This window comes from Enterococcus sp. 10F3_DIV0382, from assembly GCF_002140245.1.
Taxonomy (GTDB): Bacteria; Bacillota; Bacilli; order Lactobacillales; family Enterococcaceae; genus Enterococcus_B; species Enterococcus_B lactis.
In genome coordinates, this window is record NZ_NGMF01000003.1 from 88232 (window position 1) to 134898 (window position 46667).

Annotated in this window: 51 protein-coding genes and 4 pseudogenes; 6 read left to right on the top strand and 49 right to left on the bottom strand. The window is 36.2% G+C overall.

Going from position 1 to position 46667, the window contains the following annotated elements; all coding sequences use genetic code 11:
• The 3 genes and pseudogenes from A5849_RS13700 to A5849_RS13710 form a co-directional block, all read right to left on the bottom strand.
• Window positions 1-559 (bottom strand): annotated as a pseudogene (locus tag A5849_RS13700) (replication protein RepR); the annotation flags it as partial.
• A gap of 427 nt (window positions 560-986) precedes the next feature.
• Complete coding sequence (locus A5849_RS13705; protein WP_002314345.1) at window positions 987-1178, bottom strand: hypothetical protein; 192 nt, start codon at window positions 1176-1178, stop codon at window positions 987-989.
• Between the two features lie 218 nt (window positions 1179-1396).
• Window positions 1397-1633, bottom strand: a complete 237-nt coding sequence (locus tag A5849_RS13710) for a hypothetical protein (protein ID WP_002341366.1) — start codon at window positions 1631-1633, stop codon at window positions 1397-1399.
• 72 nt (window positions 1634-1705) lie between these two features.
• On the opposite strand from A5849_RS13710, the pseudogene A5849_RS13715 reads away from it, so the two are divergent.
• Both A5849_RS13715 and A5849_RS13720 read left to right on the top strand, forming a co-directional pair.
• A pseudogene (locus A5849_RS13715) lies at window positions 1706-2020 on the top strand (transposase); the annotation flags it as partial.
• Window positions 2021-2250: 230 nt separating this feature from the next.
• A complete protein-coding gene (locus A5849_RS13720; RefSeq protein WP_086310169.1) occupies window positions 2251-2946 on the top strand; it encodes a PHP domain-containing protein in 696 nt (231 codons plus the stop codon).
• Window positions 2947-2982: 36 nt separating this feature from the next.
• On the opposite strand, the gene A5849_RS13725 is transcribed toward A5849_RS13720, so the two are convergent.
• The 5 genes and pseudogenes from A5849_RS13725 to A5849_RS15010 form a co-directional block, all read right to left on the bottom strand.
• A complete protein-coding gene (locus tag A5849_RS13725; protein ID WP_002295755.1) occupies window positions 2983-3480 on the bottom strand; it encodes a GNAT family N-acetyltransferase in 498 nt (165 codons plus the stop codon).
• A 55-nt stretch (window positions 3481-3535) separates the two neighbouring features.
• Window positions 3536-4249 (bottom strand): annotated as a pseudogene (locus tag A5849_RS13730) (IS982 family transposase); the annotation flags it as partial.
• Between the two features lie 122 nt (window positions 4250-4371).
• Complete coding sequence (locus A5849_RS13735; RefSeq protein ID WP_010777180.1) at window positions 4372-4605, bottom strand: hypothetical protein; 234 nt, start codon at window positions 4603-4605, stop codon at window positions 4372-4374.
• Window positions 4587-4982, bottom strand: a complete 396-nt coding sequence (locus A5849_RS13740) for a hypothetical protein (RefSeq protein WP_002293546.1) — start codon at window positions 4980-4982, stop codon at window positions 4587-4589. Before A5849_RS13740 ends, A5849_RS13735 begins: the two co-directional genes overlap by 19 nt.
• Window positions 4983-5056: 74 nt before the next feature.
• Window positions 5057-5227 (bottom strand): hypothetical protein, encoded by a 171-nt coding sequence (locus A5849_RS15010; RefSeq protein ID WP_002293544.1) that lies wholly within the window; start codon window positions 5225-5227, stop codon window positions 5057-5059.
• 97 nt (window positions 5228-5324) lie between these two features.
• Here A5849_RS15010 and A5849_RS15375 point away from each other — a divergent pair, with 97 nt between their 5' ends.
• Window positions 5325-5561, top strand: coding sequence for a hypothetical protein (locus tag A5849_RS15375; RefSeq protein WP_306297812.1), 237 nt, complete (start codon window positions 5325-5327; stop codon window positions 5559-5561).
• 110 nt (window positions 5562-5671) lie between these two features.
• On the opposite strand, the gene A5849_RS13750 is transcribed toward A5849_RS15375, so the two are convergent.
• From A5849_RS13750 to A5849_RS13765, 4 genes are all read right to left on the bottom strand, one after another.
• Window positions 5672-6109, bottom strand: a complete 438-nt coding sequence (locus A5849_RS13750; RefSeq protein ID WP_002287515.1) for a hypothetical protein — start codon at window positions 6107-6109, stop codon at window positions 5672-5674.
• 15 nt (window positions 6110-6124) lie between these two features.
• Window positions 6125-6349, bottom strand: a complete 225-nt coding sequence (locus tag A5849_RS13755) for a hypothetical protein (protein WP_010777181.1) — start codon at window positions 6347-6349, stop codon at window positions 6125-6127.
• Entirely contained in the window at window positions 6349-6555 is a 207-nt protein-coding gene (locus A5849_RS13760) for a hypothetical protein (RefSeq protein ID WP_002325537.1), read from the bottom strand. The genes A5849_RS13755 and A5849_RS13760 overlap by 1 nt, the downstream gene beginning before the upstream one ends.
• Window positions 6556-7000: 445 nt before the next feature.
• On the bottom strand, window positions 7001-7261 hold the full coding sequence (locus A5849_RS13765) for a hypothetical protein (RefSeq protein WP_002295623.1): 261 nt from the start codon (window positions 7259-7261) through the stop codon (window positions 7001-7003).
• A gap of 154 nt (window positions 7262-7415) precedes the next feature.
• Here A5849_RS13765 and A5849_RS13770 point away from each other — a divergent pair, with 154 nt between their 5' ends.
• Window positions 7416-7538 (top strand): putative holin-like toxin, encoded by a 123-nt coding sequence (locus tag A5849_RS13770; protein WP_002295624.1) that lies wholly within the window; start codon window positions 7416-7418, stop codon window positions 7536-7538.
• A 158-nt stretch (window positions 7539-7696) separates the two neighbouring features.
• On the opposite strand, the gene A5849_RS13775 is transcribed toward A5849_RS13770, so the two are convergent.
• From A5849_RS13775 to A5849_RS13895, 26 genes are all read right to left on the bottom strand, one after another.
• Window positions 7697-7954: a hypothetical protein gene (locus A5849_RS13775; RefSeq protein WP_002295625.1), complete on the bottom strand. Its 258-nt coding sequence runs from the start codon at window positions 7952-7954 to the stop codon at window positions 7697-7699.
• 21 nt (window positions 7955-7975) lie between these two features.
• Window positions 7976-8461: a single-stranded DNA-binding protein gene (ssb, locus tag A5849_RS13780; protein WP_081140127.1), complete on the bottom strand. Its 486-nt coding sequence runs from the start codon at window positions 8459-8461 to the stop codon at window positions 7976-7978.
• Window positions 8462-8514: 53 nt separating this feature from the next.
• The gene (locus tag A5849_RS13785) at window positions 8515-9363 is read right to left on the bottom strand and encodes a nucleotidyl transferase AbiEii/AbiGii toxin family protein (RefSeq protein WP_081140129.1); all 849 of its coding nucleotides are present in this window, start codon (window positions 9361-9363) and stop codon (window positions 8515-8517) included.
• A gap of 12 nt (window positions 9364-9375) precedes the next feature.
• Window positions 9376-9972: a type IV toxin-antitoxin system AbiEi family antitoxin domain-containing protein gene (locus A5849_RS13790; RefSeq protein WP_002295629.1), complete on the bottom strand. Its 597-nt coding sequence runs from the start codon at window positions 9970-9972 to the stop codon at window positions 9376-9378.
• Window positions 9973-10052: 80 nt separating this feature from the next.
• Window positions 10053-10202: a hypothetical protein gene (locus tag A5849_RS15015; RefSeq protein WP_002295632.1), complete on the bottom strand. Its 150-nt coding sequence runs from the start codon at window positions 10200-10202 to the stop codon at window positions 10053-10055.
• A 15-nt stretch (window positions 10203-10217) separates the two neighbouring features.
• The gene (gene topB / locus A5849_RS13795; protein WP_002307526.1) at window positions 10218-12422 is read right to left on the bottom strand and encodes a type IA DNA topoisomerase; all 2205 of its coding nucleotides are present in this window, start codon (window positions 12420-12422) and stop codon (window positions 10218-10220) included.
• 10 nt (window positions 12423-12432) lie between these two features.
• A complete protein-coding gene (locus A5849_RS13800) occupies window positions 12433-13902 on the bottom strand; it encodes a toprim domain-containing protein (protein WP_002307527.1) in 1470 nt (489 codons plus the stop codon).
• A 60-nt stretch (window positions 13903-13962) separates the two neighbouring features.
• Window positions 13963-16335, bottom strand: coding sequence for an ArdC-like ssDNA-binding domain-containing protein (locus A5849_RS13805; RefSeq protein WP_002295638.1), 2373 nt, complete (start codon window positions 16333-16335; stop codon window positions 13963-13965).
• Window positions 16336-16347: 12 nt separating this feature from the next.
• Entirely contained in the window at window positions 16348-16542 is a 195-nt protein-coding gene (locus tag A5849_RS13810; protein ID WP_002295639.1) for a hypothetical protein, read from the bottom strand.
• A gap of 139 nt (window positions 16543-16681) precedes the next feature.
• A complete protein-coding gene (locus A5849_RS13815; RefSeq protein WP_002295640.1) occupies window positions 16682-17017 on the bottom strand; it encodes a hypothetical protein in 336 nt (111 codons plus the stop codon).
• Window positions 17018-17028: 11 nt separating this feature from the next.
• Window positions 17029-18621 carry a MobP2 family relaxase gene (mobP2, locus tag A5849_RS13820; RefSeq protein WP_086310171.1) on the bottom strand — a complete coding sequence of 531 codons (1593 nt, stop codon included), beginning with the start codon at window positions 18619-18621 and terminating at the stop codon, window positions 17029-17031.
• An 18-nt stretch (window positions 18622-18639) separates the two neighbouring features.
• Entirely contained in the window at window positions 18640-19062 is a 423-nt protein-coding gene (locus tag A5849_RS13825) for a hypothetical protein (protein ID WP_002295642.1), read from the bottom strand.
• A gap of 1 nt (window position 19063) precedes the next feature.
• On the bottom strand, window positions 19064-19360 hold the full coding sequence (locus tag A5849_RS13830) for a hypothetical protein (protein WP_002293513.1): 297 nt from the start codon (window positions 19358-19360) through the stop codon (window positions 19064-19066).
• A 512-nt stretch (window positions 19361-19872) separates the two neighbouring features.
• Window positions 19873-20103, bottom strand: coding sequence for a hypothetical protein (locus A5849_RS13835; protein WP_002304981.1), 231 nt, complete (start codon window positions 20101-20103; stop codon window positions 19873-19875).
• Window positions 20104-20125: 22 nt separating this feature from the next.
• Window positions 20126-20932, bottom strand: coding sequence for a hypothetical protein (locus A5849_RS13840; RefSeq protein WP_086310172.1), 807 nt, complete (start codon window positions 20930-20932; stop codon window positions 20126-20128).
• 10 nt (window positions 20933-20942) lie between these two features.
• Complete coding sequence (locus tag A5849_RS13845) at window positions 20943-21587, bottom strand: hypothetical protein (RefSeq protein ID WP_086310173.1); 645 nt, start codon at window positions 21585-21587, stop codon at window positions 20943-20945.
• A gap of 15 nt (window positions 21588-21602) precedes the next feature.
• The gene (locus tag A5849_RS13850; protein ID WP_086310174.1) at window positions 21603-22820 is read right to left on the bottom strand and encodes a glucosaminidase domain-containing protein; all 1218 of its coding nucleotides are present in this window, start codon (window positions 22818-22820) and stop codon (window positions 21603-21605) included.
• On the bottom strand, window positions 22820-24844 hold the full coding sequence (locus A5849_RS13855; protein WP_086310175.1) for a VirB4 family type IV secretion system protein: 2025 nt from the start codon (window positions 24842-24844) through the stop codon (window positions 22820-22822). Before A5849_RS13855 ends, A5849_RS13850 begins: the two co-directional genes overlap by 1 nt.
• A gap of 162 nt (window positions 24845-25006) precedes the next feature.
• Window positions 25007-25600, bottom strand: coding sequence for a hypothetical protein (locus tag A5849_RS13860; RefSeq protein WP_086310176.1), 594 nt, complete (start codon window positions 25598-25600; stop codon window positions 25007-25009).
• Window positions 25601-25933, bottom strand: coding sequence for a hypothetical protein (locus A5849_RS13865; RefSeq protein WP_086310177.1), 333 nt, complete (start codon window positions 25931-25933; stop codon window positions 25601-25603).
• 51 nt (window positions 25934-25984) lie between these two features.
• Window positions 25985-28354 carry a pLS20_p028 family conjugation system transmembrane protein gene (locus A5849_RS13870; RefSeq protein WP_086310178.1) on the bottom strand — a complete coding sequence of 790 codons (2370 nt, stop codon included), beginning with the start codon at window positions 28352-28354 and terminating at the stop codon, window positions 25985-25987.
• On the bottom strand, window positions 28351-30960 hold the full coding sequence (locus A5849_RS13875; protein WP_086310179.1) for a VirD4-like conjugal transfer protein, CD1115 family: 2610 nt from the start codon (window positions 30958-30960) through the stop codon (window positions 28351-28353). The genes A5849_RS13870 and A5849_RS13875 overlap by 4 nt, the downstream gene beginning before the upstream one ends.
• Window positions 30960-33023, bottom strand: coding sequence for a hypothetical protein (locus tag A5849_RS13880; RefSeq protein WP_086310180.1), 2064 nt, complete (start codon window positions 33021-33023; stop codon window positions 30960-30962). Before A5849_RS13880 ends, A5849_RS13875 begins: the two co-directional genes overlap by 1 nt.
• Before the next feature lie 69 nt (window positions 33024-33092).
• Window positions 33093-33395, bottom strand: a complete 303-nt coding sequence (locus A5849_RS13885; RefSeq protein WP_002314409.1) for a TrbC/VirB2 family protein — start codon at window positions 33393-33395, stop codon at window positions 33093-33095.
• A gap of 17 nt (window positions 33396-33412) precedes the next feature.
• Window positions 33413-33655, bottom strand: coding sequence for a DUF5415 family protein (locus tag A5849_RS13890; RefSeq protein WP_086310181.1), 243 nt, complete (start codon window positions 33653-33655; stop codon window positions 33413-33415).
• Window positions 33656-33691: 36 nt separating this feature from the next.
• Entirely contained in the window at window positions 33692-34159 is a 468-nt protein-coding gene (locus tag A5849_RS13895) for a hypothetical protein (RefSeq protein WP_010861619.1), read from the bottom strand.
• A 187-nt stretch (window positions 34160-34346) separates the two neighbouring features.
• Here A5849_RS13895 and A5849_RS13900 point away from each other — a divergent pair, with 187 nt between their 5' ends.
• Together A5849_RS13900 and A5849_RS13905 are read left to right on the top strand one after the other, a co-directional pair.
• Window positions 34347-34556, top strand: coding sequence for a hypothetical protein (locus A5849_RS13900; protein ID WP_002311538.1), 210 nt, complete (start codon window positions 34347-34349; stop codon window positions 34554-34556).
• 119 nt (window positions 34557-34675) lie between these two features.
• The gene (locus A5849_RS13905; RefSeq protein WP_086310182.1) at window positions 34676-36727 is read left to right on the top strand and encodes a CAP domain-containing protein; all 2052 of its coding nucleotides are present in this window, start codon (window positions 34676-34678) and stop codon (window positions 36725-36727) included.
• A 37-nt stretch (window positions 36728-36764) separates the two neighbouring features.
• On the opposite strand, the gene A5849_RS13910 is transcribed toward A5849_RS13905, so the two are convergent.
• The 11 genes and pseudogenes from A5849_RS13910 to A5849_RS13970 form a co-directional block, all read right to left on the bottom strand.
• On the bottom strand, window positions 36765-38864 hold the full coding sequence (locus tag A5849_RS13910) for an isopeptide-forming domain-containing fimbrial protein (protein WP_174129716.1): 2100 nt from the start codon (window positions 38862-38864) through the stop codon (window positions 36765-36767).
• A 300-nt stretch (window positions 38865-39164) separates the two neighbouring features.
• A complete protein-coding gene (locus A5849_RS13920; RefSeq protein WP_086310184.1) occupies window positions 39165-39992 on the bottom strand; it encodes a pilin N-terminal domain-containing protein in 828 nt (275 codons plus the stop codon).
• Entirely contained in the window at window positions 39989-40744 is a 756-nt protein-coding gene (locus tag A5849_RS13925; protein WP_086310185.1) for a class C sortase, read from the bottom strand. The genes A5849_RS13920 and A5849_RS13925 overlap by 4 nt, the downstream gene beginning before the upstream one ends.
• Before the next feature lie 12 nt (window positions 40745-40756).
• Window positions 40757-41122, bottom strand: a pseudogene (locus tag A5849_RS13930) (prealbumin-like fold domain-containing protein); the annotation flags it as partial.
• A 65-nt stretch (window positions 41123-41187) separates the two neighbouring features.
• On the bottom strand, window positions 41188-42306 hold the full coding sequence (gene tnpB / locus A5849_RS13935) for an IS200/IS605 family element RNA-guided endonuclease TnpB (protein ID WP_002311530.1): 1119 nt from the start codon (window positions 42304-42306) through the stop codon (window positions 41188-41190).
• Between the two features lie 23 nt (window positions 42307-42329).
• Entirely contained in the window at window positions 42330-42731 is a 402-nt protein-coding gene (tnpA, locus tag A5849_RS13940; protein WP_086310186.1) for an IS200/IS605 family transposase, read from the bottom strand.
• Window positions 42732-43224: 493 nt separating this feature from the next.
• Window positions 43225-43452 carry a hypothetical protein gene (locus A5849_RS13950; protein ID WP_002299891.1) on the bottom strand — a complete coding sequence of 76 codons (228 nt, stop codon included), beginning with the start codon at window positions 43450-43452 and terminating at the stop codon, window positions 43225-43227.
• Between the two features lie 66 nt (window positions 43453-43518).
• Window positions 43519-43758, bottom strand: coding sequence for a hypothetical protein (locus tag A5849_RS13955; RefSeq protein ID WP_086310187.1), 240 nt, complete (start codon window positions 43756-43758; stop codon window positions 43519-43521).
• A gap of 113 nt (window positions 43759-43871) precedes the next feature.
• Window positions 43872-44213, bottom strand: a complete 342-nt coding sequence (locus A5849_RS13960; RefSeq protein WP_002295674.1) for a DUF5406 family protein — start codon at window positions 44211-44213, stop codon at window positions 43872-43874.
• Between the two features lie 618 nt (window positions 44214-44831).
• On the bottom strand, window positions 44832-45164 hold the full coding sequence (traE, locus tag A5849_RS13965) for a type IV conjugative transfer system protein TraE (protein WP_002323647.1): 333 nt from the start codon (window positions 45162-45164) through the stop codon (window positions 44832-44834).
• A gap of 823 nt (window positions 45165-45987) precedes the next feature.
• Window positions 45988-46667, bottom strand: a 680-nt coding sequence (locus A5849_RS13970; protein ID WP_086310188.1) for a replication protein RepA, incomplete at its 5' end; no start/stop codon positions are given.

Here is a 46667-nt window from a genome sequence, read left to right on the forward strand (position 1 = left end):
ATTCTACATTGTCCGTTCTTGGTATACGAGCAATCCCAAAATGATTGCAAGTTAGATCAACTGGCAAAGACTTTCCAAAATATTCTCGGATATTTTGCGAGATTATTTTGGCTGCTTTGACAGATTTAAATTCTGATTTTGAAGTCACATAGACTGGCGTTTCTAAAACAAAATATGCTTGATAACCTTTATCAGATTTGATAATCAACGTAGGCATAAAACCTAAATCAATCGCTGTTGTTAAAATATCGCTTGCTGAAATAGTTTCTTTTGCCGTGTGAATATCAAAATCAATAAAGAATGTATTGATTTGTCTTAAATTATTTTCAGAATGCCCTTTAGTATATGAGCGATTTTCGTCTGCATATGTTCCATAACGATAAACGTTGGGTGTCCAATGCGTAAATGTATCTTTGTTTTCGTGAATCGCTTCTTCGGAAGTCAGAACAACGCCACGTCCGCCAATCATGCTTGATTTTGAGCGATACGCAAAAATAGCCCCTTTGCTTTTACCTGGCTTGGTAGTGATTGACCGACTGTGCGTGCGGATGTAAAGTATTTAATTCAACCTATATAGTATAAGAAAGTTTAAACTTTACATATATTTTTCTTGTACAAGGATTAGTTCTTCTTGTCTATGATAAAATTTATTAAACAGTTTGAAAGTAAAAACTATTCAAAGAAAGTGGGCGATAACAATGGGATTTTGGTATTTTTTAACGTTAGCTGTCGGTATAACTTTGTTGATCATAAGTGTTTCAAATAAAGAAGTATCTAGATCAACCAAATTCGTAATAGCCTGTTTTGTTTTAGGGATCTTGTTAGTCATAGGTAGTCTACTTTTATTTTTACCAGGCAGCTCTTCGATTATTGAGCAACTACTTCAACTAAATTAGCTTCGTTATTAAAAGCCGACTTTCTAAAAAAAGAAAATCGGTTTTTATTTGTACTGGTCGAAAAAATTTTTTCTACGGCTGATTTTGACTTTATTTTAGATCCAGCTGAACGATCAGCGGCTCCCCTTCTTGCGTTGCTTCATCCAACATTAAAGAATAAACATCGGCATCCTCTTTCGTGATACGTACCTGTTGCGCACTCATTTCGCCAGCACCCACTTCTTGAATACGCATCATTTGGTTCTCTGGATCCACGCTATTGATAAAGTAATAATTTTCCATGACTTTCCTCTTTCTCCTAATTGAATAGGTCTGACTCTTGACTCATTTTTGCTTGTTCGATTTCACGCTGCAGCTTTTCAAAAGCTACTTTATTTTTGAATTGATCAAATTCATTGCTCGTCACCCGTTCCAGGTGTTTGACTTGATTTGTGACCGACCGACGATACTTTACCGATGATCGATAGAAATAAAGTAAGAGACTTTTTCGAAAATAGCCATCATCTATTCCACTTTTTTAATTTGGTATTTGTTGCGATTAGCTCATAATGATCGATTATATTGGAATAACTAACGTGATCGGATGCTACATAAACAAGGACTTGATTTGAATCCAATCCTTCATATTTGAGATCAAAAACGACGAAATAGGTTTGATCATCGTTCGTATAAACACTTAGATCTTCTATGCTAATTTTGGCATCTTCAAGGTCCATATCCCCAATCGATTGCGTCATTTCCTAGTTATATTCATCAGTAATCAACTTCATTTCGTTCAGAAGTCCCACTAAATGTCATGCCAGGTACGAAAATTGAATGACTTCGCCAACAACTGGCATCAGACCTATCCCAAGTTAATCAAAAATCTGCTTAAAATGCCGAATCTGCTCACTTTCATGGATTTCCCACCAGCTATTCGCGGTTCATTGTATTCAACCAACTTCATTGAGAACTTTAACAAACATCTCAAACGCAACATCAACCACAAAGAACAATTTCCAACGGAAGATTCACTGGATCGATTCCTGGTTTCTCAGTTTAATGTCTACAACGAGAAGTCTATGAAGCGAATCCATCGCGGATTCAAAGGACTTCAGGACACCCTGGAATCATCCTTTATTTAAATTAACTACATATTATATGTACGGAGGCATTTCATTTACACAAAATATTTTATACTCTCTTTTTAAGGTCTTAAAACCATCATATATGCAAAAGAAGCTAACCTTTATTACTAAATTAGACCCGTGGTGCTAGTTAATTTTTTCCTAGAGGAAAATGTCTAAACATGTTGGTAAATCAACAAAAAAACGCATATAGTAGTCTCAAAACTCCCAAGAAATGAGGACTACATATGCGTTCATCAAAATATACTGAACATTTTGACTTAGCCAATCCTGTTACTAAAGTCGATGATATCCCCGATTATGAAATGTACAGTCAAACAATCGATAGCTTAAATAAGCGTTTTGGCAATCGTGTTTTAAAAGGCATCGAAATCGGTTACATCGCTTCTGAAAAGGATCGGATCATCGACTATTTAGCCGATAAAGATTACGATTTAAAATTACTCAGTGTGCATCATAATGGTCAATTTGATTATTTAGATGACGAAGTCAAAGATATGGATCCTGCTATTGTGATTCCTCTGTATTTTGCACAACTTTCAGAAGCACTAGTTGTTATAGAAGCAGATGTCTTTGCTCATTTTGACTATGGTTTTCGGGTATTTGGTCTATCCGTTGCTGAATTTAAACAATATGAAGCGCAGTTTTTACCGATTCTAGATCAAGTAATCAAAAATAAATTGGCATTCGAATTAAATGCTAAGAGCGCTTACTTGTATGACAATTTAGCGTTATATGAATATGTCATCGATTTATATCTTTCATGTGGTGGTACCTTGTTTAGTGTTGGATCAGATGGGCATTACCTTGAACATTTCCGTTTCCATTTCGATGATCTTTTTGCTCTGTTAAAAGCAAAAGGTGTGACGGAATTAGCGATTTATCAAAAAGGAAAGCGAATTATGGTTCCATTACCAGTCTAAAAAAACGTCCTCAGCATCAAAAGTGAGGACGTTTTTTTAGATTTCTTTTTCTAAAATCGGACAAATACGATCTTGTTTTCCTAAAGGAAAATGTTTGATCCCGATTTTTTTAAATCCATGACGTTCATAAAAACGAATACCTGCATGATTTTTTTCATAAACAGTCAAACGTAAATAACGTTTTTGTTTCGTTTTAGCATAACGATTCGCTTCATCGAGTAACCGTTGCCCTAACCCTTTGTTTTGATAATCTTTGAGCAGATAGAGCCGTTGAATCTCTATAGCATCTTTTTCATCATTGACTTTCATATAACCAATGAGTATTTGATGATCCTTAATACCAATAAATTTACTGGTTGACTGTGCCAATTCTACTGCCAATATTTCAGTTGTCAATTGTGTCTGTAAATATCCTTGCATATCAAGTGGATCTGCGCCATCGATAAACGATTCATAAAAACTGACAACACTTACAACTTGTAAAGCATCTAGATCATCATAATCTAAATACGCTAGTGTGATTTGATTGTTCATCTAACTCCTCCTTTTGACATAGTATACTATAAATCACCCGTGGGGCTAGTTAATTTTAATATCCTAAAGAATATCTCAAAGTTCCTTCAAAACGTCGTTGTGCTCGACTTAATAGAACACTGTAAGCCAGTAATATGCTTTCAAATCTACTCTCTAGCACTTTAACAGAACGTGAGTTGAAATTTTGACAACCTAATTTTTCTAAGGAAGAAAAAACAGTCTCAACTGTTTTTCTTTGTTTTCCAAGTAAGCTGTGGTCTAGTTTTTCTGATTTATCCATGTTTTTACGTGGCGGAACGGATATAGTAATGCCCTTAAGGGCAAGCTTTTCATGGATTTTATGGCTAATATATCCTTTGTCCCCTAGGATATTGGGAAGATTCGCTTCTTCCGATAAAGTCTCTAACACTTTCACGTCATGGACACCTGGATTCGTGATTGAGTAAGTAATCGGAAAGCCAGTCTTAGTAACGATTATATGAATTTTAAGACCATAAAAATAAGATTTTTTTGTTGAGTTATAGCCAACTTTGGCTATTTGATTCAATAGTTTTGCTTGTCTATTTCTAACTGGTTTACATAATGGACTAGGAAAACTATCTATAATTCCGACTAGTTCACCTTTGGTGAGCTTCTTGATGAAAAAGTATCGAATAATCTTGATAGTGTAAGCTAAGTTTAAACTTAAGCGAGTGAATCGACTCCTACTAGGAAAGTCACCATTAGGAAATAAGACGGAACAAACCGCTCTATACGTGGCTTTCCAGCTAAGTAAAGATTGACGATTTGTTGCTTGAATTCTTGTGAAAAAGTTCTTCGTGTTCTCTTAGACATAAAAATTCCTCCTGGTATGTTTTCTTCTAGTCTACACACCTTAATTTTTCTGTCTAGTTAATTGTAGCCTATCCACAGTGTTGCTAGTTCTTTTTGTGCTTTTTTCGTTCGTTTTAGTCCTTCTTTATACACCGTTGAAGTCTTATTATGACCTAACAATTCCAACTGTTCTAAGTCTTCCTCTAATTTCTCTACCCACATTCGCTTATGGTCTAATAAATTGTATTTCATGGTGATCTTCCTTTCTTCCTTTACTTGCACTAGCACTCTGTCTATAAAGCCAGTTCCCATGCCAGGTTTTTATCCTCATAGAATTTTGGATCGATATATCGGGTTAACTTATCGCATTCAAGCGTAAAGCTTTCTTCCTCGAATACAATAGAGATATTGTCCAATACAGTTCCTTCAAAGGCTAGCGCACCTAATTCTGTATGATTGTTTACCCAAACGACTTTTTCTTCAGTAATTCTAATTCCAAAGTAATCACGTACCCCATCGTAGCCACAAAGGCAAATGACCTTTGCTTGGTCAAAAAAGTAAGGCATTTTAAAGTAACGATCATCTACTACCGAAATTTCAGATCGTTCAAATTCTACAACACCATCTTCAGTTGCGGTTAACTGTGTTAAAATATCTGCTAACGATAGTTTAGTTTGTTTTTTCTTCATCTTATTTCCACCTTTTCCATTGTCTAAAAGTGATATCACTTTTAGGTTTTAGTATAAAAAGTGACGTCACTTTCTTAGTGCTGGTACCTCAAATCCTGCTTTTTCTTGGCAATCAATAAATCTAACGCAATACACATAATCCTGGATTCACTTTTGCCGTACTTCTGCTTTAGTTGCTGCAATTCTTTTTGTCTCTTTTCATCTAATGTCACGGGTAACCGTTTATTTCCTATTGCAATTGGCATTGGTACTCTCTCCTTTCATCGAAATAACCCCATGAAAAATATGGCTGCAATCATCTTGAATAGTAGACTCACGAGGACTAATACAAACCGCCAAAAGATCAAACAAAACACCAGTATTACCAAAAATACAGCGAGGTTTAACTGTACAGCTGCACTATCTCGCATAAGTATTTCGCCAACAAACAGTACTAACAATAAGGGAATAATCTTGTTCAAATGGATCACCTTCTTTCTCTTAAGTTATCGGACTTTGCCCGTTTATTTCGCACCACCTAAGCGGCGGGGGCGGTTGGAGCGATTGGTGCGAAATAAGAACCATTCCCTTAGTTACTAGGCTTTTTTTGTCCTTATTCCACACATTCTCACTTTTCAGTATAAATGATTATTGACCTTTTTTTCTTTCAAATCGTTGATATGTAATCCGTTGTTAGTTGATAAATCACCTTATTCATTTTCGTTGTCTTCCTTTTTCATGGTGTAATATGCGCCATACTTATTGATATTTTCAAAATAATCTAACCATTCACTTGAAACAGTCTTGGCTTTTTTCGTTTCAATAAATTTCGCATACGTTAGTTCTAAAGCTTGGTATTCAGAAGGTTTAATAGTGCTTGGTTTGACACCTACTTCCAAGCATAGTAAGGCTTGGAAAAACCATTTTGCATTTTGCTTTTTCAGTTCTTCCAGTGTTCGATAGTACGTCGCAATAAGATTCATTTCGACACCTGATTCAATCATTTCTTCCACAGCTACCGACAATTTTTCTTTATAATGTTTTTTTGGAACACGTGTTTCGTTGTATAGGAACGTCATATCCTCCATTTTTTGTGCCATTTTATCCAAAGGTAATTTGACAAATTCGTCATAGTAATTTTGAGCCATATTTTTTTCTCCTTTTTAGTTCTCTAATTTGGTTAACCAATATTCGTTTTCATAAGTTTCCAAGTTTTCTTGATAATGCAGTTCATATCCTGCAATCTTCACTAGGTCTTCAAATAGCATAGTCGGTGCATCCTCTACTAAAGGGGTTTCTATCGTCCAGTACCGCGGAATAAGTAAAGCTTCTGCTACTTTTTCAGAAATGACTTCTTTTACAGTCAATAATTTGTGTTGTGTTTTCATCAGCGTTTCTTTCCTTTCTCATCAATCAAAATATAATCGCCATAAGACAAGGTGTATTTTTTTCCGCATGTTGGACATTGATACAAACGATAACTTTTGATACATTTCGCTCTTTGTCCACAATCGCATTCGACAGTATGTGGTGCATGATAGTTTGGGAATAATTCGCTGAAGGGAACACCCCAATAATCAAATTTCTTTCGCATGATTGATTCTGCCTCCTCTTAGGAAAGGGTTTACTTCTTTTCGTTAGTTCTTTCTTTATTGATTTGTTGGCCAGAATGAATCAACGAAAAGCGACAAGGACAAGGGCGCGCAGCGTGCCATTTACCCTTGTCCTTGTCGCTTTTTGGTGATAAAAGGCAACTTGTTGCCGGTCTGGCAAATCAATAAAGAGATAACGAACAGGAACGAACCTTTTGGTGAGAGGAAGTTTTTTCTATTTTGTCTTGCTTTGCAAGACCCTTTATCTTAATGAACGTGCAATGTTCACTTCCTTTCTTCTCGAACGGCGGTGGCGGTTGGAGTGAGAGAGGTTTTTCAATTGAGAAGGCGCTCGCGCCTTCCTAAAAAGGCCTTTTCATTTTTCTTGTTTCTATGTAAAACAAAAAGAGCTGCAGTCCTACATTAGGATTGCAGCTCTTCTTTTATTTATATGCCCATTGATCGCGTAAAATGATCAGGGTTTCTAATTTGCATCGATTCAATGACTAATTGATTCCGTTTATTGAAATGACCTGTGACGGCAATATTGTATTTTCCATCATCCATAATTAACAATTTATCGATAATTTCAATATCTGCAACTACACAATTAATCGATTCATGAATTGTTTGTAAAGTAAAGCGAACCAATAATGGTTGTGTTTTTATTACTCGGATTTTATCAAGCAAACCAACATATTTGTTCATCACGATCACCTCGCTAAAATTATAGCAAAAACAGTTAAAATTGAGAATTTTTATTCGATTTTAGATATGCTATAATAGTCAAGACAGTAAAGTTTGAAGACGGTGGCGACTTCTGGAAAGGTGGTGGTGCTTATGAATGTAAGTGCTAAAATCTATGAAAGGAGTAAGCCTTTTGTCCGCATATGAGACAATTCAAACCATTCTTGGTTTTGGTATGTTTACCATTGCTTTGATTAGTTTGATTGTAAATATGCTTAAAAATGACAAAAAGAAATAACCGTCTACTTTAGCAGGTCAGCGGTTATTTCCAAATAACTAATATTCTGCCACCGTTCTTTAATCGGTGCTGTTAATGAGGGGTTGTTAGCGCAACTCCTCTTTTTCATGTTCATTATAGCAATATTTCGCAAGAAGTTCAACGATTTCCCGTTAACTCTACATATAAAGCGGTAGAATAGCCGTAAGTATAACAGCTGTCGCTGCTACTGTGACTTTAGTCAATCGCCAAAAGGAATTATCCTTTCCTGCTCTTTTTAAAAGATAAGAACAGACAAGATACACGAATACAAGAAATAGTGATCCTTTCGCAATTCTATTTACCAAAGGATTTTCAGTGACGCCCAAAGAAATCCCGTCTATAAATGCAATTACGGGTATCAATAGATCCATCGTCAGACTAATTTTTTTTGCCATGCTTACTCCTTCTTTCTCAAACTAAAACGGTAGATCATCATCGCTAATATCGATTGATTGTCCACCAAATGGATTCTGTGAAGCGTTCAATCCATTGTTGTTAGGCGTCGCTGTATCCCGTTGTTCGAAGGTGGCGGTGCTTGGACTGGTGGACGATTGATCAGCGTGCGCACGGCTCTCTGTCGCTGCTTTACTTTCTAATAGTTGAAAGTTATCTGCTACAACTTCAGTCACATATACACGTTGTCCTTGCTGGTTGTCGTAAGTCCGCGTTTGAATCCGCCCAACTACACCAATCAAGCTACCTTTTTTAGCTAATGTCGCCATTGTTTCTGCTGGTTTGCGCCAAATCACGCAGTTAATAAAATCGGCTTCTCGATTGCCGTTTTGATTCGTGAAATTTCGGTTGACGGCTAGGGTAAAAGTCGCTACTGCAGTATCACTTGCGGTATAACGTAAATCAGGATCTTTGGTTAAGCGTCCTACTAATGTCACATTATTAATCATCTTTATCTCTCCATTTCTCTATTCATCTGTTGGTGTCTTTGATAAGCTAGTTTTTACTCTTTTTCTTCGACGTGAATCACTTTTTCCATCAAATTACTAATCGAATCCATTGTCTCATCGTACGTGATCGATGCAGCATAAGGATTGCTTTTTTGATATTTCTTCCAGGTATCTTTTAGCTCGTGACTATTTTTCAGTACATCCATATCCTTTTCATAGTATATCTTTAACGGATCAGTTTTTCCTCGACGTGTAAATGTATTTCTCACACTATCTTTCAAGGTCTTCTCATCGATCTTCTCCATTTTAGGAATAGTATAGAGATCATAAAAATCTTTTCCTCTCGAATTATCTGTTAAAAAATCAAAGGTTGCACTTAATTTTTCAGCAATAATTTGTTCTGTAGGATAGGATTCCAAAGGAATCGTTCGATCCTCAAACATCAATTTATGACTGTGAGTGATCGTTGCAGGATAGATCGAGTCACCTGTAGTCACATCTACCTTAAAATCTGGCCGCATGTTTTCCAAATGTGCCAGCACACGTAAGCTAAATCCTGGATAGTAATCGGTTTCTCTCGTTTCTTTCATTCCTTGAATCTCAAATTGAATGCCTTCTTTCGTCGGCGTTGAAAAAATTTCGTTTAGAACCGTTGTTAATGTTTCTTTGGTTACTTTCATTTCCTGTAAAGTCGTATCAATATCTTTGGTTGTGCGATTTTCAATGCCATACTTTGAGCCAATCAAGAAGCCGCCTTTTAACACAAAATTTTCACGATAAGGAGACTCTGAGATTTTTTCCAAGAATTTTTCCATCATAAAATGTCTTAAAACAAGCTGCGGATCAACTTCTTTTTCTCTAGAAATATTCTTCACTTTTGCTTTTAACTGCGTAGGTGTCATGTATCTTCTCCTTTAATTTAAAGCCATAATATAAGAACGCATCGTTTTGTCTGTTGGTAAAATTCGTCGATACTCATTCAATTTTCTAAGATTTTTTCTGTCCGACTCCATATAGTTTTTGATTGCTTTTACTTTGATTTCATCCTCAACGGTATACCAGGGATTCCAAATGTCACATAAAGTTCTTTCTGTATCATAAGCTATAATAGGATTCCCATAGCGACTTTTTATTTCAATCTTACCTAATTCATACCATTCCGCTTTTGTATAGTGTAGCTCAACTGCGAATTCCTTCAATCCTTTTTCAGAAACGTGATAACCGTAAGGTACAGTCAGATCGATCTGTCTAGGGATCATATCTGTTAAATCATACAAATCTAACGCGGTAATATGTGAAATAATGCCGCGTTCATATTTTTTTTGCGCCATAAACAATTCATCAGGAAATTGACCAGGTAAGGTGAAAAAACCTGGATACTCTCGATCCAGCTCCCCTCGATCTACCATACGTTTGATCGTCACAGGAGAAATGCCCGCTTTTTTGGCATCCTTCAAAGCCAAAGTTCCATTAAATTCTTCTAGCAGCTTGTATACCATTGCTTTTGTCATTTTCTCCCTCCTTTGTATACGTATAAACTTATAAAAACAGTATAACATAAGTTTATACGTATACAATAGTTAGGAAGATTTTATCGATCTAATTCGATTTCTTTTTGAATCCTCTGCTGGTTCTTCAATTGCTGCAGTCTTCGTTTGCTGGCACGCATTTTTTCCTGTTCTGAACGAATTTTGGCTTTTTGATTTTCGATTTCTTGTTGTTTGTGTGTGGTATTACGCATAAGATTAACCCTCCATTATTTTGCAGTGCGGCGTGTTCTTTTCTTGAAGTTCGTTTTTTTCTTTTCAGAAAATTCAAAGCCTGTAGTGAAGTCTTCTTTTAAAACAATCGTTGCTTCAAATGAACCCTTCTGACCTTTTAACCCTTTCACTGGTTGGCTTGTTCGGCTATTTTGAATGATCTCCTTCAGCTGTGTCGCTGTGAGTTTCTTTTTGGCAATCGTTGTCCATAATTTAAAATCACAGGCTTCAGACGTACAAGCTGCCACCTTTTGATAGAGCAAGACTTCTTGTTCCTGGCATTTTGGACAAATTCCTAAATGACGCGCGGCTTCTTGCTTTTCACTGGCTGCTTTCACTTCTTGTAACGTCGATCCAAAATCAGTGGATTGGATTTGCCCTGGTACGACTTCCAATAAGTGAGAGACAAATTTTTGGATATTGGCTAGAAAAGTGGTTTGTGTTCCTTTTCGTTCACCGATCTTTAACAAGTAGCTTTCCCATTTGGCGGTCATTTCGGCGCTCGTAAGCAGCGGCTCTTTTTCCACGGCTTGGCAAAGCAAAATCCCTTTATTCGTCACCACGAGCTTATTTTTCTCTACCTTGATATATTCCTTTTGTTTCAAGGTTTCAATAATATTCGCCCGTGTCGCTTCTGTACCGATTCCTTCCACTTCTTTCAATATGGATTGCGCTTCTTCACTATCCACGGTTTTCCCAGCTGTTTTCATTGCAGTGATCAACGTACCTTCGGTATAAGGTTGTGGTGGCTTGGTTTCTTTTTCAAGAACTTGTAGATCCACCGTCACCATTTCTCCTTTTGTCACTTTAGGAAGTAGCGGCTCTTCTTCCTTCTCTTTTCCGTCGCTCTCTTTTCCAAATAACTTCTTCCAACCTAGATCTAGCGGCACCTTTCCGATTGCCTTTAACTGAAGCTGCTGAACTTGCGTCAAGATCGTTGTTTCTTCATAGGTATACTTTTCCGCAAACATGGCCACCGTTGTTTTTAACACTTGTTCATAAATAGCCTGCTGCAGTGGACTTAGTTGTTCAAAAGCCGCTGCTGTCATAACCGTTTTTGTAGGAATGATCGCGTAATGTTCCTGGACTTTCTTATTATTCACATACCGACTATTCGGTGTATGAATAGGAGTCGGAATCGCTTCGGCTTTTAAAAAATGCTTGTATTCGTCTAAGTGATCCAACAGATACGCATATTCCCCTTCCGTAATATAAGGGGTATCCGTTCGCGGATAGCTTAGATATTTTCCTTCATACAACCCTTGCATGGCTTCCAAAGTATCTTTGGCACTAGCTTTCATGAGTTGATTCATTTTAGACTGAAGGATCGATAAAGAAAAAAGACGTGGGCTAGCCGCACTTTTTTTCTCTGTTTCGACTTGAAGGATCGTACCTGGCTGTTTTCCTAATTGAACACCTTTTTCTTTTAAATAGGCTTCAAATGCTTCTTGTGTCGCTTGGGTTTCATTTGGATCAAGCTTCGCATCAAATGCGCCATTTTGAGCGATTACTTGGGCTTTTCCTTCAAAATATGGTTCTTTTTGGAAGTTTCTAATCTTTTCCTGCAATTGATAAATCATATAGAGTGTTGGGGTTTGGACTCTACCTAAAGAAAAACTTCCTGGTATGCCTTTTTGCTGCAAGAGTAAACTATACAGTGGGCTACCGTTCATCCCAATTAACCAATCGGCGATCTGACGTGCTTGTGCTTCTTCAAATTTTGGATAGGTCTCTTCTGCGTCTCGTAACTGTTGGAATCCCTGATAAATGGCTTCTTTTTCTAAGGAGTTGATCCAAAGTCTTTTAAAGGTTTTTCCTTGATTGGCGCCTGCTTGTTGAATGATTGACCAGGCAATCAGCTCCCCTTCACGATCGCTATCAGTCGCGATCACAATCGTATCAGCTGACTGCAGCTGTCGTTTGACGACACTAAACTGCTTTTTCTTATCTTTAGGAACATGATAGTGGTATTGATTGGGGAAAATAGGCAAATGTTCTAATGCCCATTGTTTCCATTTTTCATCGTACATATCGGGCGAATCTAACTCGACTAAATGACCAAAACCATACGTGATCACAGTTTCTCCTGTAAACAATCGATCTTGGATCTCAAAATACCCATCTTTTCGGGTAGCTTTAGAAAAGCTATCGGCATAAGCCTTCGCTTGTGACGGTTTTTCTGCTAAAATGACGGTTTTCATAGTGACGACTTCACTCCCTTTCTTGTTGTCTGCCTTGTTGAAACAACATCGCACGTTTTTGCTTTCTGATTTCTTGTTGCTGGATCTCATGCTTCAATTGATCATTCCAATCCTTTTTCACTTCAGGTACAAATTCATGTTCATGCTTTTTATAGCCTTTGTAGTATTGTTCTGCTTTATAGGAAAGAAGGATTCCTGCATTAACGTCTTTTATGTTGGCTTTTCTACTATAAAAACGATCAAAGTTGTATGTTCCATCTGCGCGTTCACATACTTTCAGTTCCTTCGCGACCGTGGTACATGCTTCTTTCAAATCAATTGTTTCTACTGGTTCGCCCTTCGCCAACATCTTTCCAAACGTAGATTGAACATCATGAGCAGACACCAATTGATTTGTCAGCTGTAAATTAGTTTCAGTTTTGTGTATGGCCATAATTGCTTCAGGTTCAACACTCATTTCTTTTGCGACTGCTTCATAAGTAGCTTTGTATTCTTTAGGTACTTGCCAATCATTTGGAATTCCTCGCTCACAACGGATTTTCTTATTGGTAAAAGGATCAACGATTCCCTTCATCTGTTCTTTTTCATAAAAAATATGTCCTGCACGATCATTGTCCACACATACTTCAATCGATTGAGGAAATGTTTGTTTTCGACTTAATTCAGAAATCGACTCTTCAACGTAATGACTGATTACATGATGTTTTAACCCGTCCATCGAAACTAACCAGGCATCTTGTAGTTTCTCCCGATTCAATGCAGCGTAACTTAACAGATCAATACTACTTTCAAAGAATTTTAAATGCTTCGGATCGCCTATTTTTAAATTAAATCCGTGATTTGGCGTAGGATTCTTGTCAATGTGTTTATACGTTCCCCGTTTACCGAAACGATTAAAATCGACGATCGTTCCTTGATAACTTGCCCCTACTGTCTCTCCTGTCAGTGGATCTTTCCATAAAAAAGCAACTGCATGATCTAAACGGTCGTCTCCAACTAAAAAATTTTGCCGTTCATGTTTCGGCTTTAGTTCAGCAATTAACCCTTCTTTTTCTGCATAATCAATCAGCCACTCTGGTAGTTTTCGTTCTTCCTTCAGATAATTCCTTCCTTTTTCTGTGAGTGGTTGATAATCCACGGGGTGATCTTTGTACTTTTCTGTCTCAAAATGAAGATTTTCCACTCGTTCTGTTTTGTCTTCATTCTTTAGAATAAAATCAGTGGCTGCTTTAAATTGTTGCTTAGGGTCTTGGATCTCTTTGTCTATGAAAAAAAGTTTAGCTAATTCAATAATGTCGCCACTAATATTTTGACTGTTCCAATAAAAACGTTGTTTTCTTCGATCAAAAACAAATGAATCATGGTCTTCTAAGCGATAGTCTCGTCCTTTATTGACTACAGCCATTCCATTGTTTCGAGCAAAATCCACTATATCGATCTGTTTACATCGATCAATAAGACTCATTTTTTTCTCGGTCATTTTAAAACCTCCCAAAAGAAAAAAGACTATCCGTTTTTCAGATAGTCTTTTTTACTTGTTTTATACACGTTCTTTTTGTGACAATTGTTGTTCATAATAGATTTCATTTTTTCGTTTTGCCACTTCTGACACTGTCTCAAGTGAAAATCGGAATGGATTTCCTAGCGCAAATTCTTCTGAAGGTAACGCCGTTTGGATCTCTTTTCCATAACTTTTTCCTTTTAAAATTACTTGATTATGCTGCGGATCTTCAATAAACGCCGCATCCTTCAAATGTAACGTTCGACCCGTATCTTCTTCCATTACTTTCCCGTCTTTCTTGTCGATCCAAAGTGAACCAACAGGAACAATATTCTTTTGTTCTGCCGTTTCTACAGTATTTTTATGCTCCTGCTTCACTTCTGCTGGTTGGATCTCTGGTTCTCTTTCTCTGTATTGATTGATTTCATTAGAAATGGTTTGAATGAATTCATTTGCGACACGGCTGACATCATTCATGATTTTCCCACGTTCCGCAGCTTCCTTATTATCCAACGTCTGACCATTCTTCGTCCATGCTGCAATATAAGGAATAGCTTTCTCCGACGTGTCCATTCCAAAATGTTTGCACACAATATAAGAAGTCATTTCTGCCTGCAATTCTTTAGTTGCGGTATCTAATTCTGAAAATTTGTGCATTCTTGCATGGGCTAATTCATGAATACTTGTAGCTAAATGCTGCGTAGGAGTATTTCGAGTATTCATGACGATTTCTTCTTCGCCAGTAAATTCGTTACGAACATACGCCCCACGTGCTTGTCCTAATTCTCTTTGATAGACTTCACTTTCTGTCATATCTCGAATTTGTATTCCAATATTGTTGGCTACCGCTTGAATCCCAGCTTGAAGTTCTGACTGTCCTTTTTTATCCAATTGAAAATCAAAGACACGGTTCGGAAAGATTTTCGGATAGTCTTCAGGTTTTAACTGTGTTTGTGTGATATCAAACACTTTTTCAATCGTGTAGTAAGTTTTTTTGATCACTTCGATTTGACCACTTTCGATTCGTTTTTTATCTTCTGGTGTAGCTTCTATTTCTCGAACAAAGCCACGTCCTTTCTCATAAAATCCTTTGACCGTTTTTCTGACAAAGATCTTGTTCCCTTGTTCCCCTTTTTTGATATAGATTCCTTCTTTTTTCAACGCGGCACGACCTAAACAAGCCGTTGCACCTGGAAATTGTTCCTCAATCAATAATTGATTTCTAAAGGATCGTTCTGGAAAACGAGACATAAAGTTCAAAAGTTCTTTGACGTCTTCAGGAGAATGAGTATGCTTTTTCACCGCATCCAGTGCCTGTTGCGAAAGGGATTTAACTTCTTGTTTAATCTCTTCTGCCGTTCGTTTTTGATAGCCCTTTTGTTTTGTTTTTGTTTCTTTCGACTGCATTTGTTCTTTCGAAACAGGTTCATTTTTGACCGATTGTTTTTGTTCCTTCTCAGGTACTTGTTCGCACAATTTTGCTAACTCTAAATAGATGGGTTGATTACTGTTGACGCCATCCCCTAGATCCATTCGGATCTGATCGACTACTTCTCCGTTCTTCACTTCTTCAAAATAGAATTTATAATAACCTGCTTCTGCGGCGTATTGGTTATCCAACGTTTTGAGTTGATCGATCAATTCGAATGTTACGATCTCCCCACCATAACTTTTCAATCCTTTTTCTGGATCATTTTCGTTGAATTCTACTCGATAAAAATGATCGTTTTCTTTCTCCTTCAAAGAATCAGTTGGTACAGCCTCTTCAAGTAATTCACGAACAGCTGCTTTTTCCTCTTCCGACGTGGCTTGGTATTTTTTAGATTCCTCAAATTCCCCGTTTTCATTCAGTTCTAAAGCGACTTTTCGATAGCCTTTCAGAAAATAAATGGTCGGATTTTTTTTCCATTGCGTCACTCGTCCGCTGTCAATGATTGCTTGTACTTCAGGAAGAAGGTTTTCTTTTCCTTTTTCCGATCTTTCTTTCAGCTGTTCTAATGTTTCCAATTTCCGTTGGTATTTTCGGATCGTAGCGGCTGAAAAAGTCGATTCACCTTTTTCAAAGCGTTCGATTTCTTCTTTGATTCTTGGAATATTCTCGATCGTCATATCCAGTCCGCCGTACTTGTTATAGCCCATTTCCTTTATCTCTTCTTGTCTTTCAAGTTTTTCTACTTGTTTTTCTTGTTGCTTGATCTCTTCTCTCAGACTATGCACTTTATTTTCGATTCGCTCTTGTTGCCTAAACCAAGAATGCCCATTTCTCTTATCGTTCATTGGTTGACCGTTGGTCTTTCTCTGGTGTTCAAACATCTTTTCAATTTGTTCGTTTAATTCATTTTGCAATCGTACTAATTTTCTTTTGGATTTTCCCAAACGACTATTGTCTAGTGGTTCTTTTTCTTCTGCCATGTCCGTTTCCTCCTAAACAAATGGATAATCTTCTGTCGCATCGACGAACGTCTTCGTAGTCAGATTTAACGTTAAAATATCGCCACTTTGATAAGCTTTTGCCGCTTTGTCTGTGACGACAAAAGATCTGCCTGTTTGAATTTCTGTCACAAAAACGAGATTGTCTCTGCTTTTTTCAACAACAACTCCAATAGTTGAATAAGCCATTTCTTCTTCCTCCTTTCTTTTGATATAATGTAGTCGGAAATCGCACCACTCAATAAATTGGCGGAAAACAATTCATTGAAAAAAAGAGTCCTGGACAATCACGTTCAGGACTCTTTTACTTCTTTTATTCACTTAACAACTAACACTCTGTGAGTGAAATGGACTCTTCAATGCTTTTACATGGAAAGTTATTGATTCCCTCTTCATTCATTTCCCAAGTAGTATAATAAGGTGCTAACTTGCCCTCATATTCTTGAATGATAAAATATTTTTCACCATTCACATGATTACAACAATACACACCAGTAGCTGGGTACTCAACGACTAAAAATTGATTTGGATCAAACTGTTCGTTTCTCAACATTTCTCTTATCTGGAACAAATGCTCTTTTTCCAAACAATCGGGAAGTTGTTCGATTCGTTCTTTTTTTAGTGATCCTTCTATGACTTTCCATTGATTCAAATATCGTTTCATTTCTCTTCCTCCTACTGTCTTTCTTGTTCCATTTGAATTCTTCGTTGTTGCTCTTCGTATGCTTTACTTGCGTGGTATTTTTCTTCATGGGCATTAATCGTTCGATTTAATTGACGTAAACTCCGCTGTGTGACAACTCTTTGTTGGAATTGTTTCCTGCGCTTCATGAATTCTTCGTAACTATATTTGTATTCATTCGTTGGCAATTGTTTAAGCGTTCGAAAGGATCGTTCATTGTAAATAGATTGCATCTGATCAACACTTTCTATTAATGGTTTTATTTGACTATCCTGTCTCTTCAGCTCTGTTAGGATGGCATTTCCTGTGCGCTTTTTTAAATCAAAGAGAGCATTTTTCTCTGCATCCTTTGATTCTCTCTTGCTTTCCCCATAAAGAATTTCTGCTTCTTCTTTCAATGCTTTTGAAATCTGTATATATTCTTGATATTCAGGTTCTTTTGTTAACACATATTGGGTTAACTCGTCGAGTTTCTCTCTTGTGTATGGTGAAAGTTTAGTTCGATTTTCATCCCCATAATTCCATTCCGAACGTTTTTCAGGTAAGGTTCTATATACTTCATTTAATAAGTTCATTGCGTGTCGATCATAACGTACTGGCTCTTTTACCACTTTTGTTAAGCTGTTACGCAAATCACTTTTTCGTGTCAATAAATTTCGTTTCTCCATACCAATCATTCGATCCTTTTCATAAGAAAAACGTTCTAACTCATGTACATAATTGGTCTTCATTGCGTCTAATGTTGCTTGTCTTCTCTTACCTTTCGGTACGATATAACTCACACCATTTTCAACCTCAGTGTAAGGTTTACGCGTATTTTCTTTTTCAACAACTGCAAAATGAATATGGATATGTTTAGTATTGCGGTGAATCGTTGCCATCCAGTAGCCTGTTTCATTCAGTTGCTCTTTCTCGAATAATGTCTCCATCATTTTTCTTCCAGCTGCTTTTAATCCTTCTTCATCTAAAGTATCTGTTTTGGGATCGTACAATCCTATTTTTTCAAGATACGAATTATCATGAGAGACAACATCTTGATAAATGATTGAGCCTTTTTGTTGTCCTCTTTGGAAGATTTGCTTAATCTCCTTCAGATTACTTCCTTTCACTTCGTCTGAAGCCATAGAAAAAACTCCAGGAAGGTTTCCTGAAGCTTTTTTGTGTGGCTCTGTTTGATATTTTTTTATTGCTTGGTTCAAGCGTTGGTATTCTTTTTGTTCACTTTGCGTCAGTTCTTTCTTTTGTTCTAACGCATAGTGACGGGTCATATAAGAAAGATATTTGGTAAAATCTTGTTCCTCTAACTTGTCAAAGTTGATTCCATTTCCCATCAAAGATTGAGCTTCATTCGACGTTTCGCTGAATTCTTTATCCGTCTTACTCTCCGAAAAAGTTTCTCCTTCAGGAATATAAAAATCCTCTAAAGCATTCTTGATTCGTTGCAGTTCCTGTTCTTCTTCAGGCGTACGTCGTTCCATTTCTTCCAGCGCTTTTTCTCTTGTCATATAATCAATGTATGTTGAAAAAGATTTTTTATTGGGCAAGGTAAATTGACAAGTGAGAATGACTGCAGGCGATTTATTCATCATGTTCCCCTTCTACTTTTATCTTTTTAGAATCTTCGTTGGATCAAATGGATCTACTCTGGCATAAACAGATTCATTCACAGGCTTCTTCAACTGAGGGGAATATTTTTTGGTTTGATTAGATTTAATTTTTCCTTCCACACGTTCTTTTGCTTCTTGGTAAACCGTTGAATTTGTACCAATTAGTATTCCTGTATCTTTCAAATGAAGATCTGCAAACTCTGAAACCATTTCGGTTAAAATAGAAATTTCTTTACTCATTCCATTCAACTTTGCTTGATTGGAATTTACTTTTTTCTCCATTTCTGGATCATAATTCATACATAGAAACCGAACGGCTTCACTATAGTTTTTAACTTCTGCATGAGTAGAAATAATCTCATCCAACACATCGATATGTGTTTGGTGAAAGTAAATGTGTTTGTCTATAACCTTTGCCATATCAAAGTTCACTTCCTCTATTTTGCTCGATCAAGATTTCTAAAATACGATTGTTTTGGCTAACATATTCTTCTAATATCTTTGTGTTATAGCTTTGAATTTCTGAAAACTTTTCTAATAACTGATCAAACTTTTCTTTTTTATATTCCATCAAAGGACGATCAAAATCATTTTCTATTAGTAATTTTAAATAATCGTTACGACTCCATTTATTACCCGTACGGTTACTTAGTTCGTCACATCTTCGATCAATTTCTCTTACGATTTTCTCATCCACATTTCTTATTCTTACTTCCATATTAATTCCTCCAATTTAAAAAGGATAGCGAAAAGGAGCCTATCCTTTTTGCTATCCTACTACCCTCCTTTTACTATCCTTCACTATCCTTTCACTATCCTATTTTTAAATATTTTGTTCCCACATTTATTTTTGAGAAACGTAATAGGCACAGCCTATTGGAACACTTTTTTTAAAAAGTGTTCCCACGTTTCCTTATGCTCTTTATAAATTAAGGTTATTTGTGTATTTAGACAATAAAAAATCCTTCTAACTTTGTCGATTAGAAGGAAATATTTTGTCATATGAAAAATGAATTTAAGAAAAAGTGTATGCTATAATTGATACGCTGTCTTCCTGTTTGGTTGAAATCTTCAGCCAGAAAGGAGGAGTGTTAAATGTTTTATGTGCTTGATGTTTGCGTTAGAATCGTGGTTAATGTTTTCTCCCATCTCATTAACAAATGGTTAAGGTGATATAGCTGATCCATAAACATTTTTGATATACTTTTTTCACATAAAATCCTCCTGTTTTTATTTTCTTTCAGCCGTAAAATATTTTTTAGCAGCTAAATACAAAGCTTCAAATGATCTGAATTTTAAGGTATCTAAACTCTTTCTACCATTCTTCAACTCAGATATTGTTGTGTTAGATAAATTCACTTCTTGACATATTTCTTTAGCTTTTACAACTTTGAGATAGGCTTTAATCAATACTTTCTGCTCAGCGAAAGTATCTTTGCCGACCAAGTTCGCTCGCTTCATTTCTTTTACTCCACCTATTCTTCTAAATATTTTCTTTTGTCATACGATCAATTTTTTCTTGAAGTTTTTGAATGATCTCTTCTTGATCTTTCATTTGCGTTTTCGATGTTTCAATTTCTTGCTGGTAACTATTAATCTTATTTTCAGTATTTTCCTGATCGTCTGCAACTTGATAAGGCAATTGATCTTTTAGTTTCTTCACTAATTCTTCATTCAAATCAATGGTTGCTTGGAAGGATTCAATTTGTTTTTGTGCTGCTTTTTGTTCTTTCTTGTATCCTTTCACTTTGTAATTCATCGCATGTTGTTCATAATCTTCATCTTTCACTTGATCTTTAACCTTATCTTCGTGAACGTAATAAATCAGATCTTGTGGTTCTTGCATATCCACTTTTGGATCAATTTTTTCAGGAATAATGGTTAAACGCATGGCAATATATTCTTCTGGTACATGCGATAGTTTCACTGCAAAATAATCATTAGACACCTTAATCACTTTGGCTTTTATTGCTTGATAATCCCCTTTAGCTGTCTTTACTTCTACGCGATAATTAAGATTAGCCAGTTCTTTTAATAAGCTTTGATCTTCATCGTCGATCGCAAATTCAAAAACTAATTGCTGGTTCGCTCCTTTTTCTTTTGAAACCATCGTCAGTTCCTTCGTGTTTAAAAATGCGTTCGTGCTTACTTCATCTGGTATGTCTACCTTTGTATGTGTGTAAATCGGACTAGCAAGAATCAAAAAGCCGAGAATCATAAAGATTCCCAGCCATCTAAGATAACTTTTTCGTTTTTTGAAACGTTGTCTTGCTCCTTTTTTCTTACTCATTTTCTTCCTCCTAACGAGTGAAATAACTAAAGTCTGTGACTTTCCATTGACCATCTACTTGTTTTTCAGTGACAGTTAATCCACCTTTTATTTTTTGCGGTTTGACATCTTTAAATTGAGGATTGCCGATTGTATAATCAACAAATACCACAAAATTTTGTTCCTCTTTTACACTGCTTGTTTGAGCGTAAGTTTGCACGTCACCTAATGTAAAAGAGTAACTTCCGTAATCATCATGTTGGTGATCATCGTCTGCAGGACTTAATTTGTCGATCACTTCTTGGGTTGCGACATCTTTTAGTTTTTCCGTTAATTCATTTCTGCTTAATGATTTATCAATGGCCAATTTACCAAACTCTTCTGCCGTCTTTCTTTGTGCTTCAGTGACTTCCTCTTTTGCTTTTGTGCCATCTTGTTGCTTCAGCTGATCGATTTCTTGGTTTTTCTCATTGATGGTTTGATTTAACTTGTCGATCTTCACCTGTGCCTCAGAGGAATTTTTTTTGAGCTTCTCAGACGCGTTTTTAGCCACTTCTTCAATTTTATAGGTATTTGTCGCTTGTTCCTCTTTCAGCTGCCAAAACAACGCGATATTGCCGATTAAACTAACGCTAATTGCAGCTGTTAAGACGATTTTTAACGTTTTATTTTCCATATTTTTTCTCCTGATCTATTTTTTGCTGCTATTCAAAAATGGTAATGGATCAATCCATGTACCATCATCTGTGAATGCGTGTCCTTGTGCTTGACACCAATCCATTCGAGTGAAACCTAAATGTAAGTGTGCTGTATCTCGTATCCCGATTACTTGACCAACTTTCACTTGATCTCCAACCTTCACACGAGAATTTCCTGTACTATTCGCAAATTCTTGATATACCATATTCAAACCGTCGTAATTAATCACGATCACACAAGCACCTAAACCTGAAATACCAGGATTGCCAACGTACACGACTTTTCCTCCATGCACCGCGTGAATTTCACTTCCTGGATGATCAACTGAACCAAAATCTAATCCATCATGGAAGCCATTCGGACGGAATTCACCGCCTGGATTTGTTCCAAATAATTGACCACCGCTGAAGGAACTTTTATCTAAACTGCTGCCAGGGAAAGGATTCGTCCATTCACCAGTAATCGTACCGTTGTCATTTCCGCCTTCTCCCCAATGTTTGATCGCAAATTCATCATATTCTGTTAATTTATTTGAGGTAATAATCGACATACAACCTGTATAATAAGGACTATCTTCAGTGATTCCTGCAGCGGCATAACCACCTCGTCCTAAGATCAATAAGCTTGCGCCAGGGCTTTTATTTCCTACGCTTGCATTAAAGTTTGACTGCGTAGCTACCATAAATCCGTAATAAGAGAATGCGGCTTTTGAGTTGGGAAACTTCATGTACCAGCCACCTTCAATACCACCAATTCCTCGTGCAGTTCCTTTAGGAAACAAACAGCCATCGAACCACGTAATCCCAAAATAATTGAGATCATTTCTTGCGGACGCCGACGTACCAAACGCTGATTCGTAACCGTATTGCGAAAGGATCACACTTGGTAATAATTTATATTTCACTGCTGCACCTACAGCATATTGCGCAATCTCATCAGAAAAAGGGCCTCTTCCTTTGATTTCTTTATAAATGGGTAATCCTTCCGAATATTCTCCTGTAAAAGCTTCGCCAAAAACTTCGCCACCACTGCTTGAATCTGAATCAGAATTATCAATCGAACCCGCCGCCAGTATTAGAAAAAGGGTCACGTACACAGTGATCAAAATAGTAATCAAACCTGCAGAAGTACCAAACAACCACAAAAATAAGCGTCGCTTTGCACGACGCTTAACATACTGCTTGATTAAACTTTCATTTTGGTTTTCCATTATTTTCCTCCATCAAACAATTTTAATTGACGTTTGTTCGGACTAAAATGAACACGAATGGTTTCTTTTGAGCCAAAATTGATCACAGCGTCTCCTTGATTTTGTTGAGGAATGGATTCTAGTTCTGAGTTCGTCATTGATTTACCAACTAATCCTTCTATATGACGTAAAATAGATTCATCCATACGCATAAAGATCTTCGTAGAAGAAAATTCAAAGACTTTCTTCAGTTTCGAGAAGTTATCAGAAGACATATTTTCTGGCACCATTTCTTGTGGGGATTGTGTAGCTAAAACAGTCATTGCTTCTACTTTACGCATTTCTCGTTGAAAGTTTGTGACATAATTTACCGTTTCAATAAAATCTGGATTAATCGCATTATGGCACTCATCAATCATCGCCAAGAAGCGTTTGAAGTCTTGTTCTTCCATTTGTTTTTCTTTAATTAAACGTCGTTGTCTTCTTCCTTGAATCAATGCCTGATTCCAAATCAACGTCATAGCCATGTACATTTGACATTGTTGCACCCCACGATCCAATCCAGTGATTGAATCAATATCAAAAAAGACCAACTGTTGTTGGTCAAGGTGTCGAATTGTACTATGCCCATCAAAAATCATGCCATACGTCTCACATAAGGATTCTACGATGGATTCCATTTCTTCTTTTCGATTCTTTTTCTCTTGGGAAGCACCTGGTAATTCCAGTTGTCCTAAGAAGTCTAAAAATTCTTTGAATGTCGGATAAGCTTCTGGATCTTTCCCTGTGACTTGCGTATCAGTATTTGAACGCGAGTTTGAGGAAGTAAAGCCGCGTGGTACTGTTCCATACTCTTCATAAAAACGATTTAAATAGGTCTTAAATTCTGCTTTCATCGTTCCTTTTAGCTGAGGACTCACTAACTGTACCTGATAGACCACTTTGTCTAAGTGTGTTTGATAGGACGCTGCTTCATTGATCTTCAAATCTTTGACTGATCCATCGTCATATAAACTGGATGCTTCATCATACGTCCGTGTGGCAAATATTTCTAAAGGATTGATCATCCCGTCAGATCCGTCTAAGCGCACCATAATACCGTTATATTCCTTTAAGAAAGGAATAAAGTCTTTTCCCTTTTCAAAGCCCCAAATAAAGTCTCCTGCAGCTAAATGGGCTTCCGCGATCATTTTAAGAACGGTCGATTTACCAGCTCCCATCATTCCTAGAAGCAAGGTATTAGTAGACAACCGTACACTATTTTTATACGTCGCATTCCAGACAAATGGGCCGCCTGTCATGGTTTCCCCATATTGTGTCCCTCCTGGATCTTTTAGCGTTTGGTGGTGGAACGGGAAACCTCCGCCAATGTTTAACGATGGTAGTGATTGCCCTTTGATATTTCCGAACCATTCAGCTTGTTCATCGAACATGGTAAACATCGATTGCCAATCTCGTTTGGTTTTATGCAGATAGGTCACCGCACGATAATCCATCCCTTTGAGATTTTCAATCAGTTCCTGCGCTCGTTCATCTACTTCTTGAATCGTGTTTCCGTAAACATGTACTCTCACTTTGACTTGTTTAGAAATTTCACCATTAGAAGTCAATTTTCGGGCATATTCCGCTAGTTCCAGGTATTCTTCTGCGCTTTTATTTCGGTCAGTCGCTTTTCGTTCGTTATCTGATCGATCATTTAATTCATCTAAGGCACGATTGATTTGATCAATCACTTTTTGCTTTTCATCTGTGCTAACATCGAGTGTGGCCACTGTATGAGGATTGTTCATGAGATTGGCCAACCAAAAAAGCGTTGGATTTTTTGTGTAGTGATAAACTGTCACACACCGTGAATAACCATTTCCATAGGTCACATACTCTTCATCGAAATTTAATCCACCTTGTGGCATCACTTGTTTTAAAAAATCTAAATCATACCCTTTGGATTTTAAAATTTCGTTTTCCCGATTTCCTAGTTGCTTTAATGGATCAAGTACTTTTTGATCATTTTGTGGTGAAAAAGCTGTTTTAATCGCTTCTAACATGTACAGTCACCTCTTCTTGTTTGATTCTTTACTTGGTGAAAAGATTGCCCTTTTCCCAACTTACTCAGGCTTAAAGTGTGAGGAAATTTTCTAGTGGTCTCTTCCTTCGGAACATCTTTTTCTAACCATATCAACGGATATTTCATTCTCTCTTCTCCATTCCTACTCATCATTCATATTATTCATTCGATAAAGAATCTTGATCAATTCTTTTTTGTAGAGCGGTTTTAACCCTAAAATGCCACTGGATCGCATTAATTGACGGTTTCTGGTTTGTAAATCCTTGATTGTCTTTCCTTCAATGATGAAAAAGAAGCTTAAGTCAGGACGTTCCTGTTCTGCTCGTTTCAATTCCTGGATTTCCTCTACTAATTTCTTTTCATATTTTCTTAATCGCTGTAGATTTCTTCCTAAGGATTGTTCCATACGATTCTTATCTAATAACTGCCGCTTTTGTACGATTTGTTCCGTTAGATCCGTCTCTGTGGTCAAACTAACTAACTTAATCGTTGGCACATACGTACGCATGACGGTGGTCAACTGATTCATTCGTTCCAGTTTCTCTTGTTCATTTAATCCTTCCACATCTGTAGAAACTACACGATAATAACGTTGAAAATGATCTTCTTTAGTAATTAAGACTCCCTCTTCTGTACAGGATTTATAAGGAAATAAGTCCAAGATAGAGCGCTCTTCTGGTTTTCCAAACTGCAAAATGGATTTTCTGTCAACTGAATTTTGACCTTTGACTCGCATTTATTCATCCTCCTTATACGTACCATGATAATTTCGGTTAGGATCTAACGCATGATAATGGTTCTTGTCCGTAAAAAAAACAGACTCGATAATCGCAAAAATCTGGCGTTGACCTGGGTTATTATAGGGTCGCCAAACAATCACTAAAGCTATCGCAATCCATAAGCCATAATTCAAGAGTGCAAAAAAGAGTGGTAAGTGGACAAGATTATTGACTATTTTCGCCCAAAAAAAGCAACCACCAAGCGTTAATAGATCTAAAAAGAAAAATGCGAAAAACTTCCATTCCCCACTAAATCTTGGAGGATTTTTCATGTTAATATATTTATCCATAAATGATTTCCCCTTTTCATACATAGAAAAAAGGCCTAACTCGTAGGCCTTTTATGATTTGATATCCTTCAATAATTGTTCTTTCAATTCATTGTTCCTGTTTTTAGTTTCTCTTGTTACATTTATTTTTGTTGGTGCAGTAAATGCCACATTTGCTGGTTTGTAACCTGTGTGAACTTTTTGAATAGGTTCTGGTGCAGCTTCTCTTGTCACAACATTTTGAACGGACGCATTCCCTGTCTCACCACTTTCAGATAAATTGTAAGAAACAGTTGTCAGATTTCCATTTTCAGGCAAACGACTTGGTTTCATTTGAACAGTACCTGCAGTTGATTGGTGAACAAAGCTTTGATCATTCTCCTTGAATTGATTCAAACGACTATCTTTCATTGGTAAATTTTGTGTCTTAAGCAAACCAATTTTCGTTGATTTTTCAGTTCCAACTTCGATTCCATTATCATTTGGCAGATCGATGGAATCCTCATCCGTTTGTACTTCTTGATTTCGTTTTGGTAAATCTGAAATGCGCTTTTCATTCTCAGAATTAATGTTAGATTTATAACGATATTGTTCTGGATCTGTTTTTGGTAATTGACCATTTTGTTCTTCTTCTGAATTTTCGTTAGAATGCAACCCATCTTGGTGATCTTTGGCTGAAGGAATCGCTGCACCTTCTTGATTTCCTTTTTCGGTTGTTGTATTAGCTTTTACTGCTGCATTGACTTGTCCTTCACCATACGCACCTTTTAGTCCTTCTTTGACTTCTGAAGCTTTTTCTTTTTGTTTTTCTAGTGCTTCGGATGGATTCTTCACAGCTTCAGCCAATTCTTTAGCTCTTGTGCCGTCTAATTTCTCTTCTAAGGTGTCTTTGGCTTTTTCTGTAAGATCTTCAGCTGTTCCTTTTAACAACCCACGTTCATTGACGTAACCAAGACCTTCTGCGGCTTTAGAAACACCATTTTTCGCTTTCCCGAACATTTCGGAAACTGTTTTCTTACTATTAGGTACAGTTGTAGCTTTATCGTCTGATTGTTCTTCCCCGTTATCAGGGGTAACATCTTTTCGATTGCCAAATCCATTTTTACGAATATCATTTAAATTGCTTAAACCACTCTTACCAGCACTTGCAAGGTTTTTAGCTCCGCTACCCACATTTTTCGCAATATTTCCTAAGGCAAACATGCTAAGAAGAGAATTGCTGCCGTTTTTCAGACTTGTATCAACACCGAAAATCTTCGTAACAGATTGAGAGCCTTTGAATAGCGCAATGGTTAGTACAATTAAAGCGACAACATACAAAAATCCGTTGATCTTGCCTGCTGCGTGCAAATCACCGATACCTGACAGCATTAATGTATAGATTCGTAATTCTAAAATCGTAAACACCAATAACAAGAAGGATTGAGAAATATCTTCTATAGCACTTTTCATCCGTTGTCCTGTCTCAAAGTCCGTTGACGCGGCAATTACTAAATAGAATTTTTTAAATACCAGCTCAATAATGCAAGTTACAATCGTAAACAAGATAAATAAATAGGCAACCGACAAAGAAGATTCACCAGCTAAAATAATCCCTGGACTACTAATGTATCGGCGATAGCCTGAAGTATACACATATTTTGCTAACCCCTCATCACTAATCTCTACAGGGATTTCTTTTCCATTATCATCCAGTTCCAGTCGGTATTGTAACGCTCTTAGCCGATCCTTTTGTATATCTGATAGACCACTCTTATCTTCATCCGCCATCTTAGCGGCTTCCTTAGGAATAATCACTGAATTAATATTTGCTGTCTTAAAGTTTTTCGCCGTGAGAGCATTTCTTTTATCTGTTGGTAGGGATTCTACTTTATTCGGATCAGTTTCTAGTAGCGTACTCACATCGATCACATTATTTTGAATAATTTGAAAAGCAGGTGATCCAGTTTTATCTGCTTTATTTGCTGCAGTCACGTCTCCGTAAAAGTTTTTACTAATATTTAGCCCTTCATCGATTAAAGAACTACCACCAAAAATCAAAATCATGGCCATAAATAGATTAACCAAGATATTTTTGATTTTTGGTGGATGTTTACTCATAAAAAATTTTAAGCCTAAATAAATTAATGTGACGACACAAAAAAGAGCCAATACCTTACTAATCAAACTTTGAAACAGTTCATTAACACCAGCAGCGTTCAATAAGTCTTTTAAATCAAAGCTTTGATAAATTGTTTTTTCTAGTAAAGTATTGAGATTATATAACCCTTTAATCAAACCCCATAAAAAAGTATTACAAATCCAACTGAATACATCTTGATACTGCAGATAATTACCATAATCTTGTAAGACTTTCGTTACGGTTTTGGGATCTGCATCCCCATCCCCAAATAAGCCTGACCACCAGTCGGCAATGCCGGAAAATATTCCTCCAATGATCATTCTTTCACCGCCTTTTCAGCTTCTAGCAAAAGTCGTTTCCTTATAACCTCTGTAATTTCTTCATTTTGATGCAATTTTTCAAGGTATTCTTGCAAACGATCTATTTGCTTCTCTTCATAAAATTGAATAAGTAACTTTTGTGCCGTTGAGTTGTCTAAAGATTGAACGATTTTAATAAAAATGTTTTCTTTAGCTTCCTCTTCTATTTGATCGTGCATATTGTGATAAAGTCGACGTGCATAGATATCAGGTAGAAAATAATCGTAATCAATTTGTAAAGCCTTAAGATCCAAGTCCGCATGTGTACAATGTATGTCTATATCATTGATATCCCACGATGGATTGAAATCTTCAATATATTGATAAGCATAAGGAAGATTCGTTTCCCCATGATTAAAAATAGGATACGGCCGTATTTTATGACCTTTCAAATCTTGTCGTTTTAAAGGAGCGAGTACAATCGTTTCACCTTCTAAAAAAGTAGAAATTCTTTCAGGAGTTAAGATACGATCTGAATCAACATTGCGATTGATATGAGTATTCATACCTAATGAATTGGTGGTACTGTTCTCTTGTTCAACCGTCTTATTCCCCACTTTTTTGGAAAATTCTTCGATGGTATTATCGTCTGTCGACATAATATAAATATGTGTCTGACAATTTTCTTTGATAATCGCTGCGTTTTGTTCCCCATACTTCGCATAAAGTTGCTGATAGGATTGGATAAACAAATCCCACAACATGTTTCTACCAGCTGTGACTGTCATGATTCCTTCCATATTATCCATTGGTGGCATATTCCCAAATTCATCTAAAATAAAATGAATCCTACGGTGACATTTATCTCCTTTAGTCTTAACACATTGCGTAGATAATTCTTTATACAACTGACTAAGAAAAATACTAACAATGATATGGTTAGATGGATCATAATCAGGTGTGAGCATAAAAATAGCCATTGGTTTATCGGTATAGTGCATCCGAATAGACTCTACTAATAAGTTACTTTTATCCTCATCTAATGTTAGAACGGCTTCTTTTTCTAATTCTGGCAAATGGGTTTCTCCTCGTTTTTTTCGATAAACGATATTTCCCTCTTCGTCTTTCAATACTCTTTGAGAAAACTCATACCAAGCAACATATTCTTTTCCTCGATGATCATATTTTAAGCAAACATGATCTCCCTGTTCTAAATGACAATCAAAGTTAATTTCACAAAAACCTCTATAGCCTACTTTGACACGTTCCTCATGAAATTTTTTTCCTTGATGATAAAACTCTACAACAATTCGCTGGTTTAACAGACTCTCGTGTAGTTTGAGATCCAAATACTTCGGAAAACCAATGGACTTATAATCAATGGTTGATTGAGAAGTCATTTTCGCAATTTTCGTCAGTGTAAATGGATTTAGTCCTGTGATCGCTGTCGATAGAATGTTGCCTTTCGCTTTATCAGAACCAATTTTTGTTGCCCCATATTGTTTTTTTGCTATGTTTCCAGGTGGTAACTGATTCATAAATTCATCTAAAGCATTGAGCTGCTTGAATTCATTATCAGGATCTTGGTAATTAAAACCACCAATCTCAGAAAGAAGTTCGACGAGATTATTCGGTGTTAATTTGGAGTAATCCCCTGTCTGATCCGCTTGTTCCAATAACGCAAAAATAAGCGCATTGACAGCTTTTTGCGCATTTTCGTTAAAGTATTTATTGTCTGAAGCGTTGGCATCATAATAAATCGTATTCGTGAAAGTATTGGTTAACTGTGTCGCTGTGTCTATGTCTCCTCGCTTCCAGTATTTCACGATGAGTGCCAATGGATTATCACTCATTGATTGCAGTGGATCGGTGATATTAAATGCATACACATCATACCCTCTAGCTTCTAGTTCATCTTTACTAGCAACATATAATTCTGTTTTTGGATCATTAACAACCATTGAACTTTGTCTTTCTGCACGAGACAAATTGTCAATGGTTGCTAAAACTTCTATCTGTCCTTTCCCTGAACGGGAAGTACCAACAATACAAGTATTTACTGTATCCGTCTGAATATACCAGTACTTTTTATAATGAGTAATTGGTATTCCGCCATAACCAGGAAAACCTCCCTTTGATTCTGGTATTTGCGGATAAATTTGTTGGATTTCCTTTAACGTTTTTAATCGGTTATCTCCTTTTTGCCCATCTGCTAGAGGACGAAACCACATGTCCATTTTCAATCCCATAAGTATAGCTGGAACAACACAAATCGTAGAAACAACTAAACGTGTGCCTAAACTTGTTGTTGGGGTCAAAGGATTCCAAAAACCAGTTGAATCAAAATGGAATAACTGCGGCATTTCTTGTAACTGAAAAATATTCACTCCTTGTAAACTTCCTGGAATAATCTCAAATCGATGAAATGCTTCTGGTATTCTTGTAACAACATAGTTTAAAGGAAGATAAGCTAAGCCACTATAAAAAATCTTTTGAGAAATACGTTTGTCATGTTTTTCTGGTAGCTCTTCTCCTGAAGGAGTATAGCGATAGAAATGAGAAAGATACCTATTCTTTTCTAAATTGAATCGTTTGTCTTTTCGTCTCGTTGTTTCTCTAACACGCATTATTTCACCTCATTTGATTCTGAACTTTCGGAAGTGTTTGATTGTACAGTTGAATCGCTTGATCCTTCTTTAGCCTTACTAGGATCACTCTCTTTGCTATTTTCCATACTTGACTCTGTTGTTGCCTGATTGGTACGATTCAATAATTCTTCCAATTGTTGTTCATACTCTTTTCTTGCTTGTTCTTGGGCTTCTTCCTTGATTGACGCCGTTGTGGCTACAGAATCAGCCTGTGAAGATTGATTGATATGATTAAAAGCAAATACTGTCCCTCCACCTAGAAGCAAGCTTAAACTTGCAATACATCCCACCATCCATCCGTTAAAGGAACGCTGTGGTGAAGGAGTTAGATTTGTTTGGTTGTTCATTGGGGTTTGAACAGCAGCTACTGAAGGCGTTGGTTGAGGTTGTGCTAGATAATTTAACTGAGCTTGTCGCAATGTATCCATTTGTTCTTGACGTTCCTTACGAGCAGCTGCTTCTTTTTCCTTTTCTTGGTTTAACCGTTGTTTTTCTATTGCCATTTGTTGTTCCGCAAGATCCTGTTCACGTTTTTTTAGTTCTAATTGTTCGCGCTCTTTTTCTTTTTGCCGTTGTTTTTCTTCTTGTTCTTTCAATTCTCGTTGTTGAATTTCATACTCTTTTTTCCATTTTGGAATTTGTACTTGTAATTCTTGCTGGATCTGCTCGTGTTTTTCCATAAGAACTTCAGTCGTTGTTTGATATAGCTTATTCAGTTGCTCATTTAATTCTTTGCTAATCTTTAGCTTATCTGTACGCAAACCTTGATAAAATTCTTCTTTTCGTTCTCTTATACGTTCTTTTAACAAGTTTTCTTTTTCTTTCGATAACGCTCCTTGATTCGTCTGGGTAAAATTATTGATCTTTTCTACACACAAGGAATACGCATTGTCGCGTTTCTTTTCGTATCGCTCTTTAATTTTTTGTACTTCTTCTTCAATCACTCGCTGTTCTTCTTTATTTAGTTCCTCTTTTGCTTTCTCCCAATTAGACGACTGTTCCGTCGCATACTCATTAATTTCTTGATCTGTTTCTTGTTGACGTTCTTCAAAGGTGGCTAATAAATCTTCTTGTGCAAGCTCATGCCAATTTGTTGATTGGACAGACTCTAACTGTTCTAAAAGTGTGCCTTTACCCTGTGAGATTAATTCTTCTTTACTCTCTAAAAATGCTTGATAGGTTTGGGGTAATTGATCTTTCGAATAAAGCTCATTTAAAAATAATTTGTTTTTTTCTTTCATCCATTCATGCTCTGGCGGATATTGATCCAAAATATAATCAAATACAGTTGCCTTTTGTATCTCTGTTTCGTTTTTCTCTACTTCTTCACTGATAAGTGGTTCAATATATTCCTGAGAATCCCCTTCAGTCCATGTTGGCTCTTCATTCGCTTCAACTGGATCAATTTCTACTTCGGACGTTTCTTCATCCTCCATTGTTTCTTCAAAGGGATCTACCTCCAATTGATCCATTACCTCGTTTTCTTCCTCAAATATCATTTTTTGATTTGGAATATCAGTTTTTTCGTCAACATTGCCTGTTTCTTTTTCTTTTGATTCATCCTTTGGAAAGATTGGGCGTTCCCATGGAACTTCTTCGTTTACTTCGACTTCACTCACTTGATTCACTTTTCTTTGGTCGCTCTCCAACTCTTCTTCTAACACTTGTAGCAGTTTTTCGTTTCGATAAGACTCTTCCGCACTCATGGTTTCATCCGTTTCTTTAAACACATCAAGACGAATTAAATCCATCAAGGTAGGATAGAAACCTTCTGAAATTTGATAATCTAGCGGGCCAAAAACGTATTCTGTACCAGCTTTCTCTATTTTTCCTTCTGTGTCATGTAACGTGAGAGTCAACTTAACAGAAGATCGACTTTCGTGTTCCAGTACTTTCCCTAACACATGTAGTTGTTCTTCCGTTTCAATGACAGAATATTTAATTGTTTTCGGTAAAAAAGAAGTACGCTTTCCTACTTCCTTCGTTGCTTTTTTTATTACCTCTTTATCTGTTTTGGTATTGCCTGCAATCGTAAAGTACATGAATAGTCTCCTTTCATAAAAAAGGAGTAAAAAGTATCGACTACTTCTTACTCCTACTTTTTTACTTTCTTATAATCCTTGAGGTGTTTGCCCAAATAATCCAAATAACGAAGTTATGATAGAAGCAGCCCCTAGAATAACACCTACCCCCATCAATACATAACCTACGTGCATCTTCCCGTTTTCAGCTCCTCTTCGTCCAAATAGGAAGAAAAGCCCCCCAATAACAATGGAAGCAACGGCCGCAACACCAGCAAAAATCATTAAATTGTTTTTTAAGCTAGTTGCGGCAGTTTGTAATGCTCTAAAAATATCAACCGCAGCCACTACTTTCGGTTGTGTTAAAAAATTCATTGTAATTGATTCAAACATAAAATTGTTCGCTCCTTTTAGTGTTTAATAATTTCATCGAAAACAAGTTTTTCACGTTCACGTTGATAGATATACCCTTCTAAGTCCTTGTCTTTTCCCCGTAATAGGTCAAATTGTGCTTTTTCAAGGACTTCTTGTTTCCATTGTGTTTCAGAAACACCACGACGCTCTAAGATTTTAGACGCGGCTTTTTCAAATGGCGTTTTCGCTTTTGCCACTATGATTCCTCCTTCAGAATAAATAAAAAGACTAGCAATCACTCGCTAGTCTTTTGTAACTTATATCCAGATTAGCAATCATTCGCTAGTCTTTTGTAATTTGTATTTATTTGATTGTGATCCATCATGAATCAATTTCTCTTTCGTTCGCTTTTCATCCTTACTAGATCCAAGAAAAACAATTTTTTTTACGCCATCTTTCTCGTAAGGAACAACGATAAATAAAGAATCGGGTTTGTTTATAAATTTCCTGATACCTGCAGAATCTACTATTTTGTATCTTTCTAAACCTTCATAATCCTTTTGCCTCTTAACTGTTATTTGTACAGGATCTGGATGCCATACACTTTCAGAATATTCCCAGGTAGTATCATCTATAATTTTTAAATTATGAATAAGACCACCTACTTCTTCTTTCCAAACAGTTCCTGGTTGCAATAAACTATTATCTTCTTTAGCTTCCGATTTCTTATTACTTGAACATCCACTTAAAATAATAAAAAATATTGCAAACATAGAGACAAACCATAGTTGCTTTTTCTTCATTTTATTCCTTCTTTCGTTGTTTTATTTTAGTATATCAAATAACGAAAGTAGCAACAAACCTCATTTTGATACACGGGGAACGGATACTCATAATTTCCCACCTTTCTATAAAAACTTTCTCTCTTGATATTGTGATTTATTACAAAAAAGAGCTATAATAAAGAAAAAATCAAGAGGGAGCATTGCAATGTACGCTGATAAAAAGAAAATCGAATGGTTGCTGTTTGATAGTGGTAAATCAGTTCGTTCTATATCTATAGAATCTGGCGTACCTTTAACTACGGTCAGTGATCTCGCAAATAAGCGCTCTAGTATAGACAATATGAGATTCATCAATGCTATAAAATTAAATAAATTAGCTGAAGAAACCATTGATACTAACGCTTCAACTAAGTAACAAATTAAGAAAAGCCAGAAATACATGAGGCTTTTCTTAATTTTTTTATTGACCATATCGGTTTACCGATATATAATGATTTTGTAATCGATTTTAACTAATTTTTAGGAGTTGAAAATATGAAATTATTAAACCCAAAAACTGTTTTAGCTATTGGAACATTTGCTGCCACACTTGGTTTCGCTGGATCTGCTGATGCTGCTTCAACTAACGTCATGTATCGCCTTTATAATCCAAATAACCATGAACATTTTTACACCTCTAGCACAAAAGAACGTGATCACCTAGTGAAGATTAAGTGGGGGAATTATGAAGGCCCTGCTTGGGAAGCACCGACTAGCGGTGGTCATCTTGTCTATCGTTTATACAATAAAGGTCTTCGTGATCACCATTACACAGCTAGTTGGGATGAAGTGAAATGGTTGACTAAAAATTACGGCTGGACTTATGAAGGGCCTGCCTGGCGTTCTGCCGAAAAAAATAATAAACCGATCTACCGCCTTTTCCTTCCTGGTGTAAAATCTGGCTCACATCACTACACTGCAAGTTGGAAAGAAGTACAATGGTTAACCAAAGACTATGGCTGGAAATACGAAGGTATCGGTTGGTATGGCGCTGACACCTCTAAACCCAAAGTGAATAAATCAGCTTTAGAAGCTCTTTATACGAGCGTTAAGGGAACGAAAAAAGGTGACTATACCGACAATACCTGGAACGCATTTCAAACTGCTTTAAATAATGCTAATAAAGTGTTAAATGACTCAAAAGCGACTCAAAAACAAGTGGATAGTGCTAAAAATAATTTAGATTCTGCTTACAAGGGATTAAAGAAAAAACCAGCACCTACTGTGAATAAAGCTGAATTACAAGCTTTATACAACCGAGTAAAATCAACTGCTAAAGGAGATTTTACAGAAGAATCTTGGAATAATTTTCAGACTGCTTTATCCAATGCTAAAAAAGTACTAGACGATTCTAAGGCTTCTCAAACCCAAGTAAATAATGCTAAAAATAGTCTAGATGCTGCATTTAAAGGGTTGCAACACAAACCTGAAACGCCATATATGGTTACCATTAACCATATTGACAATCAAACAGGTCAAGTGATTGCTACAGATCAAGCAAAAGTAACTTCTGGTTCTACTTACACTGCTAAGGCAAAAGCATTTAAATATAGCGAAGGCGCTAAAGATAATTTTAGCTACAAAGTGATTGGTAATGATACTCAAAGCAGAACAATCACAGGTAATACAACAATCACATTCAATTATAATCAAGTGCATCAAATCAATTTGTTGTGCAATAACAACTACAAAAATGAAGGACGAGTTAATATTTTGAAAGAACAGATAGTCAACGTCACTCACGGTGACAGTGTCACTTTAACTGCGCCTTCTATTCAAGGATATGTTTTAGACGATCGGGTAGAACCAACAAATTCAGTAACCTTAAACAATGTGACTGAAAGTCAAAATTATATTTTCAACTACACTCGTAAATTTAATGTGACTGTTAATCATGTAAATGCTGATACCAACGCTGTTCTCTCTAGTGAATCAAAAACAGTATACGAAGGGGATAGCTTCTCTACTCCTTGGAAAAATATGACTGATCAAAATTATTTCTTGTGTAGAAATGACGATCCTTCCATTAGCGTAGATAAAAACGGCCAACGAGTAATCAATAATGTTGACCAAAATCGAACGATCACGTTCAAATACAAAAATATCTCATTAAGTGATTTAAACAACTATGTGCGTCAAAAAGAACTTGTATGGTTAAATAATTATCGTCAACAAAACGGTGCAGCTCCAATGCAATTTAATGATATCGTTCAACAAGCTGCTGATATACGTGCAAAAGAATTACAAGTAAGCTTCAGTCATTATCGACCTGGCGGCGGTACTTTCCAAGATCTCTTAGAAAGTTTAGGCTGCTACGGCGCTAAAGGAGAAAACATAAGTCAAACTGGGCTGTATATTGATGACCTTTTATCAGACGATGGTGCTATCGATGCCATGGTAGGATGGAAAAATAGCCCTGCCCATAATGCAAATTTACTTTATAATAACCAAAGTATTCTCGGATTAGGTCATAATTTTGTAGTTGACTCTGCTGGTAGAATTGGCGTAGATAATGTATTTATTAGTGCGAATCCAATCTTCAAATAAAAGAAAACAAGGCTGATTCTCAGCCTTGTTTTTATATTTATTTGAGTTTTAAAACTACATAGCCCAATGATGCTAAAGTAAGAAATAATATACTTCCAATAACAGTTAGCACTAAATGATTCGATCCAGTTTTTGGCACAATGATCTGAGGTAAGTTAGGTTTTACCCCAATCGTTACTACATTAGTTGCTTTCTCAATACTTTCTACTGAAACTTTTGCTTGGTTGTCGATATCCAATTCTTCATTCAAAGGAGTTTTAGCTGTAAATATCAGTTGAATTTCTCGTCCATCTAAAAGATTGTTACTTAAGAAATCAGCGGAAGCTTCCCACTTCAGCGTTCTTGAATTGCTATCATAGGTTAGTGTACCTTCTGAAGTAATATCTTTTCCTGTACTCATATCTATCACTCGCGCATAACCTTCTTTATACGTCAAACGAGCTTCCACTGGATCTTGAATACTAAATTGCTTGTAATGATCTGACGCAATGTCTACACCTTTTGTATGCCATTTTTGTGTGACTAGATATTGTACTTCAGATCCTGCATTTAAAGGAGCTGTAGGCGTTCCTTTTTTACCATCATTTCGACCATCAACATCTTTCCCATCTTGTTCCACTTTTTTATTTGGTTTAAGAGAGAAATAGTTTTCTACTGTATTTGTTTTTTGTGTTCCTTTGTTCGGATCATTGTTAAACGTTACAGTAGCCACATTTGGTGCAATTCCTTTTGCATCATTTTTTGCTTTCATATGGAGCTGCAAAATGTAGTCCCTACCGTAATTTGCAGCATTGGCTAGAAAGCTGTCAGAAGCAGTATAAGTGACTGTATTACCTGATACAGTTAATTTTCCTCCTGTATCTGCTTTTTTCCAAGTACCATTCGCTTCAACATACCACAATGCACCATCATAGTTTTTCCCATCCGATACCATATCAAAATTTTTGCTGTCAAAGGTATCAGTGATTTTAAATGATTTGTATTTGTTCATTGTGTTGACTGTTAATGCATCAAACTTTTGGTGAATATGATAGTAAACATCTGATCCTTGTGGAATCACTTTTTTGTCAATATTGTGTGCTGCCTCTTCAGTATTAGCTTTGTTAAACACTTCTTTTGTAGGCTTCGATGGTTGTGGTGTCCATAGCAATGCAGTATCAAAGCTAAACATCATACTATTCGTATTTGCGCCAATCATGAATGTTGGGGAAGCGCCTTGAAGCGTATACGTTACACCACTTCTGTGATAAGTATCAGCTCCTACAACATCGGTGAAATGATCATTCGAGCTATAAGCCTTTTCTGCACGTCCTCCCACTACTTTTGAAGTTAAATTGTTTGTTGATAACGCAGGAGCTTTGTATTCTGCACATGCTGTATCTGTTGTGACAAAATAAGGTAAGCTACCCATTTTTTCATACCCAACAAATTCTCTCATATCAATATTACGTTCACCGACAGATTCATTATTGTCATTATACCAAGACACACGTTGCTGATACTGTCCATTTAAACTGTAAATAGATAGAAATGTATCATTCAACTCAATACCAGCTGCTCTCATCGATCTCATTTTTGAATTAATTTCTGGCTGTGGTTCACTCAAAGCTACTTTTGTTTTTGATCCTGAATACTTAAAATCTAGTTTTACATTCATAACGTTGATTGACTGCATGAAAAAGCCTCGATAAATGTTTTTATCAAAGAGCAAATAATTATAATACTTTTTCCCATTAATTGTTTTAGCTAATCCGTCTTGGTTAACCCCAGCGTGCGCTACAAAATTAGAAAAAGTTACGTCGCAATCAATTTCTTTTCCTAGATAAGTGCCCACCTTTTGATAATGGGCAACAATTTTTGACGTGCTTTTCAAATCTTTGACTTTTGGCCAAGCAAGTACTTTTTGTTTTTTAGTTGAATACTCATCTAGTATCTTAAATCCATTGATCCCAGTTACTTCGATATCTCTCAATGAATCACTATCATGATAAAGTACCAGATTATTATTCTCTTTGATTTGACTCGGATCAACTTTTTCTAAGGCCTGGACTGCAGTTCCCCTTGCAAAAAGAAGAAGGAACAAAAACAACACTAAAGTAAATACTCTTCCCGTAGTGCAATGAATTTTATTTTCCATAATGCCCTCCATCTATTATTTTGTTAAACGATTGTAAGCTTCTCATTCTTTTTTTCCTAATACCCACGTTACCAATCCTGCAAGAAGAAACAAACTAGCCATAAAAATTGGATTGATTAAGAGCGTGTTAATCACTTCTAGTGGCATGGAAGCATGCTGGATATTTAGAAAATGAACGAACAATCGTTGATATCTTGGGTAAATTGATAATTGAGAAAAAACTAAACCGCAACACAATATTGTTGCGGCTAAAAAAGATAGATTAAAAGCTAACATTTTTATTATTTTCATCATTTCATCCTAATCGTTAAAAAATAAATGAGTGAAAAAATCCCAACAATTATCAAAAAAGTTTTTCTTTACACCAGTTGATACAACTTTTTTAATTTCTTCTTTCGGCTCTGATTTCTTTGATTTAGGATATAACCAAACATCCGTCAAAAATTCACCCTTTTCATCTGAAACAGGTGTCAATAAAACAATATCTTCGCTATTTGAAATGTTTTCAGGGCTTGATTCATTGACGATATAGTATGCTTGTTTTTTGTTTGCAGGTACTTCAATTGAAAAATCAATCACGCCTTCCTGATCATCAATTGTTTTGGTTTCTCCTTCAGTTACTTTTTTCAACTGGTCGTATGAAAGTTTTTTTGCTCGATCTTTCAATTTTGACTCAATTATTTCTACCGATTGATTTTTCTCATTATCATCTTGTGTCATTTCTTCTAAGATATTCGTGATATCGTAGACAATAAACTTTGCGCCATTGACACCTTCTTGCTGAGCTACTTGCCTTCCTTGATTGTTGATTCGATTCGAAGAAATAATTTTTTGAATATGAATGTTTTGCTTGATTACTTGCGTATCTTCTACTTCTTGCAGTTTTTCTGAAGTCTCTGAAGAACTTTCTGACGTTGATTCCGCTGATTCAGTAGAACTCGTACTTGAATCTGCCGTTTCTTCTGCAGTGTTCTTCGAACTGTCCGTGTCGCTTGTTGCAGTTGTTGAACTATCTGTTGTCTGACTGGTAGTTGGAGTGGTACTGCTATCAGCAAAAGATATCTGTGAGTAAGCTGCAGTTGCAAAGAGAGCTGCTACACAAACAAACAGCCATTTTCTCTTATTCATTCCGATCTCCTCCTTATTTTTTTTATAAATAAAAATAATAGGAACGCAAAAAAAGCGAATAGCAGTGCTAATCGCCAATCCAATGAAATTGATTTCCTATTTTTTGCTTTTTTCTGTAGTTTTAAATCTTCTTTACTGAATGAAACTCGTTCACCATACACTAAAAAGCGGTGTGAGTTGACACCTTTTGGTGTGCATGTCATTAACGTGATCCTATCATGGTCTTTTTCAGGCATGAGATAATCTAAATAATTTTTTTGTAATTCTTCTGCTTTAACTTCTTCAATTCGATAAATTTGATAGGCATGTTGTTCTTCATTTACCTTAATAAAGAATTTTTGCCCTTTTTTTACTGAAGGCAAATCATCGAAAAGATTATCTTTATAAAGTCCACTGTGCCCCGCGATTAAAGGATTTTTACCGTTTCCTCCTGTAATATCGCCAGTTCCTTCCGTAATCCCTACACCATTCTCTAAAATTTTGTCGGAAGTTCCGTCATAAATTGGTAGTTTTAAAGAAATACTTGGAATTGTAAGAACACCAACAGGATCGCCTAACTCTATTTTCGCAACATCCAAAGAAGAATCTGTTTTTTCAAGATTTTCAATGGCTAAAATTCTTTGCTTTTGTTGAAATTTAGCTACATTTGTTTCCACAACTGGAATTAAATAGACTGCTACTGCCGACAGCAACCAAAAAAATATCATCAGTTTGTGCATGACTCTTCTTTTTGGGGGCTTACTAATAATCATTAGCTGATCCTTCTAGGCTTTCTTCTTAAAGTAAACAACTGCAGAAAGTGCCCCTGCTCCTAGCAACAAGCAAGAGATCAATACATACGTTTGGAAACCATTACTACCTGTTAATGGAATAGCTGCTTTTTGATTATTTTTAACAGTGATTCGATTTTCCTCTTTAAATGAGTTTTTGTTTACTTTAAATGCAATATCTTCTGTTAATTTTTGGTAACCAGTTGGTGCTTTTGTTTCTTCCAATGAATATTCACCTTCAGTTAAACCAGTGATTTCAAAGCGCCCTTCTTTATCTGATTTTAGGATCGCTGCATTTGCTACATTGTCTACCCATACTGCTTCTTTGACACCGTCTTTATCCGTATCAACTAATCCACCCTGACACTCCACACGACTAAAGTCATGGGGTTCTTAGGTAATACACCCAAACGGGCGCAAATTTACTAAGCTATCCCCGAAAGTCCTTCGGTTCTAATGTTTATACTAGCGTTGATATCTCTGTCATGATTTGTTCCGCAATTGCTACAAGTCCATTCTCTAATATCTAACTCTTTCTTACCGTCATTATGACCACAAGAAGAACATATTTGCGAGCTAGGGTAAAAACGGTCGATTTTTACTAACGTTCGACCTTTCCATTCACACTTGTATGTTAATTGCCTTACAAATTCACTCCAAGATACGTCTGCTATTGATTTAGCTAATTTATGATTTCTAACCATGCCTGTTACATTCAAGTCCTCAATACAAATGATTTGGTTCTCATCAGTTATACGAGAAGACAGTTTGTGTAAAAAGTCATTTCGTTGGTTAAAAATCTTTTCATGGATACGTGCCACTTTCACTCTTTGCTTTTGGTAGTTTTTGCACTCTTCTAATTTACGATTATGCTTCTTTGCTACTTCTAAGCGTCTTGAAAGTTTACGTTGCTCTACCACTAAGCGTTTTTCTAATGATCGATAGAATCTCTCGTTTCCTATCTTCTCACCTGCGGAAGTTATGCAGAAATGAGTAAGACCCAAATCTAAACCAATGGATTCCGTCACAGGATCTTTTTGGAAGTTTTCAATATCGACTAAAAAAGTTGCAAAATATTTTTCTGTTTTTGACTGGCTGATTGTCACATTCATTAATTTACCATTGAAACGCAACGTTTCAGCCATTTTTACCCAGCCAACCTTGGATACATAAAAGTAGTTTCTATTCACCTTTATACCCATAGCTGTTCGATAGGACTTTTTGGAATACTTCTTACTTTTGAATTTAGGAAATCCAAAAGTAGAGTTGAACGTATTTTTAAATGCTTTATTTAGATCCATGGCTACTTGGCTAAGTGGTTGAGCTTCAACTTCTTTTAGCCAAGCGTATTCTTCCATTTTTTTCAATGAAGCATACGTTGTCTTATCTTCTTTGTAATCGGCATTTTCTTTTTTCTTCTTGTAATTCGTTATACGTTGATCTAGTAGAAAGTTCCAATAGAAACGAACGCATCCGAATGTTTTTTGAAATTGAATTTCTTGCCGACAGTTGGGGTAAATCCTGATTTTATGAGCCTTTTTCATTTCTGCACACCTCCTTAACGCAATCAATATCTTGTTCTTTGGTTCTCAACATATCGCTTGATAATTTCGCTAGATACATTTCCTGCGGTTGAAACAAAGTATGAACGTGTCCAAACACTTGGCATTTTACTTAAGTGTTCAAACTCTTGCCGGATTATGCTAGATGTCTTACCTTTTATTATCTTCATGATTTTAGAAGGAGAATACGTAGGCTGAACATTTATTAATAAATGACAATGATCTTTATCTGTTTCTATTGCAATGATGTTCCACTCGTTTTCCTTTGCTATTTCTTGAACGAGTGCTTTAAATCTAGCATCTACTTCAGAATTAACGAATATTTTCCGACGATACCTTGGGCAAAAAACAAAGTGGTAATTGACTAACGATACAGTTGTCTTTGAGTGTCTGTATTCGTTATCCATACCTTAATTTTAGGTTAAGCCATGTACTAAATCAATGTTAATATACACAAAAGAATGAAGAATTTTTTATGTGGAGTTTGTTCACATAGGTTCGCTACTTCCTATGCAGTTCTCTGATGAACTTCTGACACTTTCGTGCCAGCACAGACTATATCTTATCCGTTGGCTTTACCCAGTACGGCGAAACCACTTCCACACGCTTGTGTGTACTTCCCTCAAGAGGAATAGTCGTTGAACGTTACTCTGTTCGAGTCTTCGCTGCAGATTGCCCATTGTCGCAACACTTAGGATTTAACCATATGCTATCGAGTAAATTTTTTCTGCTTTCGCCACGGTCACGTTTGCCTATTTCAAGACTACGTTGTCGTTTTACTCGCTTTAGGGGTTCCCCGCAATTCAGTTTCTTTGTTGGGATATACGAGATTTTATATATTCCACTAAGCACAAGTTTCCCTATGCTCTTACAGTACAGTGCGGGCTATCATCCACACGGTTAAAACCGTGGGTTTTCTCGCCCGCAAAAGCTATAAGTTCGTCTCAACTGTTCAAAGTTTTTCATTGAACCTAACAAACAAGCTTTCTCTTTTCCTGTTAACTGCATATCATTGATATATTGCGCGACAGATAATCTTTTAAGGTGTTTTTGCTTCATCGTTTTTAGTAACTTTTCTTCCATTTCTTTCGACACTTTTTTTCTGTTTTCGATTTCTTCATAATTCATGAGTTTTCCTACCTTCCTTGTTTTTTGCAAAAATAAAAAAGCCTATGATCACATACGCTCTACACTTCAGTCTTGGGTTATCTTTTTCTTTCGTTTAATTACTGGCCGTGCTGGTTTCAAATCCTTGATTCCATTATGGGTTCTCCAATAATCGAATTCTTTTCGCAATCTTTCTTTTTCCATATCTGTTCCTTTAGATAAGACTTTGAATACTTCTTTAGGTGAATAACCACGAGCTAACAGCTGTACATACCTTCCTTTTGTCAAAGTATCCATATCCATCGCCTCTAAAACTGGTCGCGCCATCTACTATTCCTCCTAAATAAATTCCTTACTCAATGCCTAAGGTAATACTACCTTTTTATTAATCGTCGTGACTCCTTCTAAGCCTTTATCTGTAAAATTTATTCCTCCAGTTTTTATTCTTCTTTATCCGCTACAAATTCAATGATTTCAAAGCTGACAATATAATCACTCAAATATGACCAAGTATCTTCAACAGATAATTCGTCTCCATTATCATTCATAAGCGTCATTTTAAACCATTCATTACCTTCATCATCTTCAGGTAGCAAGCCGAATCCAATTGGATTATCAGTCAATGTTTGATCGTATAAATCATCCTCGTCTAATGCTAAAACATCTAATCCTTTACAATTTCCGCCCCTTCTAAACGTCACAAATCCTTTGTAATCCCAACGTTGGAAAGAAACCTTAATAGTATGTGTGCCCAATCGTATATTCGGATCATAATTTTTCATTTGTCATTCCTCCATTACGTAAATTTCATTTTCTCTATGTTTTATATCAATTTTTTCACTTTATTCAGGACTTGTTCATATTTTATCGTTTTTCGTTTACTTAAAAATACATAAAAAATTTCGACTCGTTTATGGCGTCCGAAACGAGAAACCCTAGTAGACAGCGGTAAATGCTCGATTGATCCAATAATCAACGTCCTCGCAAGTATCTACATGTACTGCAGCACACGACACAATTTCTTGTGCGTCCTCCCCATTACGAGAAGACCTACTCCTTATTCCATGAGTTTGCGTCAAAGTCTAGATCCCTTAGTAGCTGCTCATGATTAATCTAGACGCTATTCTAACTTGTCTAACTTCTAAATTCCCTCTTGTTTACTCTGCGCTTATTATTTACACAAATTCATTTCACCACTATCCAAACAAGCGCATTTACTCGATTGACCAATTTTTTACGTTACCAATCGTTAAAACCTACCCCGTCACTCCCCGAAGGGAATTGTTGATAGATCAAGTCTACTCCTTATTTTTCTAGTGACTCTAAGTTCCTTTAGAAGTCTCGACAATATTTTCAAGCAAGCGAAAAACGATAAAATACAAGTTATGAGAATGATCAATTCAGCCGATCAAACGCCCCATCCCTTTTGCGGTACAACGCAAGACTCCATTTTTTCTTCGACCAATCAGTACACCGTTTTGGTCATAAACATGTTTGATTGTTGGATATAGCTCTTTTAAGGGGATAGGATCTTTTAAAATTATTTGCTTTTGTTTCCCAATGTAATAAATCATTTCCTCTGAGACTTTGTCTTTCTGGATTATATATTTCTTACACTGCACAACGGTTTTACTTTGGCCAGTTGATAGTTTCTTCGTGATTTTCTCTGTAGCGGTACACCGTTTACCGTAGTGACAAATATCTTTGAGACTCAAAATTCCTGTATATGACATAAAATAAACCACCCAATTTCTTTAAATATTTTTAACAAGTTTTTCTTGTTATTTTTCAAAAATAGAGAATTGATTTTCGTTCATGACAAACAAAAAAGAGGGAACGCATCCAAACATGCGTTCCCTCTAATTTCAGCGTTCGTCATACGGCAAAGAGCCACACGGACATTTTTATAACATTATGCTTAGGCATAGATTCATCGTAATATCACGTATTTTTAACCTTAACACAGCCAAAAAAAGTGGTATCACTTTTGAATATCTGTTATACTAAATCCATTGCGGGTAATACCGTAACACTGAAAGGTTAACGCATTAAGGGCCAAATCTTAATGCCGTGTATGAACGCTGACGAAGGTTACCAGCCTTCCGAGTTCATACCGCCTTTCTTTTTTTTGTATTTTCAATTGTCCAAATTTATCATCCAAAAGTGCAGAACGAAAATCAATTCATCACAAGCATAGCAGACAATTAAATTTATACAAAAAATGTAAGCGAATAATATTCGTATTGCCTGAAAAGAAGTAATATCAAGATTTTTAGCTTGTTTAAATAATGAAATTATCTCTCTTCGCGTATTATTATAACTCAAAAAAAAGGAGTATGCAAACATACGTTCCCTTTTCTATATTTGAAATTAATTATTTCTTTTAACACTTATGACGTAAAAGGCTACGTTTGTGATTTTTATCATAATATTTTAACTTATAAATTCTATTAAAATAGCTATTATTTTGTAATATTCGTAATATAATTAGAATAATAAAAAATTTTTAATTTTAATGTTACTTCATGAAGCAACAATCACTTTGTCAGTAAAGTTTCACTCTAACCAGTCTTTCGTAATAGTGCTTGGGGAGCTTTCATAATTCAAACGTTTTTCACTTGATACTTTAGCAGCTATTGGTTTTTCGATAAACCAATTTTTTACATAGACAAAAATCAGGTTCTGGATATTTTCGACTTTTTCGGTTTTTAATTTTTGATAGGCTTTTAACAGTGTCGTGTATAATTCTTGTTCTGCATTGACATAATAACTATCGAGTTCTTCAAAAACTATCGAAATACCACTTTCTATTTCAGCTTTTTTCTTTGCATTATGAATAGTCTGGACGGTTTTTTGAGCTTCACTGTAACTTGAAGAAAATGTTTTTATCAAATTTAATACTCGTTCAGGGACAAACGTAGCAATGCTGTCGTTTGTCATAATTGTCTCAAAATTGTCTAACAACAATTGATCTTGTAGGCGGTCTTTTTCAGTGTCTATATTGTGTCTATTAGTGTCTAATATATTATTATTAAGTTCTGGTATGATTTTCATACCCTCTGATTTATCAACGTTTTGGCACGGTATGATTTTCATACCCTCTTGAGCCCCAAGGGATTCAGCGTCTGATTTTTCGTCGAGGGTGGGTATGATTTTCATACCCTCTGATTTATCAACGTTTTCCCTATTCTCTCTATCAAATTTTTCGAGTAAGTAGATATCATTTTCTGAGACTT

Excerpts from the sequence above, each read along its gene's own strand:
- A5849_RS13705 (WP_002314345.1), bottom strand. The coding sequence starts at position 1,178 with ATGGAAAATTATTACTTTATCAATAGCGTGGATCCAGAGAACCAAATG.
- A5849_RS13710 (WP_002341366.1), bottom strand. The coding sequence starts at position 1,633 with ATGACGCAATCGATTGGGGATATGGACCTTGAAGATGCCAAAATTAGC.
- A5849_RS13720 (WP_086310169.1), top strand. The coding sequence starts at position 2,251 with ATGCGTTCATCAAAATATACTGAACATTTTGACTTAGCCAATCCTGTT.
- A5849_RS13725 (WP_002295755.1), bottom strand. The coding sequence starts at position 3,480 with ATGAACAATCAAATCACACTAGCGTATTTAGATTATGATGATCTAGAT.
- A5849_RS13735 (WP_010777180.1), bottom strand. The coding sequence starts at position 4,605 with ATGGGAACTGGCTTTATAGACAGAGTGCTAGTGCAAGTAAAGGAAGAA.
- A5849_RS13740 (WP_002293546.1), bottom strand. The coding sequence starts at position 4,982 with ATGAAGAAAAAACAAACTAAACTATCGTTAGCAGATATTTTAACACAG.
- A5849_RS15010 (WP_002293544.1), bottom strand. The coding sequence starts at position 5,227 with ATGCCAATTGCAATAGGAAATAAACGGTTACCCGTGACATTAGATGAA.
- A5849_RS13750 (WP_002287515.1), bottom strand. The coding sequence starts at position 6,109 with ATGGCTCAAAATTACTATGACGAATTTGTCAAATTACCTTTGGATAAA.
- A5849_RS13755 (WP_010777181.1), bottom strand. The coding sequence starts at position 6,349 with ATGAAAACACAACACAAATTATTGACTGTAAAAGAAGTCATTTCTGAA.
- A5849_RS13760 (WP_002325537.1), bottom strand. The coding sequence starts at position 6,555 with ATGCGAAAGAAATTTGATTATTGGGGTGTTCCCTTCAGCGAATTATTC.
- A5849_RS13765 (WP_002295623.1), bottom strand. The coding sequence starts at position 7,261 with ATGAACAAATATGTTGGTTTGCTTGATAAAATCCGAGTAATAAAAACA.
- A5849_RS13770 (WP_002295624.1), top strand. The coding sequence starts at position 7,416 with ATGAAAGGAGTAAGCCTTTTGTCCGCATATGAGACAATTCAAACCATT.
- A5849_RS13775 (WP_002295625.1), bottom strand. The coding sequence starts at position 7,954 with ATGGCAAAAAAAATTAGTCTGACGATGGATCTATTGATACCCGTAATT.
- ssb (WP_081140127.1), bottom strand. The coding sequence starts at position 8,461 with ATGATTAATAATGTGACATTAGTAGGACGCTTAACCAAAGATCCTGAT.
- A5849_RS13785 (WP_081140129.1), bottom strand. The coding sequence starts at position 9,363 with ATGACACCTACGCAGTTAAAAGCAAAAGTGAAGAATATTTCTAGAGAA.
- A5849_RS13790 (WP_002295629.1), bottom strand. The coding sequence starts at position 9,972 with ATGACAAAAGCAATGGTATACAAGCTGCTAGAAGAATTTAATGGAACT.
- A5849_RS15015 (WP_002295632.1), bottom strand. The coding sequence starts at position 10,202 with ATGCGTAATACCACACACAAACAACAAGAAATCGAAAATCAAAAAGCC.
- topB (WP_002307526.1), bottom strand. The coding sequence starts at position 12,422 with ATGAAAACCGTCATTTTAGCAGAAAAACCGTCACAAGCGAAGGCTTAT.
- A5849_RS13800 (WP_002307527.1), bottom strand. The coding sequence starts at position 13,902 with ATGACCGAGAAAAAAATGAGTCTTATTGATCGATGTAAACAGATCGAT.
- A5849_RS13805 (WP_002295638.1), bottom strand. The coding sequence starts at position 16,335 with ATGGCAGAAGAAAAAGAACCACTAGACAATAGTCGTTTGGGAAAATCC.
- A5849_RS13810 (WP_002295639.1), bottom strand. The coding sequence starts at position 16,542 with ATGGCTTATTCAACTATTGGAGTTGTTGTTGAAAAAAGCAGAGACAAT.
- A5849_RS13815 (WP_002295640.1), bottom strand. The coding sequence starts at position 17,017 with ATGAAACGATATTTGAATCAATGGAAAGTCATAGAAGGATCACTAAAA.
- mobP2 (WP_086310171.1), bottom strand. The coding sequence starts at position 18,621 with ATGAATAAATCGCCTGCAGTCATTCTCACTTGTCAATTTACCTTGCCC.
- A5849_RS13825 (WP_002295642.1), bottom strand. The coding sequence starts at position 19,062 with ATGGCAAAGGTTATAGACAAACACATTTACTTTCACCAAACACATATC.
- A5849_RS13830 (WP_002293513.1), bottom strand. The coding sequence starts at position 19,360 with ATGGAAGTAAGAATAAGAAATGTGGATGAGAAAATCGTAAGAGAAATT.
- A5849_RS13835 (WP_002304981.1), bottom strand. The coding sequence starts at position 20,103 with ATGAAGCGAGCGAACTTGGTCGGCAAAGATACTTTCGCTGAGCAGAAA.
- A5849_RS13840 (WP_086310172.1), bottom strand. The coding sequence starts at position 20,932 with ATGAGTAAGAAAAAAGGAGCAAGACAACGTTTCAAAAAACGAAAAAGT.
- A5849_RS13845 (WP_086310173.1), bottom strand. The coding sequence starts at position 21,587 with ATGGAAAATAAAACGTTAAAAATCGTCTTAACAGCTGCAATTAGCGTT.
- A5849_RS13850 (WP_086310174.1), bottom strand. The coding sequence starts at position 22,820 with ATGGAAAACCAAAATGAAAGTTTAATCAAGCAGTATGTTAAGCGTCGT.
- A5849_RS13855 (WP_086310175.1), bottom strand. The coding sequence starts at position 24,844 with ATGTTAGAAGCGATTAAAACAGCTTTTTCACCACAAAATGATCAAAAA.
- A5849_RS13860 (WP_086310176.1), bottom strand. The coding sequence starts at position 25,600 with ATGCGAGTCAAAGGTCAAAATTCAGTTGACAGAAAATCCATTTTGCAG.
- A5849_RS13865 (WP_086310177.1), bottom strand. The coding sequence starts at position 25,933 with ATGGATAAATATATTAACATGAAAAATCCTCCAAGATTTAGTGGGGAA.
- A5849_RS13870 (WP_086310178.1), bottom strand. The coding sequence starts at position 28,354 with ATGATCATTGGAGGAATATTTTCCGGCATTGCCGACTGGTGGTCAGGC.
- A5849_RS13875 (WP_086310179.1), bottom strand. The coding sequence starts at position 30,960 with ATGCGTGTTAGAGAAACAACGAGACGAAAAGACAAACGATTCAATTTA.
- A5849_RS13880 (WP_086310180.1), bottom strand. The coding sequence starts at position 33,023 with ATGTACTTTACGATTGCAGGCAATACCAAAACAGATAAAGAGGTAATA.
- A5849_RS13885 (WP_002314409.1), bottom strand. The coding sequence starts at position 33,395 with ATGTTTGAATCAATTACAATGAATTTTTTAACACAACCGAAAGTAGTG.
- A5849_RS13895 (WP_010861619.1), bottom strand. The coding sequence starts at position 34,159 with ATGAAGAAAAAGCAACTATGGTTTGTCTCTATGTTTGCAATATTTTTT.
- A5849_RS13900 (WP_002311538.1), top strand. The coding sequence starts at position 34,347 with ATGTACGCTGATAAAAAGAAAATCGAATGGTTGCTGTTTGATAGTGGT.
- A5849_RS13905 (WP_086310182.1), top strand. The coding sequence starts at position 34,676 with ATGAAATTATTAAACCCAAAAACTGTTTTAGCTATTGGAACATTTGCT.
- A5849_RS13910 (WP_174129716.1), bottom strand. The coding sequence starts at position 38,864 with ATGGAAAATAAAATTCATTGCACTACGGGAAGAGTATTTACTTTAGTG.
- A5849_RS13920 (WP_086310184.1), bottom strand. The coding sequence starts at position 39,992 with ATGAATAAGAGAAAATGGCTGTTTGTTTGTGTAGCAGCTCTCTTTGCA.
- A5849_RS13925 (WP_086310185.1), bottom strand. The coding sequence starts at position 40,744 with ATGATTATTAGTAAGCCCCCAAAAAGAAGAGTCATGCACAAACTGATG.
- tnpB (WP_002311530.1), bottom strand. The coding sequence starts at position 42,306 with ATGAAAAAGGCTCATAAAATCAGGATTTACCCCAACTGTCGGCAAGAA.
- tnpA (WP_086310186.1), bottom strand. The coding sequence starts at position 42,731 with ATGGATAACGAATACAGACACTCAAAGACAACTGTATCGTTAGTCAAT.
- A5849_RS13950 (WP_002299891.1), bottom strand. The coding sequence starts at position 43,452 with ATGAATTATGAAGAAATCGAAAACAGAAAAAAAGTGTCGAAAGAAATG.
- A5849_RS13955 (WP_086310187.1), bottom strand. The coding sequence starts at position 43,758 with ATGGCGCGACCAGTTTTAGAGGCGATGGATATGGATACTTTGACAAAA.
- A5849_RS13960 (WP_002295674.1), bottom strand. The coding sequence starts at position 44,213 with ATGAAAAATTATGATCCGAATATACGATTGGGCACACATACTATTAAG.
- traE (WP_002323647.1), bottom strand. The coding sequence starts at position 45,164 with ATGTCATATACAGGAATTTTGAGTCTCAAAGATATTTGTCACTACGGT.